Raw genomic sequence first — 57,671 nt, 5'->3', positions numbered from 1 at the left:
TGGGACGCGCTGCTGACCTCGTCGGGCCAGCGGCACACCTTCACCAACCGGTCCTGGAACGGTCGCCTCGCCCCGGGCGCCTCGGTCTCGTTCGGATTCCTCGGCGCCGGGCCGGGCTCGCCCACCAACTGCCAGCTCAACGGCGCGGCGTGCGGCGGCGGCACCAGCCCCACCACCGCGCCGCCCACCACCGCGCCGCCGACGACCGCACCACCGACCACCCCGCCACCGACCACGCCGCCCCCGACGAGCCCGCCGCCGAACACCGGCCTGCCGAAGCACATCCTCACCGGGTACTGGCACAACTTCGACAACCCGGCCGTCGAGCTGCGGCTGCGTGACGTGCCGGCCGAGTACGACGTCGTCGCGGTCGCCTTCGCCGACGCCACCGCCACCCCCGGCGCGGTCGCCTTCGCCATCGACCCCGGCCTGTCCACCGCCCTCGGCGGCTACACCGACGCCGACTTCTCCGCCGACGTGCGGACCCTCCAGTCCCGGGGCAAGAAGGTGATCATCTCCGTCGGCGGCGAGACCGGCCGGGTGGCGGTCAACGACGCCGCCTCCGCCGCCGCGTTCAGCGACAGCGTCCACGCGCTGATCCAGCGGTACGGCTTCGACGGCGTCGACATCGACCTGGAGAACGGGCTCAACCCGACCTACATGGCCCAGGCGCTGCGCTCACTGCGGGCCAAGGTGGGCGCCGGACTGATCATCGCGATGGCTCCGCAGACCATCGACATGCAGTCCCCGGCCACCAGCTACTTCAAGCTGGCGCTCGACATCAAGGACATCCTCACCGTCGTGAACACCCAGTTCTACAACTCGGGGGCGATGCTGGGCTGCGACCGCAACGCCGCGTACGCCCAGGGGACGGTGAACTTCATCGTCGCGCTGACCTGCATCCAGCTGGAGGCCGGGCTCCGCCCGGACCAGGTCGGCCTCGGCCTGCCGGCCGGTCCCGGGGCGGCCGGCGGCGGCATCGTCGCGCCCAGCGTGGTCAACGCGGCGCTGGACTGCCTGGCCCGGGGCACCAACTGCGGCAGCTTCCGCCCGCCGCGCACCTACCCGGGCATCCGCGGCGCGATGACCTGGTCGGTCAACTGGGACGTGAGCAACGGCAACACCTTCGCCCGCACGGTGGCCCCCCACCTGGACACCCTCCCCTGACCACTCCCCGCCCCTCCTGATCCCTCCCTGCCCTTCGCCGCCCGTCCACCCCGGGAGTGCGGCGGGGCGGGGCGGGGAGTCAGGGGGTGGCGTCGGCGTGGGCGCGGCGGCGACGGGTCTTCTTGATCACCCACCAGGCGATAATCACGACGAAGACGGCGATGATGCCGTAGTCGAACCACTTGCTGTACTGCTCGATCTGCTGCCAGCGGGAGCCGAGCGCGTAGCCCAGGCCGACGAAGAGCGCGTTCCAGATGCCGCTGCCCAGCGTGGTGAACACGATGAACTCCGGCAGCGGCATCCGGTTGGCCCCGGCGGGGATGGAGATCAGGCTGCGGACCACCGGCATCATCCGGCCGAAGAGCACCGCCCACCGGCCGTGTCGTTCGAACCAGCGGTCGGCCTTCTCCAGGTCGTCCAGGTCGACCAGGGGCAGCCGGTCGAGCCAGCGCTTGAGCCGGTCCTCGCCGGCAGCCGCGCCCAGCCAGTAGAGGACGAGTGCCCCGCCCAGGGAGCCGGCGGTGGCGGCGAGCCCCACCAGGATGACGTTGAACCGCCCCTCGCTGGCCAGGTAGCCGGCCATCGCCAGCACGATCTCGCTAGGGATCGGCGGGATGATGCTCTCCAGGGCGACCAGCAGGGCCACGCCGACGGCGCCGGCGGCGTCGATCACCCCCGCCACCCACCCGGTCAGGCCGCCGAGTTCGGTCGGGTCGACGTTCTCGGCGAGTGCCATCGCGATCCTTTCGGCCGGGTCCGATCAGAGACATCTACCCTGCGGTCCGGCCGCCACACCTGCCCGTGAGTCGGGCCACCCCGGGTTCATCCCTCCGGGTGCAGCGCCGCGTCGGCCGGCCCGCGCCGCCAGCCGGTGAACCGGATCCGCAGGCCCGCCCGGGTGGGGGAGCAGCAGTACGGCCCGGCCGTCGCCACCGCGTCCGGGGCCAGCGGTGCGAGCCGGACCAGCCGCCACGGCTCGTCGTCGGCGCGGGCCCGTACGGTGAGCGCGTCCCCGTCGCGGCTGACCCGGACGGTCACCTCCCGCCCGGCCCACCTCGGCACGGGGGCGACCGACCAGTCGGAGACCTCCCGGGTCACCACGGCGCCCACCTGCGGCTCGCCGTCGCTGACCTCCACCCCGGCCTTGACCCAGTTCCGGTCGTCCACCCGCACCAGCACGCCGGCCTGGTCGAACTGCTCGCCGTAGTCGAGCACGAAGGCCACCTCCATCGCCTCGCCGGCGGGCAGCGGCGCGAGCAGCGCCGGGGCGTCGTCGTGGACGAAGCCGTACGAGGTGTGCCGCCACAGGTCGCTGCCCTCGGCCGGCTGCACCAGCAACTCGCCCGCCGGCCCGTTCTCGACCCGCACCGGCTCGTTCCACCACTCACCCTCGGCCCAGTCGACCGGTCGCTCCGCGTCACCCATGCCGGCGACCGTACCGCCGTGGCCCGCCCGGACGCCGGCACGGGCCCGGTCCGCGTCGGGTGGCTGCGAGCCCGGGTGGTCGTCCGGTGTCGCGTGGCGGTGCCGTCAGCCGGCGTCACACACGTCCCGGAGGTGCTGGGCGTCGCGATCAGTCCTGGCCTGCACCACCTCGTAGTCGCTCGCGACCATGCCCGACAGGATGAAGCGCAGCTCGGAGAAGTCCTGCGACAGTGCCACCGTGGCCTGGTGAACGCCGCCCTCGGCCTGAAGGCTCGCGCCCATCATGCCCTGGTACGCGGTCGTGGCGGCGGCCTGCCGGCTCTGCCTGGTCGTACCCGAGGTCCGGTAGAACCGTTCGACGACGGCGAGCGCCTCCTCACAGCCGGCGGGTCGCAGCGGCGCCAACGACGGCAGTCGACCCGGGGCGGGCGGCCGCGGCGTCCTGGTGACCGGGTGGTCCTTCGTGGCGTCCGCCGTGGGCGTGGTCGTCCGGTCCGGCGGGGTCCGGTCGGGCCTGGCCTGGGCGGGCGTGGTCGGGTCGGGCCCCGGTGACGGCCCCGCTCCGGCTCCCTGGGCCGGCGGCGGCACGGAGGGCTCCCGTGGCAGCACGTACGTGAGCAGGGTGAGCACGGTGGCCAGCACGCCGGCGATCGCGCCCACCGCGGCCCAGTCCGGGCTGCGCGACGCGGAGCCGGCTCCGGACGGGCTGCGCCCAGATCGTTGACTGCTGATGTCTCCAATGTAGCGGCGGGCCGGTCCGAGGGCGGTCCCCGTTCTCCGCCGAGGGCTCCCGGCCCCGCAGCCGGGTCGATGCCACCCACCCTGCCGCGCACCGCGCCCGGGGCATCGGCTAGGAACGTGCCATGCCCCGCTACCTGCTCTTTCCCGGCCGTCACCACCTGTTGACCCGCTTCCAGGCCGGGTACCTCCGCCAGCTCGCGGCGCAGGGCGACGACCCCCTCGCCGACGGTGACGGCGCGACCGGGAGCGAGGACCCGGGCGGCACGACCGGGAGCGAGGACGCCGGGGGGGCGACGGTGGTGTGGGCCGTCACCTCGGCCAACCACGAGAACACCCGGCGCAACCCGGTCCCGTACCACCGGCGGGAGGCGGCGATCGAACGGTTCAGCGTGCTCGCCGGGCTCCGGTCGGTGGTGGTGCCGGTGTTCGACACCGTACCGACCGACAGGTTCGCCGAGGTGACCCTGAAGACCGTCGCGGCGTCCACGGGGTTGGAGCTGACCCCGGCGGACACGGTGGTCGCCTGCTCCACGCCGGAGGTCGCCGCGATGTACGAACGGCTCGGTTTCCGGATCGCCGGGGTGGAGGCCGACGTCAAGCCGACACCGGTCCGGCCGTGGGACGTCCTGCTGCGGCTGGCCGACGACGACCCGTCGTGGCGGGACCTCACCCACCCGGCCACCGTCGACGTGTACCGCCGCTACCGGCTCGACGACCTGGTCCGCTCCGTGGTGAACGACCCGGTGGTCGGTGACGAGGGCGGACTGACCACCACCCGCGACTACCGGACGTACGCCGAGGCGTTCAGCGACGCCGCGCAGCGCAAGTGGGACGCGGTGCGCGAGCACGTGCGACCGGGGCGGATCGTCGACGTCGGCTGCGGCGCGGGCGCCGTCCTGGAACTGGCCGACCGGGAGCCGGCCCTGCGGGAGAGCGACCTGATCGGCGTCGAGGTGGCCCGGCACCTGTTCGAGGAGTGCGTCCACAAGAAGGCACAGGGCGTCTTCGCCAACCCGAACGTCTTCTTCTATCGGCGCAACGTGCTCGGCGGGGCGGTGTTCGCGCCCCGCTCGGTGGACACCACGATGACCTTCGCGCTGACCCACGAGATCTGGTCGTACGGCGAGCGGATGGCCTCGCTGCGCCGGTTCGTGCAGGCCCTCTACGACCACACCGTGCCCGGCGGGGTGTGGATCAACAGCGACGTGTGCGGGCCGGACGGCCAGGACCGGACGGTGCACCTGCGCCTGGCCACGACGGACGGCGTCAACCCGCCGTCGCCGCGTGCCGACCTGGCGGCCCTGCCGGCAGGTGAGGTGACGGCGTACGTCGACGCGCTGTCGACCCGGGCCCGGCTGGACCAGTTCACGGTCGACTACCGGTTCCCGTTCGCGTACCGCCCGGTGGACGGGGCGGACGGCGTGGTCGAGCTGACCCTCGGCGCGGCGATGGACTTCCTCACCCGCAAGGACTACACCGACAACTGGCTGTCGGAGACGCAGGAACAGTTCTGCGGCCTGGAGTACGCCGACTGGAAGTCGCTGCTCACCGACGTCGGATTCGAGATCGACCCCGCGAGCGCGACGTCCCGCAACGACTGGATCGTCACCAACCGCCTCGCCCCGGTGGCCGCCCTCAGCACCCCGGCCGGCGAGCCGCTCGACTGGCCCGTCACCCACGTGCGCCTGATCGCCCGCCGTCCGGTCAACACCTGACGGCCCCGGCCCGGACGTCCCCGCCGCCACAGCACGGGCGCGGGGAGGACGCCGGTGACTGTCTCGTCTATCTCGTTTCCGCAGTTGTATCGATGCCGATGAGATCGCGAGGCATGGCGTGGGCAAGGAGACAGCGGGAAGGCGGCTGCGGGCGCTGACGGTGGCCGCGGCGGTCCTGTGCGGACTTGCGCTCGTGCCGGCGCAGCCGGCGGCCGCGCAGACCGGGGCCATGATCCAGCCGGTGGGCGGGCGGGTCACGGGGGTGTTGTCGAACAGGTGCGGCGCCACCGACAGCGACCACTACGGGGTGGACGTCGCGGGGAACGGTGGGATGGCGATCGGGGCCGCCTATCCGGGCACTGTCGCGTTCGCCGGCTGGACCTCCGGCGGGGGCAACTCGGTGACGCTCTCGCACGCCGGCGGCTACCAGACCCGCTACCTGCACATGGTGCAGCCGGCCTCGGTCGCGCTCGGGCAGCAGGTCGGGCAGGGGCAGGTGCTCGGGTACGTCGGCAGCACCGGCAACTCGACAGGCCCGCACCTGCACTTCGAGATCCGCCGCAACGGCGCGGTCCACAACATCGCCCTGGCGTACGCCTGCGGCGCCACGGTGACCAAGGGCGCGCCGATCAACCTTCCGTTCCCGGACCTGACGCCGGCCGGGGCCGCTCCGGACCGGTTCGCGTTCGTGAATTCGGCGGGGGTGTTGTACGCGAAGGATGGCGCGTACTCGTCGTGGCAGGCGGTCAACGCCGGTGGGGCGACGAAGGTGGTGCTGTCCGGCAACCGGATCGGTTGGGTGCAGGGCGGCAACTTTTACGCCAAGGACGGCATCCAGGGCGGGTGGCTCACCATGGCCGAGGGTGGGCAGGTCAGCGACGTCGCGGTCGGCGGCGACGACTGGTTCGCGTTCATCGGCGGCGGGAACTTCTTCGCCAAGCAGGGCGTCCACGCCGGGTGGCTGACGATGGCCGGCGGCGGGCAGGTCGGCGACGTCGACATCGCCACCTGACGGGCCGCGCCCGCCGGGCGGGCGGTGCGGGCGAGGTCGTGCCCGCACCGCCCGGCCGTCGCGCTGCCGGCCCTCCTGCCGGGCCACCGGGGAACCCGGAGCGCCGGGCCCGGTGTTTGCGGGGAGCCGGGATCGGAGACATTAGCCCGGCATGGCTGACAGGTGGTACTCGGAGGCGGTCGTCTACTGCCTCGACATCGACACGTACGCGGACTCCGACGGCGACGGGGTCGGCGACATCCGGGGGCTCATCGGCCGGCTGGACTACCTCGCCCGGCTGGGCGTGACCTGCCTCTGGCTGCACCCCATCCACCCGTCGCCCAACCGCGACGACGGGTACGACGCGACCGACTTCTACAACATCGACCCGCGCTTCGGCACCCTCGGCGACTTCGCGGAACTGCTGCACCAGGCGCAGAACCGTGGCATCCGGATCATCATCGACCTGGTCGTGAACCACACGTCGAACGAGCACCCGTGGTTCCAGTCCGCCCGCTCCTCGCCGGACTCGCCGTACCGTGACTGGTACGTCTGGGCCGACCACGAGCCGAGCGACCGGCACCAGGGCATGGTCTTCCCCGGCGAGCAGCACGAGACGTGGACCTACGACCGGACCGCCAAGGCCTGGTACTACCACCGGTTCTACAAGTTCCAGCCGGACCTGAACTTCACGAACCCCGCCGTCCGCGAGGAGATCAAGAAGATCGTCTCGTTCTGGCTCCAGCTCGGCGTCTCCGGCTTCCGGATGGACGCGGTGCCGTTCATCATCGAGCTGACCGAGCCGGGCAACCCGAACTCGCCGAAGGACTTCGAGTTCCTCACCGAGCTGCGCCAGCACGTGCAGTGGCGCCGGGGCGACGCCGTCCTGCTCGCCGAGGCCAACGTCGAGCCCGACCAGCTGCCGACCTTCTTCGCCGACAGCGGCGGCTCGGGCAACCGCCTGCACATGCTCTTCGACTTCATGCTCAACGGGCGCCTGATGCTGGCCCTGGCCCGGCAGGACCCGGAGCCGATCATCGAGGCGCTGCGGGACACCCCGGCGCTGCCCGAGGGCGGGCAGTGGGCCACCTTCCTGCGCAACCACGACGAGATCGACCTCTCCCGGCTCACCGCCGAGCAGCGCAACCAGGTGTACGAGCAGTTCGGCCCCGACGAGAACATGCGCATCTACGACCGGGGCATCCGCCGCCGGCTCGCCCCGATGCTCGGCAACGACCGCCGCCGCATCGAGCTGGCCTACGCGTTGCAGTTCTCGCTGCGCGGCACGCCGGTGCTGCGCTACGGCGAGGAGATCGGCATGGGGGAGGACCTGTCGCTGCCCGGCCGGGAGGCGATCCGCACCCCGATGCAGTGGTCCTACCAGCCGAACGCCGGCTTCTCCACGGCCGACCCGGAGAAGCTGATCCGCCCGGTGATCGACAAGGGCGAGTTCTCGTACGAGAAGGTCAACGTGACCGCCCAGCGCAGCGACCAGAAGTCGCTGCTCGCCTGGTTCGAGCGGATGATCCGTACGCTGCGCGAGGCCCCCGAGGTGGGCTCGGGCTCGACCACCCACATCGACGTGGCCATGCCGCCGGGCGTGCTGGCGCACCGGGCCGACGGGCGGACCGGCACGATGCTCTTCGTGCACAACCTCGGCACCACCGACGCCGAGGTGGACCTCAGCATGCTGGAGCCGGAGGCGGACCTGCCCATCGACGTCCTCGCCGACCGCAACTACGGCGAGGTCGGCAAGCTGGACCGGCTCAAGGTGGCCGGCTACGGCTACCGGTGGATCCGCCTCTGCCGGGGTCGCGGCCTCTGACCCGGCCGCCGCGTCGACGGCCGTCCGCCCACCCCGGCGGACGGCCGGTCACTCCCGCCAGCCGGCCAGCTCGACCCCCTTGGCGATCTCGACCCGGAAACCCATGGCGATCTCGCCGCTCTCGCCCGGCCCGAGCCGGAGCCGCCAGGTCAGCTCGCCCAGCTCGGTGCGCTCGGCCGGGGGCGGGACGAGGGTGGACTCCCGCACCACCACCGCCTCGTCCCGGGACACCGGCAGCTGGTCGCGCACCTCCACGCTCGCCGGCCGGGGCGTGTGGTTGGCCACGCTGATCCGGTACTCCACGTCCCGCCGCCGGGTCGAGCCGAGCGTGGCCCGGGTGTCGGCGCGCCGGCCCAGCTTCCGCTCCACCCGTACCCGGTCGTCCACGCCGAGCGCCAGTTCGGTCTCCTCGCCGGGCGCCCACACCGGCAGCCGGGTGGCCGCGACGAAGTCGGCGCCGTGGAAGACCGCCGCCGGGCCGGGGAGCAGCGTGTGCGACGAGGTGTTGCGGACCGTCGCACGCAGGTGCGCCTCGGTCGCGCGGACCGGCACGGTCACGTGGTCCAGCCGGGCCGGCAGCTCCAGCACGGCGATGGTGGCCCGGTGGGCGCTGCCGTCCGCCGGCACCGCGACCGGGCGGGCCGGCCGGTAGGTGGCCGCCGTGACCCCCTGCTCGACGGTGGCCACGCTCTCGCGCATCTCGGGGCGCGGCGCGCCGGACCGGGCCACGGCCCCGGCGGGCGGACCGGCGGGTGCCGCGGGTGCCGGCATCGCGCCGAAGCTGGCCGCCCTCGGCATCGGCGGCGGCACCGGCCGGAGCCGGTCGAGATACCAGGGCGTCAGTTCGGGTACGCGGGTCGCCGCCGCCGGCCGGGCCGTCGAGAGTTCGAGTACGCACTCCGGCCAGTCCTCGCCGGTGTCCTGACTGACCAGCCCGAACCAGGTGACGGTCATGGTGTCGTCGACCAGCCGCAGATCGTAGGAGGGCTGCCAGCGGGCCCCGTCGACCAGGTAGCTCAGCTCCAGGTCCAGCTCGTCGTCGTCGGCGTCCACCGAGACTGTCACCTCGGCGACCAGCTGGTCCGGTCTCCGCTTGCCGCGCGTGGCGTCCAGTTGCCGCTCGACGGCCGCCAGCTCCTCGGTCAGGTCGGTACGCTGCCGGGCCAACGTGCGACGACGGCGCTGGGAGTCGGCGAGCTGACCGGCGACCGAGTCGGCGAAGGTGGCCACGTCGGTCGGGGCGGCGTCACCGGAGGCCAGCGCGCGGGCGTACGTGCCGCCGGCCCGGTCGGCCAGCCGGGTGAGGAACTGCCCCCGCTGCGTCTCGACCTCGCACGCGTCGTCGACCTCGGCCAGCGCGTCGGCCAGTTCCCGGCTCCGCTGCTCCAGCTCGTGGACCTGCCCGTCGGTGCTGCGCGGCTGCCGCCACGTGGTGACGTCCACGCCGAGCACGGTGGCGGCGCCCCGCCCGCCGACCCGCAGCGAGTCCCGCCGCAGGCCCACCGGCAACGGTGCGACGCGTACGCGGTGCTCACCGGCGGCCAACCGGGTGCTGCCCCGACGGGTGACCCGGGCCCGGTCCGGATAGACGGTGACCCCGACGACGGGTGCTTCGATCTCGACTGCCTCCACGGCGGCGAGAGTAGCCGGGCGATGCTCGTGACCGGCGTCCCGCGCCGGGCCAGCGTCGGCGTACGGCTGGGTTAAGCTCCTTCGATCGAGCGTAAGTTACCGGGAGGTAGGCATGTCGGAGGAGCAGCGGGTCGCCATCGTCACGGGCGCGGCGCGGGGGATCGGGGCGGCCACCGCCCGGCGGCTGGCGGCCGACGGCCTCGCGGTCGCCGTGGTCGACATCGAGGAGTCGGCGACGAAGGAGACCGTGGACGCGATCGTGGCGGCCGGCGGCCGGGCGCTCGGCGTCGGCGCGGACGTGTCCGACCGGGCCCAGGTCGAGGCGGCCGTGGCGCGGGTCGCCGCCGAGCTGGGCGCCCCGACGGTGCTGGTCAACAACGCCGGCGTGCTGCGCGACAACCTGCTGTTCAAGATGACCGACGCCGACTGGGACACGGTCATGGGCGTACACCTGCGCGGCGCGTTCCTGTTCAGCCAGGCCGCCCAGAAGCACATGGTCGAGGCGAAGTGGGGCCGGATCGTCAACCTCTCCAGCACCTCGGCGCTGGGCAACCGGGGCCAGGCGAACTACGCCGCCGCGAAGGCCGGCCTCCAGGGCTTCACCAAGACCCTCGCCATCGAGCTGGGCCCGTTCGGGGTGACCGTCAACGCGGTCGCGCCCGGCTTCATCGTCACCGACATGACCGCCGCCACCGCCGCCCGGATGAAGGTCGACTTCGAGGCGCTCCAGAAGCACGCCGAGTCGGAGATCGCGGTACGCCGGGTCGGCCGCCCCGAGGACGTCGCGCACACCATCTCGTTCCTGGCCAGCGAGGGCGCCTCCTTCGTCTCCGGCCAGGTCATCTACGTGGCCGGCGGCCCCAAGGACTGACCCCACGACCGGTGCCGTCGATCATGCGGTTGTGGTGTCCCGCGGAAGTGGCGAAAGTGGCCGTAACGGGCGCCATGACTGCATGATCGACGCCGAGGGGGCCGGGCGGGGCGGGGGCCGGCCGTCAGGCCGCCGGGGCGGGGCGGGTGCGCCAGAGCCAGAGCAGGCCGAGCACCGGCAGGACCAGCGGGATGTAGCCGTACCCGCTGCCGAACCGCGACCAGACCGTCTCGTCGGGGAAGAGCTCCGGGTCGGCGAGGCTGAGGGCGCCGACGCCGAGCACCCCGACCAGCTCCACGGCGCAGCACGCGAGGGCGACGCGCCGACCTGCGGCGCCGGCGCGGGCCAGCCCCACCGCCGCGACGATGTAGATGGCCGCGGCGAGGGCCGAGAGCAGGTACGCCACGGGCGCCTCGTCGAACTTCGTGGCGATCTGAAGGCCCGCGCGGCTCGTCGCGGCGATCGCGAAGAGCAGGTAGACCGCGATCAGCAGCCGCCCCGGGCCGGCGTTGGTCCGCGTCGCCTCCGGGGTGCGTACGTCAGCCACCCAGCACCTCCCAGGTCTGCTGGAGCCGTACGACGACCACCGGCGTGACCAGGCAGACCGCGCAGACGATCGCCGAGCCCCAGCGCGTGGGCTCCATCCGGGCCAGCACCCAGGCCAGCGGCGGCAGGCAGACCACCGTGGCGACGTACCCGAAGAAGGCCCCCGGCTCGCCCGGCCGCTCGCCGCCGCCGATGGCCACCAGCGCCACCGCCGCGAGCGCGAGCAGCGCCACCTCCAGCACGGCCAGGCCGGCGAACTGCACCCGGTCCGGTGCGCGGTGCCGCAGCGTGGCGACCAGCGCCCACGCGGCGACGAGGAGCGACAGCACGATCGAGGCGGTCGCGAGGAGCCCGTCCACCGGCGAACCCGCCGACGCCGCGCTGGTCATCGGGGTCGTCCGGGGTGTGTCTCGGTCACCGGCACAGCCTACTAACCCGCGTAGTACACCCCGTCACCCGCCGCCTCCTGTCAGGGGTCCGGCCTCCGTCCGTCCCGGCTCTCGGTGGTCCGAGGGCGTCGGGCCAGCGGGCGTGGGAGCGTGTTCCGCCGAGGCGGCGACGAATGTCGTCAGAGGACAGTGGGGTACCCCTATTGACCCCTACTCGCGGGTAAGCGGAACGTCGCGGACCGTTATTCTCGGGCCATCGTCGCCACATTCGGACGGCACGTTCGTCTGACGGAGAGGATCGCCATGTCGCTGCCCACCATCCCCCCGGCGCTGAGCGTGGTGATGCCGACCTACCAGGATTCGCAGTGCCTCGCGCTGACCCTGCGGGCGCTGACCCGGCAGACGCTGCCGCCGGAGCGCTTCGAAGTGATCGTGGTCCGGGACGGTGGATCGTCCGACGGGTACGCCGAGGCCCTCGCCGAAGGTGCCGGCCTCCGCCTGCGCGTGGTGGAACTTCCCCGGCGCAAGGGCCGCTCCACCGCCCGCAACGAGGGGGCGCGGGCTGCCACCGCACCCCTGCTCGTCTTCCTCGACGCCGACTCGTGGGCCGTGCCCGACCTGTTGGAGAGGCACCTGGCGTGGCACGGCACGCCCGGCAACGCGGCGGTGCTGATCGGCCGGCGGGACGAGATCGGCCTGGCGGACCTCCCGGCCGTGCTGGCCGGCGAGTCGGACACGATCGCGCGTGCCTTCCCGCACGGTGGCGACCTGCGGTTCGCGACGGGACTCCCGGACGACGGCGGCGACTGGCTGCGGGCCGGCTGGGTGATCGCCTACACGCACAACATCTCGCTCTCCACCTCGCTCTTCACGAAGGTCGGTGGCTACCGCGAGGCGTTCGGTCTGAGCTACGGCGTGGAGGACGTCGAGCTGTTCTACCGCGTGGACCGGAGCCTGCCGGACGGCGTCAACTTCGGCTACGACGACGAGGCCAGGGTCGTCCACCTGCCGCACCACAAGAACATCACCCGCAACTGGATGGAGATGAAGGCCAACTTCCAGCAGGCGGCCAGGTTGTACCCCTGCCTCGAGTGGGAGTTCCTCACCGCGGTCATGGGGTACGAGGCGATCCGGCGGATCCTGTACTACCGGTCGCTCGTCGACGAGTGCGTCGAGCGCTCGGCCTGCGCCATCGGGCCCGCCGTCGCGCGCCTCGCCGGCAAGTTGCGGGGACCCAAGGCGCTCTGGATCGGCACCGGCCGCGCCGAGGCGAGGCTGCCCGCCTCGGCGCTCACCTACGACTACTCCGCTCCCGTCGGGCCGGCCAACTTCCACCTGCTCGGCGTGGCCCCACCCATGCCGGCGGGCAGCATGGACGCGGTCGTCAGCGTCGACTTCTGGCGGTACCTGCTGTGGCCGGAACTCTGCCAGTTCATCTCCGCCTCGGTGCAGCTGGCCGGCGAGGTCCACCTGGTCGCCACCGCCGACGCGACGCCGGGGATGTGCGCCGCCGACCCGCAGACGCTGGACTACCTGCGCCAGGCACAGGCCGCCGAGTACGTGGCCGAGCTGCGCGCGGTCGAGGGGCTCGGTGACGTGCTGACACTACTGGCCCGTCAGCCCGTGCCCGGCGCCGCGCGCCGGGTGCCCGGCCAGGTTCCCGCCAGGACACGACCCACGGCACTGGCGCCGGGGCGTCCCCCGGCGAGGTAGCAGATCGACGGTGCGGCCGGGCCCGACGTGCGGGTCCCGGCTCGCTGCACCGTGCCCGGATCCGTCGCTACAGCCGGAAAGGCGAGCATCATGCGCGTACTGTTGTCGACCCTCGGGTCACGCGGCGACGTCCAACCACTGGTGGCGCTGGCATCGCGGTTGAAAGCTCTCGGCCTGCAGGTTCGCCTCTGCGCCCCACCGGACTTCGCCCGGTGGGTGGCCACCTTCAAGATCCCCTTCGTGCCCGTCGGCCCGCCCTGGCGCAGGTCGGCGGCGCCCAGGCCGCGGGCCGCCGTACCCCGCCCGTCGCCGGCGCAGGTGCGTCAACTGGCGGAGTCCTCCATCGGCATCCAGTTCGAGGTGCTGTCGGCGGCGGCCCGGGACTGCGACGCCGTCGTCGCGTCGACCGGCCTCCAGATCGCCGCCCGCACCGTGGCGGAGAAGCGGGGCATACCGTACGTCTTCACGGCGTTCTGCCCGGCGGCCCTTCCCTCACCGCACCACGCTCCGCTGCCGCTGCCCGCCCTCGGGGAGGCGCCCGCGCCCGCGTCCGCGGACAACCGCGAGCTGTGGGCCGCCAACCAGCGGCACGTCAACGACACCTTCGGCGCGCCGCTCAACGCGCTCCGGGCGACGATCGGACTGGTTCCGGTCGAGGACGTCAGCGCCCACATCCACACCGACCAGCCGTGGCTGGCGGTCGACCGGACGCTGGCGCCCTGGCCGGACGCCGCCGACCGGACCGTCTACCAACCGGGCGCCTGGCTCCTGCCGGACGAGCGGGCGCTGCCACCCGAGTTGACGGCCTTCCTGGATGCCAGCGACGAGCCGTGCGTCTACGTCGGATTCGGCAGTGTCGCCGCACCCCCGGGCCTGCTGGAGACGGCCGTCCAGGCGGTGCGCGCGGTCGGCTGCCGCCTGGTCGTCTCCCGGGGCTGGGCGCCCCTCTCGCTTGCCGTCCGGGCGCCCGACTGCCTGGTCGTCGGCGAGGTGAACCAGCAGGAGCTGTTCAAGCGGGTGGCCGCGGTGGTCCACCATGGCGGCTCGGGCACCACGACCACGGCCGCGCGGGCCGGGACGCCGCAGGTAGTCATCCCGCAGGTCTACGACCAGCACTACTTCGCGCGCCGCGTGTCCGCGCTCGGCATCGGCGGCGCACACTCCGGCGCGGTACCGACCGTCGAGTCGCTGACCGCGGCTCTCAGCGCCGCACTGCGGCCCGAGGTGGCCGCCCGCGCCCGGGCGTTCGCCGCCACGATCAGCCCCGACGGAGCCCAGCTCGCCGCGGAGCGGTTGACCACCGCCCTGCGGAGCTGAGCACCCGGTCGCCGGCGGGTCAGCCGTGACGACCCGCCGGCGGGTGCGCACGTGCCGGCCGGGCGGGCACCGGGAAGGGGGCGGCGCGCGGCCGAACAACCAGCCGCCACCTGACCACCGTGCGGGCGCGCCGACGACATCCGGCACAGGGCGCGGCGTGGCGCATGGCCGCGGGTACCGTGGTGTGACGCGACGACGGTGGAGGTGCTCGTGGTGCGGTTCGGGTTGTTCGGCACCGGTCACTGGGCGGCCGAGACGCACGCCGCGGCGCTGCACGCGCACCCGGGGGTCGCGTTCGCCGGCGTGTGGGGCCGGGACCCGCGCAAGGCCGCGGCCCTGGCCGAGCGCTACGGGGTGCCGGCGTTCGACGACGCCGACGCGCTCATCGACGCCTGCGACGCGGTCGCCGTGGCCCTCCCGCCGGACGTCCAGGCCGGCATCGCGGTCCGCGCGGCCACCGCCGGCCGTCACCTGCTGCTGGACAAGCCGCTCGCGTTGACCGTCGCCGACGCCGACCGGGTGGTCGACGCCGCGCAGGCGGCGGGCGTCGCCTCGGTGGTCTTCTTCACCGGTCGCTACCGGCCCGACGTGGCCGCCTTCCTCGCCTCGACGGCCGCCGTCGGCGGGTGGCACACCGCCAGGGCGCTCTGGTTCGCGTCCATCTTCCAAGCCGGCAGCCCCTACGGGGCCTCGCCCTGGCGCCGGGAGCACGGCGCGCTGTGGGACATCGGCCCGCACGCGCTGTCGTTCGTCCTGCCGGTGCTCGGCCGGGTCACCCGCGTCGCCGCGATGGACGGGCCGAACGGGCTCGTCAACCTGCTCCTCACCCACGACGGGGGCGCCACCAGCACGGTGTCGCTGACCCTGGACGGCCCGCAGGAGGCGGTGGCCCGGGAGTTCGTCTTCTACGGCGAGAACGGCGTCGAGACCGCTCCGGCGGGCCAGGGCGACGCGGCGACCGCCCTCGGGGTGGCGATCGACCAGCTGCTGGAGGAGATCGGCTCGGGCACCCGGGACCACCGCTGCGACGTGCGCTTCGGCCGCGATGTCGTGGCCGTGCTCGCCGCCGCCGAGACCGCCCGCGCCGAGGGGCGCACCGTTGACCTGCCGAGCTGAGGTCAGGCCAGCGGGTTGAGGGCCTCGCTCAGCTCGGCGGGGGAGTCGAACTCCTCCGCCGGCAGGGCCCGGAGCGTCTGGAGCATCGCCGTGCTGACCCCGTTCTCCTGGCCCCAGCGGACCAGGTCCTCCCGGGAGACCGGGTAGTCGAGCCCGGCCAGGTACTCCTGCAACTGCACGCCGGTGACGGTCATGCCGGCGGCCTACCCGCTCAGGCCGCCGGCACACGCCCGCCGATCGACGTTCGGCGGTTTGCTCCGGCGGCGCGCCGGGTAGCCGCCGGCATGCTGGTTCAGCGGCTCGGCGCGCCGAGCGACTTCGACCCGTTGCTGGAGCGCGTCCGGGACGCCCGGATCGTGATGATCGGCGAGGCGACGCACGGCAACTACGACTACTACCGCCTGCGCGAACAGCTCACCCGCCGGCTGATCGCCGAGTGCGGGTTCTCCTTCGTGGCCGTGGAGGGGGACTGGCCCGACTGCGACCGGGTGCACCGTTCGGTGACCGCCGCCCCGGGCGGGGCCGCCGACCCGCGCGTCGCGCTGGAGCGCTTCGAGCGCTGGCCGACCTGGATGTGGGCGAACGCCGAGGTGGCCCGCTTCTGCTCCTGGTTGCGGGCGTGGAACGTGGAGCGGCCCCAGGACGCCCGGGCCGGCTTCCACGGCCTGGACGTCTACAGCCTGTGGGAGTCCATGCAGGCGATCTTCGACTATCTCGGCGAGGAGGACCCGGGATCGCTGGAGGCGGCGCAGGACGCGTACCGCTGCTTCGAGCCGTACGGCAAGCGGGTCGAGGAGTACGGCATGGCGAGCCGGTTCGTCTCCGCCCGCTGCGAGGAGGAGGTCGTGCGCCTGCTGGCGCGTACCCGCGAACAGGCCGCCGCGGACGGTCCGGACAGCTTCTCGGCCTGGCAGAACGCGGAGGTGGTGTCCGGCGCGGAGCGCTACTACCGGGCGATGGTGGGCGGTGGGCCGGAGTCGTGGAACATCCGGGACACGCACATGACGGACACCCTGGACCGGCTGCTGGAGCGCTACGGCCCGGGCGCGCGGGGCGTCGTCTGGGCGCACAACACGCACGTCGGCGACGCCCGGGCCACCGACATGGCCGCCGACGGGATGGTCAACATCGGCCAGTTGGCCCGCGAGCGGCACGGCGCCGACGAGGTGGTCCTGGTCGGCTTCGGCGGCTACCGGGGCACGGTGATCGCCGCGCCCCGCTGGGGTTCGCCGGCCGAGGCGATGGTGGTGCCGCCGGCCCGCCCCGGCTCGGTCGAGCACCGGCTGCACGAGCTGATGCCCGAGCGGGCCGTGCTGGTCTTCGGCGGCGACGACCAGCCCGGTTGGGTCACCGGAACCGCCGACCACCGGGCGATCGGGGTGGTCTACGACCCGTCCTTCGAGTCGTGGGGCAACTACGTGCCGACCCGCCTCGGGGAGCGTTACGACGCCCTGATCTGGTGCGACGAGACCACGGCCCTGCACCCCCTCCCGGCCCTGACCACTCCCGGCGAGATGGAAACCTACCCGGCCGGCGTCTGACGCGGGCCACCCAGTCCCGGCGATCATGCAGTCGTGGTGCCCGTTCCAGCCGGGTTCGCCGGTTGTGCGGGGCACCACGACTGCATGATCGACCAAGCGGTGGGTGGGTCAGGGGTGGGCGGGGGATTTTTCGTCCAGGTGGGCGCGGAGGCCCTCGCCCTCGATGTCCACGTTGGGCAGGATCTTGTCCAGCCAACGGGGGAGCCACCAGGCCCGCTTGCCGAGCAGCGACATCACGGCCGGCACGATGGTCATCCGGACCACGAACGCGTCGATGGCGACGCCGATGGCGAGCGCGAAGCCCATCGACTTGATGACCGGATCGTCGAGGAAGACGAAGCCGCCGAACACCGAGATCATGATCAGTGCGGCGGCGGTCACCACCCGGGCGCCGTGCCCCATCCCGTTGATGGTCGCCTGCTGCGCGGTGTCACCGTGCACGAAGTCCTCCCGCATCCGGGAGACCAGGAAGACCTCGTAGTCCATCGCCAGGCCGAACAGGATGCCGATCAGCAGGATCGGCAGGAAGCTGACCAGCGGACCGGGCGTGTCCAGGCCGACCAGGTCGGCGAGGTGGCCCTGCTGGAACACCGCCACGGTGATGCCGAAGGTGGCGGCGACGGTGAGCAGGAAGCCGAGCGCGGCCTTGACCGGCACCAGCAGCGAGCGGAAGACCAGCATCAGCAGCAGCACCGACAGGCCCACCACCAGCAGCAGGTACACCGGCAGCGCGTCGGAGAGCTTCTCGGAGACGTCGATGCCGATCGCGGTCGCCCCGGTCAGCAGCACGTCGACGTCGGGGAACCCGCCCACCTCCGCACGGACGTCGTTGACCAGGGTCTCGGTGGCCTCGTCGGTCGGGCCGGTCTTCGGCACCACCCCGAGCAGCGCGGTGCGGCCGTCCGGGCTGAGCTGCGGCGGGGCCACCGCGAGGACGTTCTCGGTGCGCTGGATCAGCGCGGTGACCTGCGGAATGGCGGCCGAGGTCGCCTGCGGGGTGTCACCGGCGACCACCACCGCGAGCCGGCCGGTGAAGCCGGGCCCGAAGCCCTCGGTGATCACGTCGTTCGACTCCCGGGCGGCCGAGCCGACCGGCGCGGTGCCCGCGTCGGGCAGCGCCAGCCGCATGTCGGGCGCGGGCAGGGCGAGCAGCCCCAACCCGATCAGCCCGACCAGGATGACCGGCACCCGGAACCGGGTGACGAGGCGCGCCCAGCGGAACCCGAAGCCCGACCGGTCCTCGGCCGGCGGGGTGCCCGCGTCGGCGGCGTCGCCCGCCCGGTCCCCGGCTGCGGCGTCCCCGACCGTGGAGCGCAGCTTGCGGGGCAGCACCCGGCGGCCGGCGAAGCCGAGCAGGGCCGGCTGGAGAGTGATCGCGACCAGCACCGCGATGGTGACCGTGCCGGCGGCGGCCAGACCCATCACCGTCAGGAACGGGATGTTCACCACGGCCAGTCCGGCCAGCGCGATGACGACGGTGGCGCCGGCGAAGACCACGGCCGAGCCGGCGGTGCCGACCGCGCGGCCCACCGCCTCGTCCGGTGGCAGCCCCTCCATCAGGTTCTGCCGGTAGCGGGAGGTGATGAAGAGCGAGTAGTCGATGCCGACCGCGAGGCCGAGCATCAGGGCGAGGATCGGCGCGGTGCTGCTCAGGTCGACCACGCTGCTGATCGCGAACAGACCCGCCATGCCGACGCCCACGCCGATCAGCGCGTTGAGCATCGTCATCCCGGCCGCCACCAGCGAACCGAAGGTGACCACCAGGACGATCGCGGCGACCGCCACGCCGATGGCCTCGGTCGAGCCGACCTCCGGCACGCTGCTGAGCACCTCGCCGCCGGGCGCGACCTCCCAGCCCTGGGCCTCGGTCCGCTCGCCGACCTTCTCGTACGCGTCGCGCTGGGCGTCGGTCACCTCGTCGGCGCCGGTGGCGAACTGGACCTGGACCAGCGCGTACCGGCCGTCGGGGGAGACCGCCCCCACCTGGAACGGATCGACGGCGCCGACGACGCCGGGCAGCGTGGCGGCCTCCTGGGTGAGTTCCTTCACCACGGCCTGCCCCTGCGGGCTGGCGAGCGCGCCGTCGGCCGGCGCCTTGACCGCGATCGTGCCGGTCGCGCCGCTCGCCGCCGGGAACTGCTCGGCGAGCAGGTCCAGGGCGCGCTGCGACTCGGTGCCGGGCATGGTGAAGTTGTCGGCTATCGGGCCGCGCAGGGTCGCGGCGGCGAGGCCGAGACCGACGAGTACGACGAGCCAGATCGCCGCGACGAGTCGCCGCCGGCGCATCGAGCCCCGGCCGAGCCGGTAGAGCAGGGTGGCCATGAGTTCCTTGTCCTCGGTCGTGGATGGTTGGGTGGGAATCAGTCGACGGGCTCCAGTGCCCGCCGGGCGAGTGCCAGCAGGGCGGCGCGCAGTTCCTCGTCGGGTATGTCGGCGAACTCCCCGCAGGTCTCGGAGATGCCGGCGAGCAGCACCAGCGCCACGATCCGGGCGGACGGGCGTTCCGGGTGCCCGGCGAGCGCGTCGACAAGCCGCTCGGAGATCCGCTGGATGTGCGCGAAGGCGGGCTGCTGGAGCAGCTCCGGGAACTCGCCCCGGAGCAGGGCGATCTCGCGACGGAAACGGACCGCGAGGTCGACGAAGCCCTCGGCGGCGACCCGTTGGGCGTCCGCGCCGTGATGCGCGCGGATCCGCTCGTCGAGCGCCTGGAGGACGTCGATCGCCGGGGCCATCAGCTCGGTGAGGATGGCCTCCTTGTTGGCGAAGTGGTAGAGCACCGCCGCCTTGGAGCAGCCCACCTCGCGGGCGATGTCCTGCAACGAGGTGCCCCGGTAGCCGGTCGTCGCGAAGCGTCGGGCCGCCGCCGCAAGGATCTCGTCGTGCGTCTCCGGAACCATCCGCGCCATGCCGGTCCACCTCCCCGACCAGCATGCCTGACCGATCGGTCAGACCCTGACCGATCGGTCAGATGGAGGGCGTGGCGTTCCCCACACGCGGCCGGGGTTTACCCCTGCGGGACGGGCGGGAGACCCCCGTCGTGCGTCCCGTCGTACCTGGCCCGGGCGTCGGCGATCGCGCTGCGGTGCCGCTCCGCCCAGCGGGTCAGGGCCACCAGCGACTCGTGGAGTTCCAGCGCGATCGGGGTGGCGGTGTACTCCACCTTCGGCGGGACGGTCGGGTGGACCTTCCGGTGCAGCAGACCGTCGCGCTCGAGGTTGCGCAGGGTGAGGGTGAGCATCCGGCGGCTGATCCCCTCCACGCGGCGCTCCAGCTCCGTGAAGCGCACCGGGCCCCGGGAGGCGGCCACGAGGATGCCGATGCTCCACTTGCCGCCCACCCGGTCGAGCACCTCGCGGACCGTGCAGGCCGTGGCCTGGCCGGGGGCGAGGGACCCGTCGACCGCCCCGCACGCCTCGGACGCCCGCCCGCCGGTGCCGTCGCTGTTCCCCTGCGGCATGCCCATGCCTCCTCACGCTCCGCCCTCATGGTCACAGAGGGTGTTCCCCGCCGACAAACCGTGTCGCCCGTGCGCCGTCGCCGGCGGAAGCGGCAAGGCCCATCGACACGGGATCGGGGCTGCGCCCCGGGCGCCGGTCCGCCGAGAATCGGCGTATGACCGACGACCTCACCGTCCGGGCGGCGGCGCTGCGCACGCTGCACCGGCCCGGTGACCCGCTGATCCTGCCCAACGCCTGGGACGCCGGCTCCGCCCGCCAGATCGCCGCCGCCGGCTTCCCGGCCGTGGCCACCAGCAGCAGCGCCGTCGCCGAGGCGCTCGGCCACGCCGACGGCGAGGCCACCCCGCCGGGGGAGATGTTCGCCGCCGTGGCCCGCCTCGCCCGCGCCGTCGCCGTCCCCGTCACCGCCGACCTGGAGCGGGGGTACGGGCTGCGCCCCGCCGACCTGGTGGAGCGCCTGCTCGACGCCGGTGCGGTCGGGCTCAACCTGGAGGACTCCGACCCGCGTACCGGCCGGTCGGTCGACGCCGGGGCGCAGGCCGACCTGCTCGCAGAGGTCCGGGCGGCGGCCGACGCGGCCGGGGTGCCGGTGGTGCTCAACGCCCGCATCGACGTCTTCCTCGCCGGCGGCGGCGACCCCGCCGCCCTGCTCCCGGAGGCGGTCCGCCGGGCCACCCGCTACCTCGCGGCCGGCGCGGACTGTGTCTACCCGATCCTGCTCGCCGACCCGGCGATCCTGTCCGAGCTGGTGGCGGCCGTGCCCGGGGCGGTGAACGCGCTCGCCCGCCCCGGCGCCCCCACGGTGCCGGAGTTGGCCGCGCTCGGGGTGGCCCGGGTCAGCTACGGCGGGGGCCTGTACGCCGCCGCCCGCGGGCACACGCAGCGGATGCTCGACGTCGTCCGGGCCGGCGGCGATCCGTTCGCGGCGGTTCGCCCCGCCGCGTCCGGTTGACCGTCGGCCCCCGGGCCGCGAAGGTGGTCGGATGAGTGGCGCTGACGAGACCCGGGACGGGGTGTCGCTGACCAACCTCGACCAGCCGTTGTTCGACGGCGCCGACGCGACCAAGCGGGACCTGGTCGACTACCTCGACGCGGTGCACGAGCAGGTCCTGCCGCAGCTGCGCGGCCGGCCGCTGTCGGTGATCCGGGTCCGGCCGGGGCAGCCGCCGTTCATGCAGAAGAACCTGCCGAAGTACACGCCGGACTGGGTGGCCCGCACGCCGGTCTGGGCCGAGGCGTCGCACCGCGAGATCTCGTACGCGCTCTGCGACGACCGGCGCACCCTGCTCTGGTTCGCCAACCAGCGCGCGGTGGAGTACCACCCCACCCTGGCCACGGTCGACGACCTGCACCGCCCCACCCACCTGGTGCTGGACCTCGATCCGCCGGAGGGGGACTCCTTCGCGCTGGCGGTCGCCGCGGCACTGCTGGTCCGGCAGGCGCTCGCCGACGCGGGGCTCGCCGGCGCGGTCAAGACCAGCGGGGCCAAGGGCGTGCACGTCTTCGTGCCGGTCGCGGAGGGCGCCACGGTGGAGGACATGGCCGCCGCGACCCGGGCGGTGGCGGCCCGCGCCGAACGGCTCGACCCGGCGCTGGCCACCACCGCCTTCATCCGCGAGGACCGGGGCGGCAAGGTGTTCGTCGACTCGACCCGGGCCGGCGGGGCGACAGTGGTGGCCGCCTACAGCCCCCGGCTGCGGCCGGGCGTGCCGGTCTCCTTCCCGGTCGACTGGGCCGACCTGGGCGACGTGACCCCGGCCGACTTCACCATCCGCACCGCCCCGGCGCTGACCGCCGGACGCGACCCCTGGGCCGAGCGGCTGCCCGCGCCGCAGCGGCTCCCGGCGGACCTGGTCGCGGAGGGGCACACCATCCCGGTCGCCCGGGTGCAGGCCATGCACGAGGGCAAGCGCCGGGCCCGCGCCCGCCGCGCCGCCGGCTGACGTACGCGCACCAGCCCCGCCCGCCACCATCGGCCCTGCCGGTGCTCGTCACCGCCGCCGTCGTTCGTCCCGTCGTCTGTCGCCCGTTGCCGTCGCTCGTCCGTCGTCCGTCGCCTCTCGTCCACCCGGGCTACGTCGGGAGGCGACGCCCGGCCGCGCGCACGGGCGACCGGCCTGCGCCGCCGTACGTCCAGAGGCGACCCCGCCTTCACGCCGTCGGGCGGCAGACGGGCCGCGGCGGCCGACCTAGCGTCGACGGCGACCCAGCGGACGGCGCCGGGACGACCCGGCCGACGGCGCCGGGACGGCGTCGACGGATCGGCAGGAGGACCCATGACCCGCGACAGGCTCACCTGGACGGTGCTCGTCGTTCTGGTGTGGACGGCGATGATGTCGTTCGGCGGCGTCGCCGCCGAGACCGTGATGCTCTACCCGAACATCTTCGGGGACCCGCCGGCGTCGCTGGACCGGGCCCGCGAGTTCCTGGTGGCGGGCGGCCCGAGTGACTACTTCCCGCCGCTCGGCGCGACCGTCGTGCTCGCCTGCCTCGCCGCAGCGGTGCTGACCTGGCGCGACCGCCGGCTGCGCTGGTGGATCGCCGGCGCGGCCGTGGTCTTCGTCGCCTGCGAGTTCCTGTTCTCCGTGTTCTTCTTCTGGCCGCGCAACGAGATCATGTTCGTCGACCCGGTCGGCACGCACTCACCGGAGTACCTGCGTCAGGTCGCGGCCGAGTTCGTCGCCGGGCACCGGGTGCGTCTGGTGGGCGGGGCGGTGACCGCCGCGCTGGCGTTCGTCGCGCTGCTGCGCTGGGCGGGGCGGCCCGGCACGGGCCCCACCGGCCAGGCGGCACGGCGCGCCACGGACCCGGCCGACCAGGTGGCGTAACCCCGGTCCTGCAAGGAAACGAACATTTCTCCGGCGATGTTGACGATCTCCTGCGGATCTCGGCGAGATGTGCAGGAAATCGCTGGTTCGGCGGTCGTGGCCCATGCCACACTTCCCGGCATTTCCCGCGCCCGTCGGCCGGCCCGCACCCCGACCCGGTGGGCCCTGGTCGCCGGGGTTCGCGCTGCTGGGCGACACGCAGATCGACGTGGACCTGCCCGAGCGGACCGAGGGCGTGCGCTGGACGTACGAGCAGATCGCCGCCCGGGACCCGGAGGTCGTCTGCCATGTCGGGGACATCGTCGAGCACGGCTCCGTGGCCGAGTACGACACCTACCTCGACACCATCCCGGCGGCGCTGCGACCCCGGATCCGGCACGTGCCGGGCAACCACGACTGGCGCTGGGACAGCACGGCCGGTGAACGGTACGGGTCGCTGTTCGGGCCGAGCCGGTACTCGTTCGACCACGACGGCCTGCACTTCGTCGCGCTGGACCCGAGCCACCTGCTCCAGGAGCCGGGCGGGTTCGGCGAGTCCGGCATCCGGTGGCTGACCCGCGACCTGGACCGGGTGCCGCGCGGCGTGCCGATCGTCATGCTCTGCCACTTCCCGTTCGGCGGCGACAACTACTACGTCTCCGACCAGGAGCGGCTGCTGCGGCTGCTCGACAGCTACGACGTACGGGCCATGTTCGCCGGGCACGTGCACGCCGAGCAGGTGCAGCGCTTCAACGGGGTGACCCAGTTGGCGGTGGACGACACCCGCGGCTCGGCGATCTACTACTGGGTGCAGCGCACCGACGGCCCCGACGGTGAGGTGCTGAAGGTCACGGCCGTGCAGCGGGCCGCCGACGGCAGCGCCGAGGCCCGGGCGGTGCTGGACATCCCGATCGCCGGCCCGCGTACCGCCGCCGGGCAGCGACCCCAGGCGGTGTCGCTCGACCCGGCGGGCGCCGCGCTGGCGGTGTCCGTGCGGCTCGCCCCGCACGCCCGCACCGCCAACGTGAAGGCCCAGCTCTATCCGCAGCACACCTACGGGCTCAAGGACGACGGCCAGTGGCGCAACCTGGCCCCCGACGGGGCCGGCCGCCGCTACACCGGCGGGCTGGACCTCACCTCGCTCCCGCCCGGCGAGCACCGGATGACCGTACGGGTCACCGACGCCGACGGCGCCTGGCACGAGCAGACCCGCACCTTCGCCCTGCCCGACACCGCCCGGCGGCTGCGCTGGAGCGAGCAGTTCGGCGCGCCGGTGCAGGCCGGCCTGGCCGCCCGGGACGGCCTGCTGATCGCGGCGACCACCGGCGGGAACGTCGTCGGCGCCCGGCCCACCCGCCGGGGACTGTCCCGGCGCTGGCAGACCCGGATCGGCGCGGTGTACGGCCGGCCGGCGTTCGCCCCCGACGGCGGGACCGTCTACGTCCCCTCCGACGACCACCGCCTCCACGCCCTCGACGCGGCCACCGGCCGGCGCCGGTTCACCCACGACGCCGGTGTCCCGGTGCTCGGCAGCCCGCTGGTCACCACGGTCGACGGTCGTACCGTCGTGGTGATCTCCGCCGGCGAGACCCGGCAGGCCGTCGACGCGCGCACGGGCGACCCGGTGTGGCGGGTGGCCGGGAAGGGCATGTTCGCCGGGCGCGCCGCCAGCGACGGCACCCGCGTCTACGCCGGCGCAGGCGACGGCAACGTCTACGGCCACGACGCCCGCACCGGCGCCGTGCTCTGGTCGTTCTCCACCACCACCCGCACCACCGCCTACAGCCGCCTCATCTACGGCCCCTGGGCGGACAACCTGGAGGTGCTGCCCAACGGGCTGGTCCTGGTGTCCACCGTGGCCAGCGCGTTCGCGCTGGACCCCGCGACCGGGGAACCCCGCTGGTCGATGGCCGGCTCCTACGTCTACGCCCCGAAGCTCGTGCTGGACGGCGGCGACGTGCTGATGTTCGACGACGGCGGTCGCACCGCCTCCCGGGTGGACCCGGTCACCGGCCAGGCCCGCTGGACAGCCGGGCTGGGTGCCCGCCCGGTCAGCACCGGCGCGGCGATCCACGACGGCGTCGCGTGGACCCCGACGACCACGGGACTGCTGGTCGGGCTCGACGTGGCCACCGGGGCCGTCCGCTCCCGGCTGCAACTGACGACCAGCGCCTACTGCTACAGCCCGCCGGTCGTCATCGGCGACCTGCTGCTGGTCGGCGACCAGGACGGTTTCCTGCACGGCCTCGCCGCCGACTGACCCCCGTGGCGGTGCGGCACCGCCGCCTGCTCGACGCGGTGCCGCCCGCCCGCACCCGGTCCCCGCGCCCGGCTTCCGGCCGGTGTCCGCGCGGACGGCGGCTGTGGGCGCGAGGGCGGCCCGGGTGACACCCCACCCGGGCCGCAGCAGTACGTGACCACGCGACCTGGGTGCGCGGGCGGGGCCAGCCGGGTGGTGTTCGCGTGCGGGACGGGGCACCGGTCGGGCTCGAACGGCGTGCGTCGAAGACCGCCGCCTCGCTGCCGGAAACGGCCTCGCCGCTGCCCTGGTGCACGGAGACGCCCGACGACACCTGTCGTCGGGCGTTTGCGTGGTGATCGTCGTCTTCAGGTTGACGGAGGAGAACGGTCAACCTCGGATGAGCGAGGTGTTGACTGGTGTGGTGTGGTGCCCCCGGCAGGATTCGAACCTGCGCCCCCGCCTCCGGAGGGCGGTGCTCTATCCCCTGAGCTACGGGGGCTCAGCGACTGGAGAAGACTAGCAAACGTCTCCCCGGAACGCCGAATCGGTATCCGGCGCGCGCCCTCGTGTCGCCCCGCCCCGCTGGTGTCGTTCGCCGGAGGACCGCTGACGGGTGCCGCCCTGTCCCACCTGCGTCGAATGTTGCTGCTGGAAAGCCCTCCGGCCGGCACGAGTGGAACCTCACGGGTGTCTCCGGGCACCGGATACACCCCTGACGTTCCACTCGCCGATGCCGCCCGCGGATGCGGCCGGCTGGTGCGGGGGCGGGCGCGGAGGGTCAGGCGGCGACGGCGCGGCCGCAGCTCGGCAGCGGGTGCAGCACGATGCGGCGGGGCAGGCGCCGGGGCCACTCGCTGCGGGGCCAGGATCCGTCCACGATCAGGTGCACGGTCCGCTGCTCCTCGCCGCTGAGCCGCAGCACGAAGTCGCGCGGGAGCGGCGGGTCGACCGACGGAGTGGTGATCATGAAGCGCACCCGGCCCCGGGAGGAGACGGCGGAGATGACGTCCGCCGCCGGCATCGTGCCCCGCAGGCGTACGCGGCCGATCCAGTAGACCTCGGCGAGGTGTTCCTGCGCCGCCCGGGTGATGGCCGGGTACTCGCTGCGCACCCAGCGTTCCACCGCGCCGACGCAGAGGCCGCAGGCCCGTTCCCGGGGCTCCCGGGGGCCCAGCCCCCAGGCCCGCAGGTACGCACCCACCGCCCCGGCGTCCATGGACGGCTCGAAGCGGTGCTGGATGAGGGCGTGCAGGCTCTGCCGCGTCCACAGCTCCTCGTCCAGGCCCAGCTCGTCGGGATGGACGCCCCGCAGGATGTCGATGAGTTCGAGCTCCTGTTCGCGGCTGAGCGTTCCCGGCTCGCCCTGCCGCTGTCCGCGACGGACGGCTGCCACCGCCCCGTCACCGCCGATGGTGTGGCGCCGGCACCAGCTGGTGACCGAACGCCGCGCGTCTCTCAGTGCAACCCCCACGTCCTGCGCAACGAGCCCGAATCGCAACTGGTCACGATATGTGTGGAGAAAACTCTCTTAGTGTCGCAATAGGGTAGATCGTTCATGACTTCGCTTACCACCCAAAGCGGACAGAGGGCGTGGGGTGGTCGGCTCCCTGAGGGGGCCGGGATGGCGAGAGGTCCGCGTCGGCCGGGTGAAGCGGCGGCGACGCGGACCTCTCGACGGGGCGGCGGTGCGGTGGCGGCGGGTCAGCCGCCCAGCCGCTTCAGCGCGTTCTGGAGATTGGTGAGGTCGTTGCGCTGGGTGTTCTTCATGGTCTGCGCGGTCCTGACGACGTCGGGCTCGTCGCTGACGTCGAGGATGCCGTCGATCATGTGGATGCCGCCCAGGTGATGCTTGATCATCAGTTGCAGGAAGAGGACGTCCAGCTCCCGGCCCTCGGCCGCGTGCAGCTTCGCCATCTCCTCGGGGGTGGCCATGCCCGGCATGAGGCCGTTCCTGACCAGGCCGGCGCCGTCGGACATCCACGACATCGGCGGCTCACTGCCCGCCGGGTCGAGCCCCCACGAGCGCAGCCACGTGTGCATGGTGCCGATCTCGCCCTGCTGGGAGGTGGCGATGTCGCCGCCGATGCTGCGGACCTCCGGGTCGCTGCCCTCGTCGAAGGCGATCAGGCCCATCTCCACCGCCTGCGCGTGGTGGGTCAGCATGTCCCGGGCGAAGCCCGCCTCCGCAGAGGCGTCGCCCGGCCGGGTGAGCCGGGGGGTCAGCATGCCACCGGCGTACCCGAGGAGCAGCCCGACCACGACGGCCAGGGCCAGTGCGGCCGTGCCCCAGCGGGCCGGCGACCGCCGCTCCTCCGGAGCCGGGCTGGCCGGCTCGCTGGTCGCGGTCATGGTCGGGATGCTCATCGCTCTCCTCAGCCCTGCGGCATCTGCTGGGCGTCGTCGCGCGGCGTGGTGCCGGTGGCGGTGATGCCCTGGCTGCACAGCGCGGTCGGCCCCTCGATCGAGGCGTTGACCCGCAGCGTCTTGATGAACTCGTCGATGCGGCCGTCGTCGGCGTTGTCGACCTTGAGCTGGTAGCCCCAGGCCTGGAGCGAGATCGGCTTGTCCAGCCCCTCGAACGGGCTGAGCATCAGCTTCTCCTTGCCCCGCACCTTGTCGGCGAGCTTCGTCACCTGGTCGGCGGGCAGGTCCGGGCGGTAGGTGATCCAGACCGTGCCGTGCTCCAGGCTGTGCACCGCGTGCTCGTTGGCGATCTGGGCGGGGTAGACGTCACCCATGCAGTTCTGCCAGGCCGCGTTGTGCGGGCCGGCCACCGGCGGGAGCACCGTGTAGGTGAGGGGTCCCGTCTTGTGGTTGCCGCCGGACACGAGGTCCTTGTCCTTCTCGCGGAAGTTGACGATGCCGTCGATCGCGTCCGCCCGGTCCTCCCAGGGCTTGGCGCCCTGGAACGTCGCCCAGGCGCCGTAGCCGATGATCGCCACGGCCAGCACACCCACGGCGACGAAGAGCGCGATCGGCCCCCACGAGCGGCCCTGGCTCACCTTCACCGGGGCGATGGGCTTGCGGCCCTTGCCCCCGGCGCCGGGGCGGGTGCCCGTCGGCTTGCCGGACCCGGTCTTGGCGCCGGTGGAACCGGTCTTCGCGCCGGTGGAACCGGGCTTGGCGCCGCCGGACCCGGTCTTGGCGCCTGCTGCCGGCCGGCCTGCTGCCGGCTTCTTGCCGGTGCTGACCACGTTCGGGCGCCGCTCGGGGCCGCCACCCGGTGTGCTGATGCTCATCGTGCCTCGTCAGGTCGGTCGGTCAGGGGATCCGGCGGGCCGGTCTCACACACTGGGTCGCCGCCGCGGGTGCCGAGTCTACCCCCGATAACATGGATCAGTGACTCCCGCAGAACTCGCCGAGGTCGTCCTATCCGCAGCCCACGCCGTCTTCACCGAGCGTGGCCTGGACCGCTCCGCCCTGCCGGAGCGGACGGCGGTCGAGCGACCTCGCAGCCCCGAGCACGGCGACTACGCCTCCACGCTGGCCCTCCAGCTCAGCAAGAAGGTGGGCGTCCCGCCGCGCGAGCTGGCCACGGCCCTCGCCGAGCAGCTCGGCCGGGCCCCGGGGGTCAAGTCGGTGGAGATCGCCGGCCCGGGCTTCCTCAACATCCGGCTCGACGCGGCCGCCGCCGGCCAGCTCGCCCGCACGATCGTCGAGGCGGGCGAGGCGTACGGGCGCAGCGACCGGCTCGCCGGGCAGCGGATGAACCTGGAGTTCGTCTCGGCGAACCCGACCGGCCCGGTGCACATCGGCGGCGTCCGCTGGGCGGCCGTCGGCGACGCGCTGAGCCGGCTCCTGCGCGCCACCGGCGCCGAGGTCGGGACGGAATACTACTTCAACGACGCGGGCTCCCAGATCGACCGTTTCGCCCGCTCGCTGCTCGCCGCCGCGAAGGGCGAGCCGGCCCCCGAGGACGGGTACGCCGGGGCGTACATCACCGAGATCGCCGACGCCGTCCGGGGCGTCCGCCCCGACGTGCTGGAGCTGGACGTCGCCGCCGCCCAGGAGGTCTTCCGGGTCGAGGGCGTGCAGCTCATGTTCGCCGAGATCAAGTCCTCGCTGCGCGGCTTCGGGGTGGAGTTCGACACCTACTTCAACGAGAAGGACCTGCACGACCGGGGCGAGCTGGACCTGGCGCTGCAGCGGCTGCGTGACCAGGGCCACCTCTACGAGTCGGACGGCGCGACCTGGCTGCGCACCACCGACTTCGGCGACGACAAGGACCGGGTGCTGCGCAAGTCCAACGGCGAGTGGACCTACTTCGCCGCCGACTGCGCCTACTACCTCGACAAGCGGGAGCGCGGCTTCGACCGCGTCGTGATCATGCTGGGCGCCGACCACCACGGCTACATCGGCCGGATGAAGGCGATGGCCGCCTGCTTCGGCGACGACCCGGAGCGCAGCCTGGAGATCCTGATCGGCCAGCTGGTCAACCTGGTCCGCGACGGTGCCCCGGTCCGGATGAGCAAGCGGGCCGGCACGGTGGTGACCCTGGAGGACCTGGTCGACGCGATCGGCGTGGACGCCTCCCGCTACGCGCTCGCCCGCTACTCCAGCGACTCCCCGATCGACATCGACGTCGAGCTGTGGACCCGGGCCACCCGCGACAACCCGGTCTACTACGTGCAGTACGTGGCGGCCCGGACGGCCAGCGTGGGCCGCAACGCCGCCGAGGTGGGGCTGACCCGGGGCGACGCCGAGGCGTTCCGCCCCGATCTGCTCGGCCACGAGAAGGAGAACGAGCTGCTCAAGGCGCTCGCCGAGTTTCCCGCCGTGGTCGCTGCGGCGGCCGAGCTGCGCGGCCCGCACCGGGTGGCCCGCTACCTGGAGGAGCTGGCCGGGGCCTACCACCGGTTCTACGACGAGTGCCGGATCCTGCCGCGCGGCGACGAGGAGACCACCGACCTGCACCGGGCCCGGCTCTGGCTCAACGACGCCACCCGCACCGTGATCGCCAACGGCCTGCGCCTGCTGGGCGTCTCGGCCCCGGAAAGGATGTAGGAACGGTAATGCGTGCTCACGAGGCCGGTGCGCTGCACGGTGACATCGGCAGCCGGGGGCCGTCCTGGCTGCGTACCCCGGTCGACGTCAACGCCCTGGTGCCGGCGCTGTGGCCGCGCAACGTCACGCGCGACGGCGACGGCGTGCTCACCGTGGCCGGCCTCGGCGTCCGCGACGTCGCGGCCGAGTTCGGCACCCCGGTCTACGTCCTCGACGAGGACGACCTGCGGTCCCGGGCCCGGGACTTCCGCACCGCCTTCGACGGCGTCGACGTCTACTACGCCGGAAAGGCGTTCCTCTGCCGGGCCGTGGTCCGGATGATCGCCGAGGAGGGCCTGCACCTCGACGTGTGCACCGGGGGCGAGCTGGCGACCGCGCTGTCGGCCGGGATGCCGCCTGAGCGGATCGGCTTCCACGGCAACAACAAGTCGGTGGCCGAGCTGACCCGGGCGCTCGACGCCGGGGTCGGCCGGATCATCCTCGACTCGTTCGACGAGATCGGCCGCCTCACCGCGCTCGCCCGCGAGCGGGGCGTCCGCCCCCGGGTGCTCATCCGGGTCACGGTCGGCGTCGAGGCGCACACCCACGAGTTCATCGCCACCGCGCACGAGGACCAGAAGTTCGGCTTCTCCCTCGCGGGCGGGGCGGCGGCCGAGGCGGCCTTCCGGGTGCTCGACGAGGGCGTCCTGGAGCTGCGCGGCCTGCACTCGCACATCGGCTCGCAGATCTTCGACGCCAGCGGCTTCGAGGTCTCCGCCCGCCGGGTGCTCGGCCTCCAGGCGCAGATCCGCGACGCGCGGGGGGTGGAGCTGCCCGAGCTGGACCTCGGCGGTGGCTTCGGCATCGCGTACACGACGCAGGACGACCCGGCCGCCCCGCAGGATCTCGCGAAGCGGCTGCGCCGGATCGTCGAGGCCGAGTGCGCCGCCGAGCGGCTGGCGGTCCCGCACCTGTCGATCGAGCCGGGCCGGGCGATCGTCGGGCCGGCCGTGTTCACCCTCTACGAGGTCGGCACGGTCAAGTCCGTGCCGGTAGGCACTGGTGGTGACGGAGCGGACGGGCGTCGTGCCTACGTGAGTGTCGACGGCGGGATGAGCGACAACATCCGCACCGCGCTCTACGACGCGTCCTACTCCGCGACCCTGGCGTCCCGGGCGTCGACCGCCGAGCCGATGCTCGCCCGCGTGGTGGGAAAGCATTGTGAGTCCGGGGACATCGTGGTGAAGGATGAATTCCTGCCCGCCGACGTGCAGCCCGGAGATCTTGTCGCGGTGCCGGGCACCGGCGCCTACTGCCGGAGCATGGCCAGCAACTACAACCACGTGCCCCGCCCCCCGGTGGTCGCGGTGCGCGACGGCCAGGCGCGCCTGATCGTCCGGCGGGAGACCGAAGAGGACCTGCTGGCATTGGACGTGGGATGACATCACCTGTGCGCCTGGCACTGCTCGGCTGCGGCACGGTCGGTAGCGAGGTGGTCCGGCTGCTGCACGAGCAGGCGGCCGACCTCGCCGCCCGGATCGGCGCCCCGCTGGAGATCGCCGGCATCGCCGTACGCCGTCTCGGCCGCGACCGGGGCGACCTGCCCGTCGACCCGGCCCTGTTCACCACCGACGCGCTCGGCCTGATCAAGCGCGACGACGTCGACGTGGTCGTCGAGGTGGTCGGCGGCATCGAGCCGGCGCGGGGCTGGCTGGTGGAGGCGCTGCGGGCCGGCAAGAGCGTGGTCACGGCCAACAAGGCGCTGCTCGCCGAGGACGGCGCCGCCCTGCACGACGCGGCGGCCGAGGGCGGCGGCGACCTCTACTACGAGGCGTCCGTGGCGGGGGCGATCCCGCTGCTGCGCCCGCTGCGCGAGTCGCTGCACGGCGACCGGATCAACCGGGTCACCGGCATCGTCAACGGCACCACCAACTTCATCCTCTCCGCCATGGACGCCACCGGCGCCGGCTTCGCGGAGGCGCTGGAGGAGGCCACCGAGCTGGGCTACGCCGAGGCCGACCCGACCGCCGACGTGGAGGGCTTCGACGCGGCGGCCAAGGCGGCCATCCTCGCCTCGCTGGCCTTCCACACCCGGGTCGGCGCGGCCGACGTGCACCGTGAGGGCATCACCGAGGTCACGGCGGCCGACGTGGCCAGCGCCAAGGCGATGGGCTGCACCATCAAGCTGCTCTGCATCGCCGCCCGGGGCGCCGACGCCGCAGGCCGGGAGACGGTCAGCGTGCGGGTGCACCCGGCGATGATCCCGCTGGGCCACCCGCTGGCCAGCGTCGGCGACGCGTTCAACGCGGTCTTCGTCGAGGCCGAGGCGGCCGGGCCGCTGATGTTCTACGGCCGGGGCGCGGGCGGCGCGCCGACGGCCAGCGCGGTGCTGGGCGACGTGGTGGCGGTCTCCCGCAACCGGCTCGCCGGGGTGCGCTCGGCCAGCGAGAGCGCGTACGCCGACCTGCCGGTGCGGCCCATGGGGGAGGCGCTGACCCGCTACCACATCAGCCTCGACGTGGCCGACCGGCCGGGTGTGCTGGAGGCGGTGGCCGGCGTGTTCGCCCGGCACGACGTGTCGATCGCCACCGTGCGGCAGGGCCCGGCGGGCGGCGGCGCGGCGGGCCGGGGCGAGGACGCCGACCTGGTGATCGTCACCCACGTGGCGCCGGACGCGGCGCTCGCCGCCACCGTGCGGGAGCTGCGCGGGCTGGACATCGTCCGTTCGGTGGCGAGCGTGCTGCGGGTCGAGGGCGGGCTCTGAGCGGTCCGCCCGCGGGGCCGGTGACGCGCGCGGGACCGCCGGCGGTGCGGGCCGGGCGTGCCGGGGTCCGTCCGTCGCCCCGGCCCGGCGGGGCGAGCGCTTCCGCGTCTCGCCTGATGGTTAACTGCGGGTGCGCCGGCGGGCACACGGCGGGACTGGTCCAGGCTGGAGGCGTGCCCGACTCGGCGGGACGGTAGAGGCGAGGGAGAACGACATGTGGCGGGGTCTGATCGACGCGTACCGGGACCGGCTGCCGGTCACCGACGCCACCCCGGTCGTGACCCTGCACGAGGGGAACACGCCGCTGCTGCCCGCGCCGGTGCTCTCCGCCCGGCTCGGCTGCGACGTGCACCTGAAGGTGGAGGGCGCCAACCCGACCGGCTCGTTCAAGGACCGGGGCATGACCCTCGCGGTCTCCAAGGCGGTCGAGGCCGGCAACAAGGCGATCATCTGCGCCTCCACCGGCAACACCAGCGCCTCCGCGGCGGCGTACGCGGCCCGCGCCGGACTGACCTGCGCGGTGCTCGTGCCGCAGGGCAAGATCGCGCTGGGCAAGCTGGCCCAGGCCCTCGTGCACGGGGCGAAGCTGCTCCAGGTCACGGGCAACTTCGACGACTGCCTGTCGCTGGCCGCCAAGCTCGCGCAGGACTACCCGGTCGCCCTGGTCAACTCGGTAAACATCGACCGGCTGCACGGCCAGAAGACGGCCGCGTTCGAGATCGTCGAGGCGTTGGGCGACGCGCCCGACATCCACTGCCTGCCGGTCGGCAACGCCGGCAACGTCTCCGCCTACTGGATGGGCTACTCGGAGGACCTGCGGGACGGCAACGCCACCCGGGCCCCGAAGATGTACGGCTTCCAGGCCGCCGGCGCCGCCCCGATCGTCACCGGGGAGGTGGTCCGCGAGCCGTCCACGATCGCCACCGCCATCCGGATCGGCAACCCGGCGAGCTGGACCAGGGCGCTCGACGCCCGGGACTCCTCGGGCGGGCTGATCGCCGCCGTCACCGACCGGGAGATCCTGGCCGCGTACCGGCTGCTGGCCCGCGAGGTCGGGGTATTCGTCGAGCTGGGCAGCGCGGCCAGCGTGGCGGGTCTGCTCCAGCAGGCCGCCGCCGGTCGGGTCCCGGCCGGCTCGACGGTGGTCTGCACGGTCACCGGCCACGGCCTGAAGGACCCGGAGTGGGCGATCTCCACCGCGCCCGTGCCCACCACCATCGCCAACGACCCGCTGGCCGCCGCCCGCTGCCTCGACCTCGCCTGAGCCGTCGGCGGATCGGCCTCGCCTGAGCAGCCGGCGGATCGGCGCCGGTCGAGTCGACGGGAGGAAAATCGGGGCGGCGCAGGCGAGTCCTGTGCATCGGACTGGGGCAGGGCCGACCGGGGCCGGTCGGGCCGGGTGGGGGAGAATCCGTACCCCCGCCAATCGCCTTTTCCAGGAGTGAGTCACGCCGATGTCGCTGCTCGCCAGATTCAGCCTCGCCAACCGAGGGCTGATCGCCCTCATCGCGGTGGTGACCACGCTGTTCGGGGCGTTCGCCGTACCGTCACTGAAGCAGCAACTCCTGCCGTCGCTGGAGTTCCCGGCGGCCTTCATCGTGGCGGTCTACCCCGGCGCCGGGCCCGAGGTCGTCGAGTCGCAGGTCACCGAGCCGATCGAGAACGCCCTCCAGGGCATCCCCGGGCTGGACCAGATCACGTCGACCTCCCGCGAGGGCTCCACGACCGTCCAGGTCCAGTACGAGTTCGGCACCGACCTGGACGACGTGGTCAACAAGATGCAGACCGCGCTCAACCGGATCGACGCGCAGCTGCCCGAGGGAGTCGACCCGCAGGTCATCGCCGGCAGCACCGACGACCTGCCCGCGGTGGTGCTCGCCGCCTCCGGCGGTGCCGACCAGCGCGTCCTCGTGGAGAAGCTGCGCGCCACGGTGGTGCCCGAGCTGGAGGCGATCGAGGGGGTGCGTACGGTCGACCTGACCGGCGCCCGCGACGACGTCGTGGTGGTCACCCCGGACCCGGCCAAGCTGGCGGCGGCGAAGCTCCAGCCGACCGCCCTCGGCGCGGCGTTGAAGACCAACGGCGTGACGGTGCCGGCCGGCGCGGTGACCGACGGCACCCGCGCGCTCCCGGTGCAGGTCGGCACCCGGCTCGCCACGCTGGACGACCTCCGGGGCGTCGTGGTCGCACCGGCGGCGGGCCGGGCGGCCCCGGTCCGCCTCGGCGACGTGGCCACCGTCGAGCAGCAGCTCGCCCCGGCCACCGCGATCACCCGCACCAACGGCAAGGACAGCCTGGGCATCGCGGTCACCGCCTCCCCGGACGGCAACGCGGTGGAGATCTCCCACGAGATCCGGGACCGCCTCGCAGACCTGCGGGAGGCCTCCGGCGCCGAGCTGACCGTCGTCTTCGACCAGGCGCCCTTCGTCGAGAAGTCGATCGAGAGCCTGACCACCGAGGGCCTGCTGGGCCTGGTCATGGCCGTCATCGTCATCCTGGTCTTCCTGCTGTCGGTCCGCTCCACCGTGGTCACCGCGGTCTCCATCCCGCTCTCGGTGGTGGTCGCCCTGATCGCCCTCTGGATCGGCGACTACTCGCTCAACCTGCTCACCCTCGGCGCGCTCACCATCGCGGTCGGCCGGGTGGTCGACGACTCGATCGTCGTGCTGGAGAACATCAAGAGACACCTGGAGTACGGCGAGCCGAAGCGGCAGGCGATCCTCGCCGCCGTCCGCGAGGTGGCCGGCGCGGTGACCGCGTCCACCCTCACCACGGTCGCCGTCTTCGCGCCGATCGCCCTGGTGGGCGGCTTCGTCGGGCAGCTCTTCGCGCCGTTCGCTATCACCGTCACGGTGGCCCTGCTCGCCTCGCTGCTGGTCTCGTTGACCGTCATCCCGGTGCTCGCGTACTGGTTCCTGAAGCCGCCGAGCGGCACGGCGGACGACGCCGAGGTGCGTCGGGCGGCCGAGGAGAAGGAGCTGCGCAACCCGTTGCAGCGGGCGTACCTGCCGGTGATCGGGTTCGCCACCCGCAAGCGGGCCACCCGGTGGATCACGCTGGGGCTCGGCGTGCTCGTGCTGTTCGGCACCTTCGGCCTGTCCCGCCAGCTGGAGACCAACTTCATCGACGACTCCGGCCAGGACACCCTGAGCATCACCCAGGAACTGCCGGCGGGCACCGGCCTGCTCGGCACCGACGCGGCGGCCAAGCAGATCGAGGCCGTGCTGGAGCGCACCGAGGACGTCGAGACGTACCAGGTCACGGCGGGCGGCGGGGACAACCCGTTCGGCGGCGGCGGCAACAACGTCGCCAACTGGTCGCTGGCCCTCGGTGACGGGACCGACGCCCAGGAGATGCGGGAGAAGCTGCGCCGGGAGTTCGACGCGCTGGGCCCGGCCGTCGGTGAGGTCAGCTTCGGCGCCGGCCAGGGCGGGGCGGCGGCCAACCAGATCGAGGTGGTCGTCCAGGGCACCGACCCGGAGGCGCTGACCCGGGCCGCCGAGGAGGTCCGGTCGGCGATGGCCGGGCTGGCGGGCGTCGAGGACGTCTCCACCAGCCTCGCCACGCGGGTGCCGCGCGTCGACGTCACCGTCGACCGGGTCGCCGCCGGCCGGGTCGGGCTCACCGAGGCCGCCGTCGGCCAGGTGGTGGCCCAGGCGTTCCGGGGTTCGCCCCTGGGGCAGGTCACGCTCGACGACGGGCAGCGGGACGTGGTGCTGCGGTTCGCGGGCAAGCCGCCGACCACGGTGGAGGAACTGCGCGCGATGCCGGTCGGGCCGGTGAAGCTCGACGACATCGCCGACGTCACCCAGACCGAGGGCCCGCAGCAGGTGAGCCGGATCGACGGCGAGCGCAGCGTCTCCGTCACCGGTACGGCCACCGGCTCGAACCTCGGCGCCATCACGCAGGAGCTGCAGAAGAAGCTGGACGGCATCGACGTGCCGGGGGCGACCTTCGCCATCGGCGGCGTCAGCGCCGACCAGGAGGAGGCCTTCGCCGACCTGGGCCTGGCCGTGCTCGCCGCCATCGCGATCGTCTTCCTGATCATGGTGGCGACGTTCCGGAGCCTGGTCCAGGCGCTGATCCTGCTGATCTCCATCCCGTTCGCGGCGACCGGCGCGATCGGCCTGCTGCTGGCCACCGGCACCCCGATGGGTGTGCCGGCGCTGATCGGCGTGCTCATGCTGGTCGGCATCGTGGTGACAAACGCGATCGTGCTGCTGGACCTCGTCAACCAGTACCGGGCCCAGGGCATGGGGGTCCAGGAGGCGGTGGTCGAGGGCGGCCGGCGCCGGCTGCGGCCGATCCTGATGACGGCGATCGCCACCATCTTCGCGCTGCTGCCGATGGCGCTCGGCCTCACCGGGGAGGGCGGCTTCATCTCCAAGCCGCTGGCGATCGTGGTGATCGGCGGCCTGCTCAGCTCGACGCTGCTCACCCTGATCCTGGTGCCGACGCTCTACGCCATGGCGGAGAACACCAAGGAGTCGTTCCGCGCCCGCCGGGCCCGCCGTTCCGGCGGGGTGGCCCCGGCCACCGGCACGGGCGACGGCGACCCGGCCGGCGACGACGGTGGGACGCCCGCCGCCGAGCCGGTCCCGGTGCCCGCCGGGGGCGCCCCGTCCACCGCCGGCACGGAGGCCACCGACGCCCCGGCGTCCCGGCCGACGCCGTCGGGCGCGCTGGTGGACGGCACCGACCAGTTCGAGGTGCTGCGGCTGCCGAAGAGCCGCACGTCCCCGCTGCCGCCGGCCGAGTAAGGGCAGTGCGCGAACACCCCCGACGGGTCCCCACCCGCCGGGGGTGTTCGCGTTCGGTCAGGTACCCGCCGTACGGCCGGCCCGCAGGTCACCGCCCGGTAGGGTCCCGAACGTGCCGTCCACCGTCTCGGTCCTCACCCACAACCGCAACTTCCGCAATCTGTTCCTCGCCGAGCTGGTGGTCTTCGGCGCCGACTGGTTCGTCATGGTGCCGCTGCTGGTGCTGCTGCCGGACCTGACCGGCAGCGGCGTGTGGGGCGCGCTGGTGCTCGCCGTCGACACCGGGATCGTGGCGCTGCTGCTGCCGTACACGGGCACGATCGCGGACCGGTTCGACCGGCGCAAGATCATGATCATTTCGAACGTCGCGGCCCTGTTCGGCGTGCTGCTGCTGCTCGGCGTCCGCAGCGCGGGGACCGCCTGGCTGGCGATGGCCGGGATCGGCGTGGTGGCGGTCGCCAAGGCGTTCTACTCCCCGGCGGCCCAGGCGGCCCTGCCCAACGTGCTCGACCCCGACGAGCTGGCCGCAGGCAACGCCGTCGCGGGGTCGGCCTGGGGCACCATGACCGTCGTCGGCGCCTCGCTGGGTGGCGTGCTCAGCGCCGCCGTCGGCCCGTACGCCTGCTTCTGGGTGGCGGCGGTGGGCCTGGTGGTCGCCGCGGGCCTGGCCACGCTGATCCGCCGGCCGTTGCAGGCGCCCCGCGACGCGGAGCTGCCCGTGCAGCGGACCTGGCCGGCGATCCGGGAGGCGCTCGGCTACATCGGGCACCGGCCGAGGGTGCTGGCGCTGGTCACCGTGAAGTCGGCGGTCGGCCTCGGCAACGGCGTGCTGACGGTGTTCCCGCTGCTCGCGGCCGTGTACGGCGTGGGCCCCGTCGGCACCGGGCTGCTCTTCGCGGTCCGCGGGGCGGGGGCGCTCGTCGGGCCGATCCTGATGCGCCGGGTGCTGACCAACCGCGCCTGGCTGCTGCCCGGGCTGGCGCTGTCGATGTCCCTCTACGGCCTGGCCTACCTCGGCACCTCGGTCGCCAACTGGTTCCCGCTGGTGCTGGCCCTGGTCTTCGTCGCCCACTTCGCGGGCGGCAGCAACTGGGTGATGTCGAACTTCGCCCTGCAGGGGGAGGTGCCGGACCGGCTGCGGGGCCGCGTCTTCGCCACCGACATGATGCTGGCGACCCTCGCCGTCTCGGTCAGCCAGCTCGCCGTGGCCGCGGTGGTGGACACCGTGGACGAGCGGGTGGTGCTGGCCAGCTGCGGCCTGGTCACGGTGGTCTACGCGGTCGGCTGGCGGATCGCCACCCGCCGGCTCTCGCTCACGGACCCGGCCGCGCAACCGGCCCCGAGCGCCGCCCGCTGACCCGCCCGGCGGTCAGGCTTGGTCCGTCCCGGCGCCCGTCGGCGCGTCCGGCCGGGATCGACCGCCCCACTGCGCCGGCACGTCGGCCCCGCCCTCCACGGTCCACCCCGGGTCGGTCGGCGGCACCGGCTGGGCGGCGGGCACCGGCGCGGTGGTCGGCACCGGCCCGCCGCCGGCGAGCGGTCGTCCGCCGAACGGGCCGGCTGCCGCGCCGCCCGCCCGCCGCCCGACCAGCACCGCCGCGATCAGCAGACCCGTCCCGATCGGGTACGCCAGGGCCTGCACCCCGCCGTAGGCCAGGTTCATGAGCCGGAAGTTCGAGTAGCCCCAGTCGAAACTGAACGCGCGGGGCAGCAGCAGGGTCCAGGCCACGCTGAGCAGTGCGCTGACCAGCAGCACACCGAGCCCGGACAGCGCCAGCAGCCGGGGCTTGCGGGGCAGCCGCCCCCCGGCCGTCGCGGTCAGTACGAGCCCGACCAGCAGCACCAGCACCGTGGGCGCCTCGAAGACGACCGCCGTCGCCAGGTACCCGAATTCGCGCATTCCCGCCTCCAGCCGCCGTCGGTCGGGTCAGGCTAACGGACCGGCGCTGCCACCACAGTCCGGTGACGAGGTCGTCCGGCCCGGTCCCATCCGTCGGGCGGGGATCCGCCCCGTCGGTGCGCAGCCCTACCATGAGCCCGTGCCGACGAACTTCATCTCCGGCCCGGTCCGGGTCCGGGTCCCCGCCACCAGCGCCAACCTGGGGCCGGGGTTCGACGCCCTGGGGCTCGCCCTGGCGCTGCACGACGACGTGGCCGCCGAGGTGACGGCGGGGGGCGTCACGGTGACCGTGGCCGGGCAGGGCGCCGGGGAGTTGCCGGCCGACGACAGGCACCTGGTCGTCCGCGCCATGCGGGCGGCCTTCGACGGGCTCGGCGGGCAGCCGCCCGGGCTGGCGGTGGAGTGCGTCAACCGCATCCCGCAGGCCCGTGGGCTGGGTTCCTCGTCCGCGGCGATCGTCGCCGGCGTGCTGCTGGCCCGTGCGCTGGTCACCGACGGCGAGACCCGGCTCGACGACGCCGCCGCGCTGCGCCTCGCCGCCGAGATCGAGGGCCATCCGGACAACGTGGCGCCGTGCCTGCTCGGCGGCTTCACGCTGGCCTGGACGGAGCCCCCCGGCGCCCGGGCGGTATCGCTGCCGGTCGCCGACGGCGTACGACCGACGGTCTTCGTGCCGGCGGAGCGCGGCCTGACGGCCACCGCGCGGGCCGCGCTGCCGGCCACCGTGCCCCACGGCGACGCGGCGCTGAACGCGGGTCGCGCCGCGCTGCTGGTGCACGCGCTGACCGCCGACCCGGGTCTGCTGCTGCCGGCCACGGTCGACCGGCTGCACCAGGACTACCGCGCCGACGGCATGCCGGGCAGCGCCGCCCTGGTGAAAGCGCTGCGTGCGGCCGGTGTGGCCGCCGTGATCAGTGGTGCGGGCCCGACCGTCCTGGCCCTAACCAGCCCGCCCGAGGGCTTCGACCCGGGAACAGGCTGGGAGGTCTGGCGGTTGGATCCAGACGGGCGCGGAGCACAGGTTGCCCGGGGTAGACTGGGACACGCAGAGCGGGACCCTGTTGCCGCAGGTCGGAAGAGTTGATTACGCTCTAGACTTAGCACAGCCGCGAAGCATGCGATCTCCCTGCGGGTCGGCGCACCCCCGAAGCTTTCGGCGGTCAGCCCGTCACCCCTGCCTAGGCCCACGCCGCACCGCAGTCTTCACAGGTCGCCGCAGACGGCGAGACCTGCTCACCGACCTTCGGTGAGTCGGGAAACCGACCGGCTGCTGTGTCACAGACTCCCGCGACGCGTCCATGCGAGGCGGGTGCACCGAGGCCGCCCGGCCACCTTGTTTTCGACTCCGGGCAGTCCCGGCCTATCGAGGGAAGGAATCCATTGAGCGACACCACCGACGTGACGTCGGATGTTTCCAACGTCGCTGGCGATGCCACCACCGCCGCCGCCCCCGCCCGTCGTCGGCGCAGCGGCACCGGCCTGTCGGCGATGCTGCTGCCGGAGCTGCAGAGCCTGGCCGCGTCGCTCGGCATCTCGGGCACGGCCCGCATGCGCAAGGGCGAGCTGATCAGCGCGATCTCCGAGCGGCAGGGCGGCGCCACCGCCGGGACCCCTCGACCGCGGGCCGAGGCCGCTGCCGCTCCCGCCCGTGAAGAGGCCCAGGCCGAGGTCCGCGAGAGCACCGAGCGGCCGGCGGCCGGGCGGCGTACCGCAGAGCAGGCTCCGGCGGAGCCGGCGGCGGCCGAGGCCGAGCCCCGTGGCCGGACCCGGCGCAGCCGGGCCGCCACCTCCGAAGCGCGGGCCGCGGAGGCCCGTCCGGCGGAGGCTCGTGAGGCGGAGGCCGCCCGTCCGGCGGAGGTTCGTCCGGCGGAGACGCGCGCGGACGAGGCCGAGGCCGGCGAGCGTGCCGACCGTGGCCGTGAGCGCGGCGAGCGTGCCGAGCGCGGCGACCGTGCCGAGCGCGGCGACCGTGCCGAGCGCGGCGACCGTGCGGAGCGGGGTGACCGTGCCGAGCGGGGTGACCGTGCGGAGCGCGGCGAGCGTGCGGAGCGCGGCGAGCGGGGCGAGCGCAACGAGCGCGGTGACCGTGCGGACCGCGGTGACCGCGCGGAGCGGGGTGACCGTGCCGAGCGCGGTGACCGTGCCGAGCGGAGCGAGCGCAACGAGCGGAGTGACCGCGGCGAGCGTGCGGAGCGCGGTGACCGCAACGAGCGGGGCGAGCGTGCCGAGCGGGGCGACCGTGACCGCAACGACCGCGGCGACCGGGGCCAGCGCGTCGAGCGTGACAACGACGGCGACGACGACGAGAGCGGTGGCCGGCGTGGCCGGCGCAGCCGGTTCCGGGACCGCCGCCGTGGCCGCGGTGAGCGCGCCGAGGGCGGCGACGGTGGCCGCGACGGCGGACGCGACGGCGGACGCGAGCCGCAGGTCGGTGAGGACGACGTGCTCGTCCCGGTGGCCGGCATCATCGACGTGCTCGACAACTACGCATTCGTACGGACCACCGGCTACCTGGCCGGCCCGAACGACGTCTACGTCTCCATGTCGCAGATCAAGAAGTACGGCCTGCGGCGCGGCGACGCCATCACCGGTGCGGTGCGCGCCTCGCGCGACGGCGAGCAGCGGCGGGACAAGTACAACCCGCTGGTGCGGCTGGACACCATCAACGGGATGGAGCCGGACGAGGCGAAGCGCCGGCCGGAGTTCTACAAGCTCACCCCGCTTTACCCGCAGGAGCGCCTGCGGCTGGAGACCGAGCCGCACATCCTCACCACCCGGGTCATCGACCTGGTCATGCCGCTCGGCAAGGGCCAGCGCGCGCTGATCGTGTCGCCGCCGAAGGCGGGTAAGACGATGGTGCTCCAGGCCATCGCGAACGCGATCACGCACAACAACCCGGAGTGCCACCTGATGGTGGTGCTGGTGGACGAGCGGCCCGAAGAGGTCACCGACATGCAGCGGTCGGTGAAGGGCGAGGTCATCGCGGCGACGTTCGACCGTCCGCCGCAGGACCACACCACCGTGGCCGAGCTGGCGATCGAGCGGGCGAAGCGCCTGGTCGAGCTGGGCCACGACGTGGTCGTGCTGCTCGACTCGGTGACCCGCCTCGGCCGCTCGTACAACCTGGCGGCGCCGGCCAGCGGCCGGATCATGTCGGGTGGTATCGACTCCACCGCGCTCTACCCGCCGAAGCGCTTCCTGGGTGCGGCCCGCAACATCGAGAACGGCGGCTCACTGACCATCCTCGCCACCGCGCTGGTGGAGACCGGGTCCATGGCGGACACGGTCATCTTCGAGGAGTTCAAGGGCACCGGCAACGCGGAGCTGAAGCTGGACCGGAAGATCGCCGACAAGCGCATCTTCCCGGCCATCGACATCCACCCGTCCGGCACGCGCAAGGAGGAGATCCTGCTCGCGCCGGAGGAACTGGCCATCATCCACAAGCTCCGGAAGGTCCTGCACTCGCTGGACTCGCAGGCGGCGCTGGACCTGCTGCTCGACAAGCTCAAGCAGACCCGTACCAACATCGAGTTCCTGATGCAGATCGCCAAGTCGACGCCGGGGGAGTGACCCTCCTCGGGTGAAACAGCGAGAAGGGCACGGCCACGAGGCCGTGCCCTTCTCGCGTCCCTGCCCGTCGGTTTCGTGGGTGAGCTTCGGTGCCGCATGCCGCATGCCGCATGCCGGTGCGATGCCGGGTGCCGGGCGTCGGGTTCCGCGTGCCGGGCGTCGGGCGTCGGGCGTCGGGTGCTGCGTACCGCAGACGGGCAGCCGGACGGTCCACCTTGCCAGCTCGCTTCCGTGACGATCGGTAACCTTCGCCTCGAAGAGCCCTCGTTGTGACTCTATGTGACTGAATTTGGGCGCGTGAAGAGCTTGCCGCTCCGGCCGTCGCTGCTGAGGGCCTGTGACCAGGTGATTCGTCGTGAGGCGCGATCCGGCTGCACCATCCTCCAGGTCCCCTTTGCTCTGCATCCACATAGGCACCGCTTACATGGCGTGTCCGGTGCGGATATGGATGCAGAGCAAAGGGGACGGAGCGAGGGGTGGAGCGGCGCGGATTCCCTCACTCTCCGTGACCGAATGTTGGTGGCCGTGCGGCCCCGGGCCGCACGCCGCAGGGCCGCACGCCGCAGGGCGGCCCCCTGAGCGCACGCCGCAGGGCGACCCCCGAGCGCACGCGCGGTGTGGGTGGCCGTGGGGCCCCGAGCGCATGTCGCGGTGTGGCCGTGAGTGCGGCGGTGAGGTCCGTGAGTGCGCCGTGAGGCCCGTGGGTGCGGCGGCGGGGCGCGCGGTCGCAGCACGTGCTGCCGGGTGGTGCGGTGCGGGGAGGTGCGGTGCGGCGCCCGCGCTCCGGAGGCCCGCGTTCCGAAGGGCGGTGCCGGCAATGGCGGGGACGACCGCCGGAAGGGTGGAGTTTTCCTTCGCTTTGGCCGGCAGCTATTGAAACTTCTATTCACCGTCCGGTTGACTGTCGCCCATGCGTACCCGCAGACGATCCGCCCGGCTCGCAGGCGTCCTGCTGCTGACGCCGCTGCTCACCCTGGCCGGCACTGTGCCGGCGAACGCCGGTGCGCCCGCTCCGGCCACCGACCCGTCCCTCACCGCCGCCGAGGACGCACCGCGCGCCTCCTCGTACTCCGCGGGCTCCGTGACGCTCGCCGGCGACGCGGCCGCGAGCATGTCGGCCACCGCGGCCCCGACCGGCGTGGAGCCGGCCGGCGGGCTGGAGACGGCGAAGACCACCCGCCCGGTCGCCCCGGGCCTCAACCTGACCTCCTTCGACCGGTACGACGCCGACGGCTGGCTGCGCGCGGACGCGCTGACCGCCGACCTCACCGGCGGCCTCACCGTGGACTACGTCAACTCCGGCGCGGTCAGCCGGGCCGAGCCGCTGCGCGGCGCCGTCGACGCGGCCCGTGCGGTCGCGGCCGTCAACGGCGACTTCTTCGACATCAACAACTCCGGTGCCGCGCAGGGCGTCGGCGTCCGCGACGGCCAGCTGGTCCAGTCCGCGGTCAGCGGGCACCGCAACGCCGTCGCGATCACCACCGAGGGGCTCGGCCGGGTCATCGAGGTGAACTTCGACGGCACCGCGACCCTGCCCACCGGTCCGGTGACGCTGACCCAGTTCAACAACATGATCCAGGCGAACGGGATCGGCGTGTTCACCGCGCTCTGGGGCTCGTACACCCGGCAGCGTGCGGTCGAGGGCGCCGCCCGCGTCACCGAGGTCACGGTGGTCGACGGCCGCGTCGCCACCGTCGCCGGCACGGCCGGAAGCGGGGCGGTCCCGGCCGGCACCACCGTGCTGCTCGGCCGCGACGCCGGCGCGGACGCCCTCGCCGGGCTGCGTCCCGGCGACGCGGTGACCGTCGCCTACCGGCCGAAGCCGGCCGACGGCAGCAACCTGCACGCGGCCGTCGGCGGCGGCAACGTGCTGGTCCGCGACGGGGTGGTGCAGAGCATCGCCGACGCGTCGCTGGCTCCGCGCACGTCCGTCGGCTTCTCCGCCGACGGCCGGCGCATGATCATGCTGACGGTGGACGGCCGGCAGGTCGACAGCCGGGGCGTCACCCAGACCGAGATGGGCCGCATGATGGCCGAGCTCGGCGCGCACCACGCGCTCAACCTCGACGGCGGCGGCTCCTCGACGCTGCTCGCCCGGGAGCCGGGCGCGGCGGCTGTGCAGGTGGAGAACAGCCCGTCCGACGGCAGCGAGCGGGCCGTGCCCAACGGCCTGGCCATCTACGCGCCCAAGGGCAGCGGCCGGCTCACCGGGTACTGGCTGGAGACCGCCAGCGACCCGACCACCGCCCCCGGCGTCGCGCCGGTGCGCGGCGGCCGGCCCGACCGCGTCTTCCCCGGCCTGACCCGCCAGCTCACCGCCGCCGGCCACGACGAGACGTACGGCCCGGCGGCCGGCGCGCCGACGTGGCGGGCCAACCCGGCGGCGCACGGCGTCGTCGACGGCAAGGGCCGCTTCCGGGCCCTCCTGCCCGGAAGCACCACGGTCACCGCCTCGCGGGGCGCGGCCCGTGGCACCCTCGACCTGACCGTGCTCGGGCCGCTGGCCCGGATCGACTCCACGGTGGACAGGGTCGGCCTGACCGGTGCCGAGGGCAGCGCGCTGTTCGGCGTCGTCGGCTACGACGCCGAGGGCAACACCGCCCCCATCGAGCCGGCCGACCTGAAGCTCGACTACGACAAGGACCTGCTGAAGATCGCCCCGACCGCCGACGGCAACCTCGCCGTCACCGCCCTGCGGGACACCGGCTCGGCGCTGGTCACCGTCCACGTCGGCCGGAGCAGCACCGTCCTGCCGGTCACCGTCGGGCTGACCGACGTGCCGGTGGCCGGCTTCGACGACGCGGCATCCTGGAAGTTCAGCCAGGCGCGGGCCAGCGGCGCGGTCGCGCCCGCGCCGGGCCGCACCGGCACGGGCCTGAAGATGACGTACGACTTCAGCCAGTCCACCGGCACCCGGGCCGCGTACGCGGACCCGCCCGCCTGGATCGCGGTGCCCGGCCAGCCGCAGGCGTTCGGCATGTGGATCCACGGCAACGGCACGGGGGAGTGGCCCAGCCTGCACCTGCACGACGCGCAGGACACCCAGCACGTGCTGCGCGGCCCGCTGATCACCTGGACGGGCTGGAAGTACGTCGAGTTCGCCGTACCCGCCGGGGTGCAGTACCCGGTGCGGATCCGCCGGTTCTACGTGGCGGAGACCAACGCCGCCGCGCAGTACCGCAGCGAGGTCATCATCGACGACCTGGTGGCGAAGGTGCCGCCGACGGTCGACGTGCCGGCCGAGAAGCCGCGTACCGACCGGGTGGTGCTGCGCGACGGCACCGTGGACGGGGCGCCCTGGCGCTTCGCCGTCCTGTCCGACGCGCAGTTCGTCGCGGCGAACCCGGACAGCGACCTGGTCGCCCAGGCCCGCCGTACGCTCCGCGAGGTCAAGGCCGCGAAGCCGGACTTCCTGGTGATCAACGGCGACTTCGTGGACACCGCCTACCCGGCGGACTTCGCGCTGGCCAAGCGGCTACTGGACGAGGAACTCGGCGGCGAGGTGCCGTACTACTACGTGCCCGGCAACCACGAGATCATGGGTGCCCCGATCGCCAACTTCCGGGCCGCCTTCGGCGACACCGAGCGCACCTTCGACCACAAGGGCACCCGGTTCGTCACGCTGAACTCGTCGACGGGTTCGCTGCGCGGCGGCGGCTTCGACCAGGTGCGGATGCTGCGCGAGGCGCTCGACTCGGCGACCGGTGACCCGGCCGTCAACTCGGTGGTCGTGCTGCACCACCACCCGCCGCGCGACCCGAGCCCGGCCAAGGCCAGCCAGCTCGGCGACCGGAAGGAGGCGGCCCTGCTGGAGCAGTGGCTGGCCGACTTCCAGCACCGCACCGGCAAGGGTGCCGCGTTCGTCGGCGGGCACGTCGGCACCTTCCACGCCGACCGGGTCGACGGGGTGCCGTACCTGATCAACGGCAACTCGGGGAAGAACCCTTCCACCCCGGCCGACCAGGGCGGCTTCACCGGGTGGACCGAGTTCGGGGTGGACCCGGTGAGCCCGGCCGAGGCCGACCGGGCCCGGCGCAACCCCCTCGTCGAGGGCCCGCGCTGGGTCAGCGCCGAGACGCACGCGCACGTCGACGCGCTCACGCTGACCGCCCCGGCCAGCGTCGCGGTCGGCGCCCCGGCGACGGTCACCGCCACGGTGACCCAGCCCGGCGGGCGTACGGTGCCGGTGGCGGCGCCGGTGAGCGCGGACTGGTCCGCCTCGCCGAACGTGCACGTCGGCTCGATCCTCGGGCTGAAGCCCTGGCATGTGGCCCGCTTCGACCCGGCCACCGGCAAGCTCACCGCCCTGCGCCCCGGCGCGCAGGTCAAGCTCGCCGTCGCGGTCAACGGGGCGCGGGCGGAGGCGACGATCACCCTGACGGCCGCCGCCGCGGCTCCCGCCGCCTGAGGTGTAAGGAAGTTGCCCTCGGCGGGTCGTGCCCCGGACGGGGTACGGCCCGCCGACGGCGGCCGTGCCGGGACGAATGCCCGGCCAGGCGTCGGGAATGCGGCAGGTGGGGCGTGCGTTGTCGATGCCGGACCAGCCGTGCGGCCCGACTGCCGGGTCGGCGTACGCCCATGGCACACTGGTCAATCGGCCACCGGTTCCGGTTCACGCCCGAGCCCGTCGCGCGCCGCGACGGACACCGACGGCGACCCGGCGACCATCCACGAGAGGACCGAGGCGAGATGAAGTCCAACATCCACCCGGAGTACGTGACCACCGAGGTCAGCTGCTCCTGCGGTAACACGTTCACCACCCGCAGCACCGCCAAGGGCGGCTCGATCCACGTCGAGACCTGCAGCGCCTGCCACCCGTTCTACACCGGCAAGCAGCGCGTCCTGGACACCGCGGGCCGGGTGGCGAAGTTCCAGCAGAAGTACGCCAAGGTTCAGGCCAAGAAGGCCAAGTAGCTCCTCGTTCGGCGCCCGCGTCCGGTTTCGTGCCGGACGCGGGCGCCGTCCGTATTCCCCCTGGTCCTGCCCCGTTCCCGTCGAAGGAGCCTCCCCCGCATGAGCAGCGAGCGCCTGGCCGCCCTCCTCGACGAGTACGCCGAGCTGGAGAAGCGGCTGGCGGACCCGGCCATCCACGCCGACCAGGGCACCGCCCGCCGGATCGGCCGCCGGTACGCCGAGCTGGTCCCGCTGCACAAGGCGGCCGGTGAGCTGGAGCAGGCCCGCGCCGACCTGGCCGCCGCCCGGGAGTTGGTCGCCGAGGACGCGTCCTTCGCCGCCGAGGCCGAGTCGATCGCGGAGAGCCTGCCGGCGCTGGAGCAGCGGCTGGCGGAGCTGCTGATCCCGCGCGACCCGCACGACGCCAAGGACGTGATCGTCGAGATCAAGGCGGGCGAGGGCGGCGAGGAGTCCGCGCTGTTCGCCGGCGACCTGCTGCGGATGTACACCCGCTACGCCGAGCGGCGCGGCTGGCTCACCGAGGTGCTCGACGCCCAGGACTCGGACCTGGGCGGGGTGAAGGACGTCTCGCTGGCGATCAAGACCAAGGGCGTGCCCGAGGGCGGCAACGGCGTCTGGTCCCGGCTGAAGTGGGAGGGCGGCGTGCACCGGGTGCAGCGCGTACCCGTCACGGAGTCGCAGGGCCGCATCCACACGAGCGCCGCCGGGGTGCTGGTGCTGCCGGAGGCCGAGGACGTCGACGTCACCATCGACCCGAACGAGCTGCGCATCGACGTGTTCCGCTCGTCGGGGCCCGGCGGCCAGTCGGTGAACACCACCGACTCGGCGGTACGGATCACGCACGTGCCGACCGGCATCGTGGTCTCCTGCCAGAACGAGAAGTCCCAGTTGCAGAACCGGGAGCAGGCGATGCGGATCCTGCGCGCCCGGCTGCTGGCGGCGGCCCAGGAGCAGGCCGACGCGGCCGCCTCGGACGCCCGCAAGGCGCAGGTGCGCACCGTGGACCGTTCCGAGCGGATCCGCACCTACAACTTCCCGCAGAACCGGATCACCGACCACCGGATCGGCTACACCGCGTACAACCTGGACCTGGCGCTCGCCGGTGACCTGGACGGGGTCCTCGACGCCCTCGCCGAGGCCGACCGCGCCGCCCGCCTGGCCGGCGACACCGAGCTGACCCGCCGCTGACCCCCGGGGCCCGACGGGGCGGCCGGGGTCAGGAGGCGCGGGGGCGGGTCTTCGCCGCCAGCATCGCGCGGTCGGCGGCCTCGAACGCGGTGCCGAGGGCGTCGCGCAGGCCGGGACCGGTGGCGCCCACCTCGGCGAAGCCGACGCTGACCCCGACCGGCGTGCCGGGGACCAGCGACTCCCAGTCCTCGGTGCGCACTGCGGCGTCGATGCGGCGGCCCACCTCGGCCGCCTCGGTCATCCCGGCGCCGGGCAGCACCACCACGAACTCGTCCCCGCCGTAGCGGGCCACGAAGTCGCCACGGCGCATCACCCGGTTGATCACCCCGGCGATGCGCTGGAGCACCAGGTCGCCGGAGTGGTGCCCGTGCCGGGTGTTGACGGCCTTGAAGCCGTCCAGGTCGCAGACGCCGATCACCACCCGGTCGCCGTGGGCGACCAGGGTGGCGATGTAGCGCTCCAGCCGCCGCCGGTTGGGCAGCCCGGTCAGCGGGTCGGTCAACGCCTCGCCCTCGAAGCGGGCCGCCTCGCGGCGCATCTCCTCGTGGTCGATGCGGGCGGCGATGCCGTCGATGTAGACGTCGCGGAGCCGGTCGTTGCGCTGGGCGGCCAGCCGGAACGCCAGCCGGTCGGCCCGGTGCGCGCCCGCGTGGTCGCCGGCGCGGGCCAGGGCGATGCTGCGCAGCCGGGCCGGTTCGGCCGCGCCCAGCGTCTCCGTGGAGACCTGGACGGTGTCCAGCCGGGTGACTGCCTCGATCGGCCGTCCCTCGGCGACGGCCAGGCAGACCTGACCGAGCTGGCGCATGTCGCGGGCGCGGGCGCTGTCGCCGCCATGGCCGAGCAGCCGGGCCGGGCCGGCCTTCGGGTCGGCGTCCCACCGGTCGCCGAGGGCCGCCCGCCGGGCGGCGGCGTAGCCGTACGCGGCCAGACTGCTGGGGCGCAGCTTCCCGGCCCGCCCGCTGCCCAGAAACCGGTCCAGGTCGGCGGCGACGTCGCGCAGCACCCGCAGGCAGCCGTCGCTGTCGCCGTTGTGGTCCAGGGCGACGGCGTTGCGCAGTCGGATCCCGGGGGCGGCGAAGGTCTCCTCCGGGATCTCGGCGGCGCTGCCGAGCTGCCGCGCCCGTTCGATGGCGCCGAGGGCGTAGCCGTGGAAGCTGAGGTACGAGTAGGCCATCGCCAGGTCGTGCCAGCCCCACGCGGTGTCCCGGTCGGGGTCCGCCACGGCGCCCAACGCCCGGGCGGCCTTCACCAGGTGGGTGACGCAGCGGTCCAGTGCGCCCTGGTGGTGCGCGGCGAGGGCGGCCAGCGCGTTGAGGTGCCCGAGCAGGTAGGGCTCGGCGAGGTCGCGGACGGCGGTGGAGGCCTCCTCGACGGCCCGGGTGTACTCCGCCGTCCGCCCGAGGTTGATCACCGCGGAGAGGCGCTGCACCAGGGCGTCGGCCCGCGCGTACGGGTCGGTGGTGGTGGCGACGACCCGGTCGAGGATCGCGTACGCCTCGGCGGAGCGGCTGGACTCCTGGAGGGCCCGCGCCCGCGTCAGGGCGTCAACCTGGTCGGTGACCCGGTCGAGCCAACCCACCGCGACCTCCTGTCGGTGTGCGTCCGGACGCATCCGCTCGTGATGTCCAGCGCGACGCCCCATGATTATCTCGTGACCACCGTGCCGCAACACCCGTCCGAAGGGACGAGACGGCAGCGCCCTTCCGTGGCGTTGGCCCGGGCGTCCCGGGCCCTCGCCGACGCCGGTATCGCCTCGCCCCGCGCCGAGGCGGAGCAGTTGGCCGCGTACGTGCTGGCGGTGCCCCGGGGGCGGCTGGCGCTGGCCGACGACCTCACGGCCGACCAGCTCGACCGGTTCGACGAGCTGGTCGCGCGGCGGGCCGGGCGGGAACCCTTGCAGCATCTCACCGGCAGTGCCGGCTTCCGGCACCTGGAACTGGCCGTCGGGCCGGGCGTCTTCGTGCCCCGGCCCGAGACGGAGCTGCTCGCCGGCTGGGGCATCGCGCAGGGCCGGCGCCTGGGCGCCGCGCTGGTGGTGGACCTGTGCAGCGGCTCGGGGGCGATCGCCCTCTCGGTGGCCCAGGAGCTGCCGGCGGCCCGGGTGGTGGCGGTGGAACGGTCGGCGGCGGCGCTGCCCTGGCTGCGGCGCAACGCGGCGGCCCGCGCCGAGGCGGGGGACCGGCCGATCGAGGTGGTGGCGGCGGACGTCACCGCCGCCGACCTGCTCGCCGACCTGGTGGGCCGGGTCGACGTGCTGCTCTGCAACCCGCCGTACGTGCCGTCGGGGGTGGCCGTACCCCCGGAGGTGGGCCGGCACGATCCGGCGAACGCGGTCTTCGGCGGTGGGGACGGCCTGGCGGTGATCCGCCCGGTGATCGCGCGGGCGGCGGCGCTGCTGCGCCCGGGCGGCGTGTTCGGCGTGGAGCACGACGACACGCACGGCACGGCGGTGCCCGACCTGCTCGCCGCGGACGGCCGGTTCGAGGCGGTCGCCGGCCACCTGGACCTGGCCGGACGGCCCCGCTTCGCGACCGCGTCCCGCCGGGCGGACGGCCAGCACGCCGCCGTCGCCGCGACGTGGCAGACTGACTCCTCGTGATGCTCTACGACTGCCGGTCGCCCGCCGACCGGGACCGCGGCATCGCCGCTGCCATCGAGGCGGTCAAGAACGGCGAGCTGGTCGTCCTGCCGACCGACACGGTCTACGGGATCGGCGCGGACGCGTTCACCCCGTACGCGGTCAAGGCCCTGCTGGACGCCAAGGGTGGCCGTCAGGTGCCGCCGCCCGTGCTGATCGGCTCCCGGCACACCCTCGACGGCCTGGTCTACTCGCTGCCCCAGGCGGCCCGGGACCTCGTCGAGGCGTTCTGGCCCGGGGCGCTGACCATCATCGTGGCCCACTCGCCCAGCCTGCGCTGGGACCTCGGCGACTCCTCCGGCACGGTGGCGGTGCGGATGCCGCTGCACCCGGTGGCGCTGGAGGTGCTGCGCGAGACCGGCCCGATGGCGGTCGCCTCGGCCAACAAGACCGGCCAGCCGGCCGCCCTCACCGCCGAGGAGGCCCGCGACCAGCTCTCCTACTCGGTGCGGGCCTACCTGGAGGCCGGGCCGTGCCCGGATCCGGTGCCGAGCACGATCGTGGACCTCACCGGCGAGGTGCCGCAGCTTCTCCGCCAGGGCGCCGTCGGGCTGGAGAAGCTCCGCGACGTGGTGCCCGACATCCTCGTCGGCCAGGGGGTCTGAGTGCCTCCGTTCACCGTGCTGCACGTGTGCATGGGCAACATCTGCCGCTCCCCGATGGCCGAGCGGCTGCTGGCCCTCGCCGTCCGGGAACGGCTGGCCCGCCGCGAGGTCGACCCGGAGCGCGCCGACGAGCTGCTGCACAGCCACAGCGCCGGCACCGGCGGCTGGCACGCCGGCGAGGAGATGAACCCGCCGGCGTCGCGCCAGGTGACCTCCCGGGGCGGCAGCGTCGCCGGCTTCGCCGCGCGCAAGCTGCGGTCGGACCACATCGACGCCGCCGACCTCGTCCTGACCGCCACCGCCGACCAGCAGGAGTACGTGGTGGCGCTGCGTCCCGACGCCGAGGCGCGCACGTTCGTGCTGGGCGAGTTCGGCCGGCTGCTCGCCGGTGTGGACGCCGCCGCGCTGCCGGCGGCCGGGGCGACCCCCGACGCGGTGTACGCGCGCGGCGTGGCCCTGGTGGAGGCCGCCCACGCCGCCCGGCTGGGCACCACCTCGCTGCCCACCGACGATCTCGACGATCCGTGGGGGCGCGGCGACCAGTGCTTCAGCCGGGTCGCCGACGAGATCGAGGAGAGCGTCCACCCCCTCGCCGCGGTGCTCCTGCCGTAACCCGCCCGAGGTACCCGCCCGCGTGAGTTTCCTGCGGGTTTGGGGGAAAGGGGCGGTCCAGAGGGGCTTTCGGGTCATTCTGAGTGGGTCCTGACCGGCTCCTGCGGGGAGAGCTGATGACCCGGGCACGCCTCGACAAAGTGTTCACCGTGCTGCTCGCCGGCTCGCTGGCCGGGCTGGCGCTCGCGGTGGCGGCCCTCCCGGCCGCGCTGGTCTTCGGGATCGGGTTCTCGGCGCTCGCCGCGCCGTACTCGGAGTTGCCGAACACGCTGCGCACGCCGCCCACGCCCCAGCGCTCGAACCTCTACGCCAACGACGGCAAGACGCTGATCACCTCCTTCTACCAGGAGGACCGGGTGGACGTGCCGCTGGCGGAGGTGGCGCCGGTGATGCGGCAGGCGGTCATCGCCGCCGAGGACACCCGGTTCCACGAGCACAGCGGGGTCGACCTGCGCGGCGTGGCGCGGGCCTTCACCGTCAACCGGGGGGCCGGGGAGACCCGGCAGGGCGCGTCCACGCTGACCATGCAGTACGTCCGCAACGTGCTCAGCAACGACCCCCGGCTGAGCGAGCGGCAGCGGGCCGCCGCCACCGAGCTCAGCACCGCGCGCAAGATCCAGGAGATGCGGTACGCACTGGCCCTGGAACGGGAGCTGAGCAAGGACGAGATCCTCGCCCGCTACCTCAACATCGCCTACTTCGGCGCGGGCGCGTACGGGGTGGGCGCCGCGAGCCGCCGCTACTTCTCGAAGCCGCCGGCGGACCTCACCCTGGCCGAGGCGGCGCTGCTGGCCGGCCTGGTCCGCTCCCCGCACACCGACGACCCGATCAACGGCGACGCGGACGCGGCGCTCGCCCGCCGGGCGTACGTGCTGGACCGGCTGGTGGAGTCCGGGCAGGTCCCCGCCGAGGCGGCGGACCGGGCCAGGGCGGAGCAGTTGAAGCTGCGCCCCAGCCAGACGCCGAACGACTGCACGGCGGTGCCGGCGGAGCACAACGACTGGGGCTTCTTCTGCGACTGGTTCACCCGCTGGTGGAACGCCCAGCCGGCGTTCGGCGCGACGGTCGACGAGCGGCAGCTCACGCTGCGCCGGGGCGGGTTCTCCATCGTCTCCTCGCTCGACCCGGCGGTGCAGCGCGCCACCACCGAGCAGGTGCGCCGGATCTACTCGGTGGACGACCGCCGGGCGGCGCCGACGGCGGTGGTCCAGCCCGGCACGGGCCGGGTCCTCGCGATGGCGGTGAACCGCAACTACGGCGTGGCCGACAACCCGGCCGGGCAGAAGAACCACCCGAACACGGTCAACCAGTTGGTCGCCGGGGGCGGGGCGATCGAGGGTTACCAGGCCGGCTCCACGTTCAAGGTCTTCACGATGCTGGCCGCGCTGGAGTCCGGGCTGCCGCTGAGCACGGAGTTCGACGCGCCGGAGCGGATCGTGACCGACTACTCGGCGAGCGGGGCGGCGAGCTGCGACGGGTACTGGTGCCCGCGCAACGCCAGCGACCTGATGGACGGCCGGCACACCATGTGGACCGCCTTCGGCGAGTCGGTCAACACGTACTTCGCCTGGCTGACCGAGCGGGTCGGCGCGGACCGGGTGGTGGAGATGGCCGAGCGGCTCGGCATCGTCTTCCGTGCCGAGGACGACGCGCGGCTGGCCCGCCACGGCGCGCGCGAGTGGGGGCCGTTCACCCTCGGGGTCTCCGCCACCACCCCGCTCGACCTGGCCGGCGCGTACGCCGCCGTGGCGGCCGAGGGCTCGTGGTGCGCGCCGCTGCCGGTCGTCTCGATCGCCGACGCCGCCGGCCGCCCGGTGGCCGCCGCGCGGACGCACTGCCGGCAGGCGGTGGACCCGGACGTGGCCCGGGCGGCGGCCGACGCGGCCCGCTGCGTGGTCGGCGACCAGTCGATGTACCGGGAGTGCGACGGCGGCACCGCGGAGGGGCTGCGTCGGCAGCTCGGCCGGCCGGTGGCGGGCAAGACGGGCAGCTCGGACGGGTACGCGACGGAGACCGTGGTCGCTTTCACCCCGCAGTTGGCGGTCGCCTCGATCGCCGCGAACCCCGACGACCCGCGCGACGCGGTGGGCCAGCGGGTGCAGGGGCAGCTGGTCGAGGCGGTGGGGGAGGTGCTCGCCTTCGCGCTGCGCGACGAGCCCGTCCGCGACTTCGTGCCGCCCAGCGAGGAGACCGCCTTCCGGCTCACCGGCGCCCGCGCCGGCAACTGAGACCGGCGGGCCGCAGGGGCGCGGGCGGCTCAGCGGCGCGGGGGCGCGGCCACGGGCCGGCGGGCCGCCTGCTCGGCCTGGCGGGCGATGTTGCGGGCCATCCCGCCGAAGACCACCGCGTGGAAGGGCGCCACCGCGCCCCAGTACGCGTGCCCGGGCAGCCCGCGCGGCAGGAACACCGCCCGCTGCTGGTAGCGGCTGCCCTCGCCGTCCACCCGGAGCACCCGCATCTCCAGCCAGGCCCGGCCCGGCAGCCGCATCTCGGCGCGCAGCCGCAGCAGCTCGCCGGGCACGATCTCCTCCACCCGCCAGAAGTCCAGCGCCTCGCCGACCTGGAGGCGGTGCGGGTCGCGCCGGCCCCGGCGCAGTCCCACGCCGCCGATCAGCCGGTCCAGCCAGCCGCGGACCGACCAGGCCAGCGGGAACGAGTACCAGCCGTGCTCCCCGCCGACGCCCTCGACGACCCGCCACAGCTCCTCCGGCGGTGCGTGCACCGCCCGCTCGCGGAGGTCGGTGTAGGCGGTCCCGCCGGACCACTCCGGGTCGCTGGGCAGCGGCTCGGCCGGCGCGTCGGGGCCGCTCGCGGTCGACCAGCGGGTCTCCACCTCGCCGTCGCGGACCTTCGCCAGGGCCGCCGCGACCGCCTGGTCGAAGCCGGTCAGCCCCTCCGGCGGGTCGGGCACGTACGCGGCGATGTCGTGCTCGTGGGCGACGGCCTCGTGGACCAGGCTCTCCACCAGCGGTCGGGCGATCGCGTTCGGCACCGGCGTGACGAGCCCGACCCAGTGCGAGGAGAGCGACGGCGTCAGCGGTCGCACCGGCACGATGGTCCGCCGGCGCAGCCCGGCCACCCGCGCGTACCGCTGCATCATGTCCTGGAAGGTGAGGATGTCCGGCCCGCCGATGTCGAAGGCGCGGTTGACCTCCGGCGGCAGGTGCGCGCAGCCGGCCAGGTAGCGCAGCACGTCCCGGACGGCGATCGGCTGGATCCGGTTGCGGACCCAGCGGGGGGTGACCATGGCCGGCAGCCGCTCGGTCAGGTAGCGCAGCATCTCGAACGAGGCCGACCCGGACCCGATGATCACCGCGGCCCGCAGCACCGCCGTCGGCACCCCGCTGTCGAGCAGGATCCGCCCCACCTCGGCCCGGGAGCGCAGGTGCGCCGACGGGACCTCCCGGTCCGCCGCCGGCTCCGGCCCGCCCAGGTAGACGATCCGGCGTACGCCCGCGGCGCGCGCGGCCTCGGCGAACCGGGTGGCGGCCTCCCGGTCGGCGGCCTCGAAGCCGGCCTGGCCGAGCGAGTGCACCAGGTAGTAGGCGACGTCCACGCCCGCGAACGCGGCGGGCAGCGTCTCCGGCCTGCGCAGGTCGCCCTCGACGATCTCCGTCTGCGCCGCCCACGGCACGTCCCGCAGCCGTCCCGCCTTGCGGGCGAGGCAGCGCACCGTGTGCCCCTCGGCCAGCAGCCGGGGCGTCAGCCGCCCGCCGATGTAACCTGTTGCTCCCGTGACCAGGCATCTCACGGTCTCCAGTGTGCGGCCCAATAGACTCTGGCGTCGTGGCTACTGAGACGAGCACCTTCTGGGGGCCGGACTTCGACCAGCTCCGCGCGACCGACCCGGAGATCGCCGGGGTGGTGCTCGGCGAGCTGGACCGGCTCCGGGGCGGCCTGCAACTGATCGCCAGTGAGAACCTCACCTCGCCGGCGGTGCTGGCCGCGCTCGGCTCGACCCTGACCAACAAGTACGCCGAGGGCTACCCGGGCCGGCGCTACTACGGCGGCTGCGCCGAGGTCGACCGGGCCGAGGAGATCGGCATCGCGCGGGCGAAGGAGCTCTTCGGCGCCGAGCACGCCAACCTCCAGCCGCACTCGGGGGCGAGCGCCAACCTGGCCGCGTACGCGGCGCTGGTCCAGCCGGGGGACACGGTGCTCGCCATGGACCTGCCGCACGGCGGCCACCTCACCCACGGCAGCCGGGTCAACTTCTCCGGCAAATGGTTCCACACGGTCGG

45 protein-coding genes and 1 tRNA gene (2 of these 46 only partly in view) are annotated in these 57,671 nt (G+C 73.9%); 29 read left to right on the top strand and 17 right to left on the bottom strand.

Annotated features, from left to right (window positions below; all coding sequences use genetic code 11):
* Positions 1 to 1,167: the 3' portion of a cellulose binding domain-containing protein gene (locus AB0B83_RS06295; RefSeq protein WP_357577270.1), read on the top strand. 237 nt of this gene lie to the left of the window's left edge; only the last 1,167 of its 1,404 coding nucleotides appear in the window; the start codon falls outside the window, past its left edge; it ends in the stop codon at positions 1,165 to 1,167.
* A 79-nt stretch (positions 1,168 to 1,246) separates the two neighbouring features.
* On the opposite strand, the gene AB0B83_RS06290 is transcribed toward AB0B83_RS06295, so the two are convergent.
* From AB0B83_RS06290 to AB0B83_RS06280, 3 genes are all read right to left on the bottom strand, one after another.
* Positions 1,247 to 1,903, bottom strand: a complete 657-nt coding sequence (locus AB0B83_RS06290; protein WP_357577250.1) for a DedA family protein — start codon at positions 1,901 to 1,903, stop codon at positions 1,247 to 1,249.
* An 86-nt stretch (positions 1,904 to 1,989) separates the two neighbouring features.
* Complete coding sequence (locus tag AB0B83_RS06285; RefSeq protein ID WP_357577249.1) at positions 1,990 to 2,592, bottom strand: DUF1349 domain-containing protein; 603 nt, start codon at positions 2,590 to 2,592, stop codon at positions 1,990 to 1,992.
* 105 nt (positions 2,593 to 2,697) lie between these two features.
* Entirely contained in the window at positions 2,698 to 3,252 is a 555-nt protein-coding gene (locus tag AB0B83_RS06280; RefSeq protein WP_357577248.1) for a hypothetical protein, read from the bottom strand.
* A 203-nt stretch (positions 3,253 to 3,455) separates the two neighbouring features.
* Between AB0B83_RS06280 and AB0B83_RS06275 the strand changes: the two genes are divergently transcribed.
* The 3 genes from AB0B83_RS06275 to AB0B83_RS06265 all read left to right on the top strand — a co-directional run bounded on the left by AB0B83_RS06275 (position 3,456) and on the right by AB0B83_RS06265 (position 7,864).
* Positions 3,456 to 5,048 carry a class I SAM-dependent methyltransferase gene (locus AB0B83_RS06275; RefSeq protein ID WP_357577247.1) on the top strand — a complete coding sequence of 531 codons (1,593 nt, stop codon included), beginning with the start codon at positions 3,456 to 3,458 and terminating at the stop codon, positions 5,046 to 5,048.
* A 118-nt stretch (positions 5,049 to 5,166) separates the two neighbouring features.
* Positions 5,167 to 6,060, top strand: a complete 894-nt coding sequence (locus tag AB0B83_RS06270; RefSeq protein ID WP_357577246.1) for a M23 family metallopeptidase — start codon at positions 5,167 to 5,169, stop codon at positions 6,058 to 6,060.
* Between the two features lie 151 nt (positions 6,061 to 6,211).
* On the top strand, positions 6,212 to 7,864 hold the full coding sequence (locus AB0B83_RS06265; protein WP_357577245.1) for an alpha-amylase family protein: 1,653 nt from the start codon (positions 6,212 to 6,214) through the stop codon (positions 7,862 to 7,864).
* Between the two features lie 48 nt (positions 7,865 to 7,912).
* Here AB0B83_RS06265 and AB0B83_RS06260 read toward each other — a convergent pair whose 3' ends face one another.
* Positions 7,913 to 9,496 (bottom strand): DUF4139 domain-containing protein, encoded by a 1,584-nt coding sequence (locus AB0B83_RS06260; protein ID WP_357577244.1) that lies wholly within the window; start codon positions 9,494 to 9,496, stop codon positions 7,913 to 7,915.
* A gap of 112 nt (positions 9,497 to 9,608) precedes the next feature.
* Here AB0B83_RS06260 and fabG point away from each other — a divergent pair, with 112 nt between their 5' ends.
* Complete coding sequence (gene fabG / locus AB0B83_RS06255) at positions 9,609 to 10,367, top strand: 3-oxoacyl-ACP reductase FabG (protein WP_357577243.1); 759 nt, start codon at positions 9,609 to 9,611, stop codon at positions 10,365 to 10,367.
* Between the two features lie 124 nt (positions 10,368 to 10,491).
* On the opposite strand, the gene AB0B83_RS06250 is transcribed toward fabG, so the two are convergent.
* Together AB0B83_RS06250 and AB0B83_RS06245 are read right to left on the bottom strand one after the other, a co-directional pair.
* The gene (locus AB0B83_RS06250) at positions 10,492 to 10,914 is read right to left on the bottom strand and encodes a hypothetical protein (protein ID WP_357577242.1); all 423 of its coding nucleotides are present in this window, start codon (positions 10,912 to 10,914) and stop codon (positions 10,492 to 10,494) included.
* Positions 10,907 to 11,302, bottom strand: a complete 396-nt coding sequence (locus AB0B83_RS06245) for a hypothetical protein (protein WP_132231162.1) — start codon at positions 11,300 to 11,302, stop codon at positions 10,907 to 10,909. The genes AB0B83_RS06250 and AB0B83_RS06245 overlap by 8 nt, the downstream gene beginning before the upstream one ends.
* Before the next feature lie 303 nt (positions 11,303 to 11,605).
* Between AB0B83_RS06245 and AB0B83_RS06240 the strand changes: the two genes are divergently transcribed.
* The 3 genes from AB0B83_RS06240 (at position 11,606) to AB0B83_RS06230 (ending at position 15,448) form a co-directional block, all read left to right on the top strand.
* Positions 11,606 to 13,015, top strand: a complete 1,410-nt coding sequence (locus tag AB0B83_RS06240) for a glycosyltransferase family 2 protein (RefSeq protein ID WP_357577241.1) — start codon at positions 11,606 to 11,608, stop codon at positions 13,013 to 13,015.
* A 90-nt stretch (positions 13,016 to 13,105) separates the two neighbouring features.
* Positions 13,106 to 14,332, top strand: coding sequence for a glycosyltransferase (locus AB0B83_RS06235; protein WP_357577240.1), 1,227 nt, complete (start codon positions 13,106 to 13,108; stop codon positions 14,330 to 14,332).
* A 210-nt stretch (positions 14,333 to 14,542) separates the two neighbouring features.
* On the top strand, positions 14,543 to 15,448 hold the full coding sequence (locus AB0B83_RS06230) for a Gfo/Idh/MocA family oxidoreductase (RefSeq protein ID WP_357577269.1): 906 nt from the start codon (positions 14,543 to 14,545) through the stop codon (positions 15,446 to 15,448).
* 2 nt (positions 15,449 to 15,450) lie between these two features.
* On the opposite strand, the gene AB0B83_RS06225 is transcribed toward AB0B83_RS06230, so the two are convergent.
* The gene (locus AB0B83_RS06225) at positions 15,451 to 15,642 is read right to left on the bottom strand and encodes a DUF2795 domain-containing protein (RefSeq protein ID WP_357577239.1); all 192 of its coding nucleotides are present in this window, start codon (positions 15,640 to 15,642) and stop codon (positions 15,451 to 15,453) included.
* Between the two features lie 90 nt (positions 15,643 to 15,732).
* Between AB0B83_RS06225 and AB0B83_RS06220 the strand changes: the two genes are divergently transcribed.
* Positions 15,733 to 16,989: an erythromycin esterase family protein gene (locus tag AB0B83_RS06220; protein WP_357577238.1), complete on the top strand. Its 1,257-nt coding sequence runs from the start codon at positions 15,733 to 15,735 to the stop codon at positions 16,987 to 16,989.
* 108 nt (positions 16,990 to 17,097) lie between these two features.
* Here the strand turns inward: AB0B83_RS06220 and AB0B83_RS06215 are convergent, their stop codons facing one another.
* From AB0B83_RS06215 to AB0B83_RS06205, 3 genes are all read right to left on the bottom strand, one after another.
* Positions 17,098 to 19,311: an MMPL family transporter gene (locus AB0B83_RS06215; RefSeq protein ID WP_357577237.1), complete on the bottom strand. Its 2,214-nt coding sequence runs from the start codon at positions 19,309 to 19,311 to the stop codon at positions 17,098 to 17,100.
* A 38-nt stretch (positions 19,312 to 19,349) separates the two neighbouring features.
* On the bottom strand, positions 19,350 to 19,895 hold the full coding sequence (locus AB0B83_RS06210; protein WP_357577236.1) for a TetR/AcrR family transcriptional regulator: 546 nt from the start codon (positions 19,893 to 19,895) through the stop codon (positions 19,350 to 19,352).
* A gap of 98 nt (positions 19,896 to 19,993) precedes the next feature.
* Positions 19,994 to 20,446, bottom strand: coding sequence for a helix-turn-helix domain-containing protein (locus AB0B83_RS06205; protein ID WP_357577235.1), 453 nt, complete (start codon positions 20,444 to 20,446; stop codon positions 19,994 to 19,996).
* Between the two features lie 155 nt (positions 20,447 to 20,601).
* On the opposite strand from AB0B83_RS06205, the gene AB0B83_RS06200 reads away from it, so the two are divergent.
* The 4 genes from AB0B83_RS06200 (at position 20,602) to AB0B83_RS06185 (ending at position 25,514) form a co-directional block, all read left to right on the top strand.
* Complete coding sequence (locus AB0B83_RS06200; RefSeq protein ID WP_357577234.1) at positions 20,602 to 21,399, top strand: isocitrate lyase/phosphoenolpyruvate mutase family protein; 798 nt, start codon at positions 20,602 to 20,604, stop codon at positions 21,397 to 21,399.
* A 31-nt stretch (positions 21,400 to 21,430) separates the two neighbouring features.
* Positions 21,431 to 22,390: a non-homologous end-joining DNA ligase gene (gene ligD / locus AB0B83_RS06195; RefSeq protein ID WP_357577233.1), complete on the top strand. Its 960-nt coding sequence runs from the start codon at positions 21,431 to 21,433 to the stop codon at positions 22,388 to 22,390.
* Positions 22,391 to 22,723: 333 nt separating this feature from the next.
* Positions 22,724 to 23,275, top strand: coding sequence for a DUF1772 domain-containing protein (locus AB0B83_RS06190; protein ID WP_357577232.1), 552 nt, complete (start codon positions 22,724 to 22,726; stop codon positions 23,273 to 23,275).
* Positions 23,276 to 23,378: 103 nt separating this feature from the next.
* A complete protein-coding gene (locus AB0B83_RS06185; RefSeq protein ID WP_357577231.1) occupies positions 23,379 to 25,514 on the top strand; it encodes a PQQ-binding-like beta-propeller repeat protein in 2,136 nt (711 codons plus the stop codon).
* Between the two features lie 406 nt (positions 25,515 to 25,920).
* Here the strand turns inward: AB0B83_RS06185 and AB0B83_RS06180 are convergent.
* From AB0B83_RS06180 to AB0B83_RS06165, 4 genes are all read right to left on the bottom strand, one after another.
* Positions 25,921 to 25,995: transfer RNA gene (locus AB0B83_RS06180), tRNA-Arg, on the bottom strand.
* 279 nt (positions 25,996 to 26,274) lie between these two features.
* The gene (locus AB0B83_RS06175) at positions 26,275 to 26,967 is read right to left on the bottom strand and encodes a winged helix-turn-helix domain-containing protein (protein ID WP_357577268.1); all 693 of its coding nucleotides are present in this window, start codon (positions 26,965 to 26,967) and stop codon (positions 26,275 to 26,277) included.
* 230 nt (positions 26,968 to 27,197) lie between these two features.
* A complete protein-coding gene (locus AB0B83_RS06170) occupies positions 27,198 to 27,860 on the bottom strand; it encodes a DUF305 domain-containing protein (RefSeq protein WP_357577230.1) in 663 nt (220 codons plus the stop codon).
* 8 nt (positions 27,861 to 27,868) lie between these two features.
* The gene (locus AB0B83_RS06165; RefSeq protein WP_357577229.1) at positions 27,869 to 28,735 is read right to left on the bottom strand and encodes a DUF3105 domain-containing protein; all 867 of its coding nucleotides are present in this window, start codon (positions 28,733 to 28,735) and stop codon (positions 27,869 to 27,871) included.
* A gap of 100 nt (positions 28,736 to 28,835) precedes the next feature.
* On the opposite strand from AB0B83_RS06165, the gene argS reads away from it, so the two are divergent.
* The 6 genes from argS (at position 28,836) to AB0B83_RS06135 (ending at position 39,360) form a co-directional block, all read left to right on the top strand.
* Positions 28,836 to 30,500, top strand: coding sequence for an arginine--tRNA ligase (gene argS, locus AB0B83_RS06160; RefSeq protein ID WP_357577228.1), 1,665 nt, complete (start codon positions 28,836 to 28,838; stop codon positions 30,498 to 30,500).
* 8 nt (positions 30,501 to 30,508) lie between these two features.
* Positions 30,509 to 31,921, top strand: a complete 1,413-nt coding sequence (gene lysA / locus AB0B83_RS06155; RefSeq protein ID WP_357577227.1) for a diaminopimelate decarboxylase — start codon at positions 30,509 to 30,511, stop codon at positions 31,919 to 31,921.
* 8 nt (positions 31,922 to 31,929) lie between these two features.
* Entirely contained in the window at positions 31,930 to 33,243 is a 1,314-nt protein-coding gene (locus AB0B83_RS06150; protein WP_357577267.1) for a homoserine dehydrogenase, read from the top strand.
* A gap of 214 nt (positions 33,244 to 33,457) precedes the next feature.
* Positions 33,458 to 34,507 (top strand): threonine synthase, encoded by a 1,050-nt coding sequence (gene thrC, locus AB0B83_RS06145; protein WP_357577226.1) that lies wholly within the window; start codon positions 33,458 to 33,460, stop codon positions 34,505 to 34,507.
* 190 nt (positions 34,508 to 34,697) lie between these two features.
* Complete coding sequence (locus AB0B83_RS06140; RefSeq protein ID WP_357577225.1) at positions 34,698 to 38,003, top strand: efflux RND transporter permease subunit; 3,306 nt, start codon at positions 34,698 to 34,700, stop codon at positions 38,001 to 38,003.
* 112 nt (positions 38,004 to 38,115) lie between these two features.
* Positions 38,116 to 39,360, top strand: coding sequence for an MFS transporter (locus AB0B83_RS06135; protein ID WP_357577224.1), 1,245 nt, complete (start codon positions 38,116 to 38,118; stop codon positions 39,358 to 39,360).
* A gap of 12 nt (positions 39,361 to 39,372) precedes the next feature.
* On the opposite strand, the gene AB0B83_RS06130 is transcribed toward AB0B83_RS06135, so the two are convergent.
* On the bottom strand, positions 39,373 to 39,903 hold the full coding sequence (locus tag AB0B83_RS06130; RefSeq protein WP_357577223.1) for a hypothetical protein: 531 nt from the start codon (positions 39,901 to 39,903) through the stop codon (positions 39,373 to 39,375).
* Between the two features lie 139 nt (positions 39,904 to 40,042).
* Between AB0B83_RS06130 and thrB the strand changes: the two genes are divergently transcribed.
* The 5 genes from thrB to prfA all read left to right on the top strand — a co-directional run bounded on the left by thrB (position 40,043) and on the right by prfA (position 49,575).
* On the top strand, positions 40,043 to 40,987 hold the full coding sequence (gene thrB, locus AB0B83_RS06125) for a homoserine kinase (protein WP_357577222.1): 945 nt from the start codon (positions 40,043 to 40,045) through the stop codon (positions 40,985 to 40,987).
* Positions 40,988 to 41,283: 296 nt separating this feature from the next.
* Positions 41,284 to 43,473, top strand: coding sequence for a transcription termination factor Rho (rho, locus tag AB0B83_RS06120; protein ID WP_357577221.1), 2,190 nt, complete (start codon positions 41,284 to 41,286; stop codon positions 43,471 to 43,473).
* Between the two features lie 910 nt (positions 43,474 to 44,383).
* Positions 44,384 to 47,881 carry a phosphodiester glycosidase family protein gene (locus tag AB0B83_RS06115; protein WP_357577220.1) on the top strand — a complete coding sequence of 1,166 codons (3,498 nt, stop codon included), beginning with the start codon at positions 44,384 to 44,386 and terminating at the stop codon, positions 47,879 to 47,881.
* A gap of 281 nt (positions 47,882 to 48,162) precedes the next feature.
* Positions 48,163 to 48,387: a 50S ribosomal protein L31 gene (gene rpmE / locus AB0B83_RS06110; RefSeq protein ID WP_088998650.1), complete on the top strand. Its 225-nt coding sequence runs from the start codon at positions 48,163 to 48,165 to the stop codon at positions 48,385 to 48,387.
* Positions 48,388 to 48,486: 99 nt separating this feature from the next.
* Positions 48,487 to 49,575: a peptide chain release factor 1 gene (prfA, locus tag AB0B83_RS06105; RefSeq protein WP_357577219.1), complete on the top strand. Its 1,089-nt coding sequence runs from the start codon at positions 48,487 to 48,489 to the stop codon at positions 49,573 to 49,575.
* A 28-nt stretch (positions 49,576 to 49,603) separates the two neighbouring features.
* Here the strand turns inward: prfA and AB0B83_RS06100 are convergent, their stop codons facing one another.
* Entirely contained in the window at positions 49,604 to 51,154 is a 1,551-nt protein-coding gene (locus AB0B83_RS06100; protein ID WP_357577266.1) for a GGDEF domain-containing protein, read from the bottom strand.
* A gap of 72 nt (positions 51,155 to 51,226) precedes the next feature.
* On the opposite strand from AB0B83_RS06100, the gene prmC reads away from it, so the two are divergent.
* From prmC to AB0B83_RS06080, 4 genes are all read left to right on the top strand, one after another.
* On the top strand, positions 51,227 to 52,174 hold the full coding sequence (gene prmC, locus AB0B83_RS06095; RefSeq protein ID WP_357577218.1) for a peptide chain release factor N(5)-glutamine methyltransferase: 948 nt from the start codon (positions 51,227 to 51,229) through the stop codon (positions 52,172 to 52,174).
* Positions 52,174 to 52,818 (top strand): L-threonylcarbamoyladenylate synthase, encoded by a 645-nt coding sequence (locus tag AB0B83_RS06090; RefSeq protein ID WP_151452912.1) that lies wholly within the window; start codon positions 52,174 to 52,176, stop codon positions 52,816 to 52,818. Before prmC ends, AB0B83_RS06090 begins: the two co-directional genes overlap by 1 nt.
* Positions 52,819 to 53,430, top strand: coding sequence for a phosphotyrosine protein phosphatase (locus tag AB0B83_RS06085; protein ID WP_357577217.1), 612 nt, complete (start codon positions 52,819 to 52,821; stop codon positions 53,428 to 53,430).
* Between the two features lie 116 nt (positions 53,431 to 53,546).
* On the top strand, positions 53,547 to 55,658 hold the full coding sequence (locus AB0B83_RS06080; RefSeq protein ID WP_357577216.1) for a transglycosylase domain-containing protein: 2,112 nt from the start codon (positions 53,547 to 53,549) through the stop codon (positions 55,656 to 55,658).
* Between the two features lie 29 nt (positions 55,659 to 55,687).
* Here AB0B83_RS06080 and AB0B83_RS06075 read toward each other — a convergent pair whose 3' ends face one another.
* Positions 55,688 to 57,181, bottom strand: coding sequence for an SDR family oxidoreductase (locus tag AB0B83_RS06075; protein WP_357577215.1), 1,494 nt, complete (start codon positions 57,179 to 57,181; stop codon positions 55,688 to 55,690).
* Between the two features lie 35 nt (positions 57,182 to 57,216).
* On the opposite strand from AB0B83_RS06075, the gene glyA reads away from it, so the two are divergent.
* Positions 57,217 to 57,671, top strand: partial view of a serine hydroxymethyltransferase gene (glyA, locus tag AB0B83_RS06070; protein ID WP_357577214.1) — the start only. 832 nt of this gene lie beyond the right edge of the window; 455 of the gene's 1,287 nt are visible here — the first part of the coding sequence; its start codon is at positions 57,217 to 57,219; its stop codon lies beyond the right edge, outside the window.

It is taken from the genome of Micromonospora sp. NPDC049060 (assembly GCF_040649055.1).
GTDB lineage: Bacteria > Actinomycetota > Actinomycetes > Mycobacteriales > Micromonosporaceae > Micromonospora > Micromonospora reichwaldensis.
This window is presented reverse-complemented; position numbering and strand designations above follow the sequence as displayed.

Excerpts from the sequence above, each read along its gene's own strand:
- AB0B83_RS06290 (WP_357577250.1), bottom strand. The coding sequence starts at position 1,903 with ATGGCACTCGCCGAGAACGTCGACCCGACCGAACTCGGCGGCCTGACC.
- AB0B83_RS06285 (WP_357577249.1), bottom strand. The coding sequence starts at position 2,592 with ATGGGTGACGCGGAGCGACCGGTCGACTGGGCCGAGGGTGAGTGGTGG.
- AB0B83_RS06275 (WP_357577247.1), top strand. The coding sequence starts at position 3,456 with ATGCCCCGCTACCTGCTCTTTCCCGGCCGTCACCACCTGTTGACCCGC.
- AB0B83_RS06265 (WP_357577245.1), top strand. The coding sequence starts at position 6,212 with ATGGCTGACAGGTGGTACTCGGAGGCGGTCGTCTACTGCCTCGACATC.
- fabG (WP_357577243.1), top strand. The coding sequence starts at position 9,609 with ATGTCGGAGGAGCAGCGGGTCGCCATCGTCACGGGCGCGGCGCGGGGG.
- AB0B83_RS06245 (WP_132231162.1), bottom strand. The coding sequence starts at position 11,302 with ATGACCAGCGCGGCGTCGGCGGGTTCGCCGGTGGACGGGCTCCTCGCG.
- AB0B83_RS06240 (WP_357577241.1), top strand. The coding sequence starts at position 11,606 with ATGTCGCTGCCCACCATCCCCCCGGCGCTGAGCGTGGTGATGCCGACC.
- AB0B83_RS06235 (WP_357577240.1), top strand. The coding sequence starts at position 13,106 with ATGCGCGTACTGTTGTCGACCCTCGGGTCACGCGGCGACGTCCAACCA.
- AB0B83_RS06225 (WP_357577239.1), bottom strand. The coding sequence starts at position 15,642 with ATGACCGTCACCGGCGTGCAGTTGCAGGAGTACCTGGCCGGGCTCGAC.
- AB0B83_RS06220 (WP_357577238.1), top strand. The coding sequence starts at position 15,733 with ATGCTGGTTCAGCGGCTCGGCGCGCCGAGCGACTTCGACCCGTTGCTG.
- AB0B83_RS06215 (WP_357577237.1), bottom strand. The coding sequence starts at position 19,311 with ATGGCCACCCTGCTCTACCGGCTCGGCCGGGGCTCGATGCGCCGGCGG.
- AB0B83_RS06210 (WP_357577236.1), bottom strand. The coding sequence starts at position 19,895 with ATGGCGCGGATGGTTCCGGAGACGCACGACGAGATCCTTGCGGCGGCG.
- AB0B83_RS06205 (WP_357577235.1), bottom strand. The coding sequence starts at position 20,446 with ATGCCGCAGGGGAACAGCGACGGCACCGGCGGGCGGGCGTCCGAGGCG.
- AB0B83_RS06200 (WP_357577234.1), top strand. The coding sequence starts at position 20,602 with ATGACCGACGACCTCACCGTCCGGGCGGCGGCGCTGCGCACGCTGCAC.
- ligD (WP_357577233.1), top strand. The coding sequence starts at position 21,431 with ATGAGTGGCGCTGACGAGACCCGGGACGGGGTGTCGCTGACCAACCTC.
- AB0B83_RS06190 (WP_357577232.1), top strand. The coding sequence starts at position 22,724 with ATGACCCGCGACAGGCTCACCTGGACGGTGCTCGTCGTTCTGGTGTGG.
- AB0B83_RS06185 (WP_357577231.1), top strand. The coding sequence starts at position 23,379 with ATGCCACACTTCCCGGCATTTCCCGCGCCCGTCGGCCGGCCCGCACCC.
- AB0B83_RS06170 (WP_357577230.1), bottom strand. The coding sequence starts at position 27,860 with ATGAGCATCCCGACCATGACCGCGACCAGCGAGCCGGCCAGCCCGGCT.
- AB0B83_RS06165 (WP_357577229.1), bottom strand. The coding sequence starts at position 28,735 with ATGAGCATCAGCACACCGGGTGGCGGCCCCGAGCGGCGCCCGAACGTG.
- lysA (WP_357577227.1), top strand. The coding sequence starts at position 30,509 with ATGCGTGCTCACGAGGCCGGTGCGCTGCACGGTGACATCGGCAGCCGG.
- thrC (WP_357577226.1), top strand. The coding sequence starts at position 33,458 with ATGTGGCGGGGTCTGATCGACGCGTACCGGGACCGGCTGCCGGTCACC.
- AB0B83_RS06140 (WP_357577225.1), top strand. The coding sequence starts at position 34,698 with ATGTCGCTGCTCGCCAGATTCAGCCTCGCCAACCGAGGGCTGATCGCC.
- AB0B83_RS06130 (WP_357577223.1), bottom strand. The coding sequence starts at position 39,903 with ATGCGCGAATTCGGGTACCTGGCGACGGCGGTCGTCTTCGAGGCGCCC.
- AB0B83_RS06115 (WP_357577220.1), top strand. The coding sequence starts at position 44,384 with ATGCGTACCCGCAGACGATCCGCCCGGCTCGCAGGCGTCCTGCTGCTG.
- rpmE (WP_088998650.1), top strand. The coding sequence starts at position 48,163 with ATGAAGTCCAACATCCACCCGGAGTACGTGACCACCGAGGTCAGCTGC.
- prfA (WP_357577219.1), top strand. The coding sequence starts at position 48,487 with ATGAGCAGCGAGCGCCTGGCCGCCCTCCTCGACGAGTACGCCGAGCTG.
- AB0B83_RS06090 (WP_151452912.1), top strand. The coding sequence starts at position 52,174 with ATGCTCTACGACTGCCGGTCGCCCGCCGACCGGGACCGCGGCATCGCC.
- AB0B83_RS06080 (WP_357577216.1), top strand. The coding sequence starts at position 53,547 with ATGACCCGGGCACGCCTCGACAAAGTGTTCACCGTGCTGCTCGCCGGC.